General features: G+C 62.6%; 55 protein-coding genes and 1 tRNA gene (2 of these 56 running past the window's edge). 24 read left to right on the forward strand and 32 right to left on the reverse strand.

The window, feature by feature from the left end; translation table 11 throughout:
* The 6 genes in view from K7H91_RS05295 to K7H91_RS05320 are tightly spaced (at most 13 nt apart) and all read left to right on the forward strand, a layout consistent with a single transcriptional unit that may run on beyond the window.
* Positions 1–417, forward strand: the end of a protein-coding gene (locus K7H91_RS05295) for a carbohydrate ABC transporter permease (RefSeq protein ID WP_230719168.1). It extends 987 nt beyond the left edge of the window; only the last 417 of its 1,404 coding nucleotides appear in the window; its start codon lies off the left edge, out of view; the stop codon is at positions 415–417.
* A gap of 13 nt (positions 418–430) precedes the next feature.
* The gene (locus K7H91_RS05300; protein ID WP_018064708.1) at positions 431–1,255 is read left to right on the forward strand and encodes a carbohydrate ABC transporter permease; all 825 of its coding nucleotides are present in this window, start codon (positions 431–433) and stop codon (positions 1,253–1,255) included.
* On the forward strand, positions 1,255–2,313 hold the full coding sequence (locus K7H91_RS05305; RefSeq protein ID WP_230719169.1) for an ABC transporter ATP-binding protein: 1,059 nt from the start codon (positions 1,255–1,257) through the stop codon (positions 2,311–2,313). Before K7H91_RS05300 ends, K7H91_RS05305 begins: the two co-directional genes overlap by 1 nt.
* Positions 2,310–3,077, forward strand: coding sequence for a glycerophosphodiester phosphodiesterase (locus K7H91_RS05310; RefSeq protein WP_230719170.1), 768 nt, complete (start codon positions 2,310–2,312; stop codon positions 3,075–3,077). The genes K7H91_RS05305 and K7H91_RS05310 overlap by 4 nt, the downstream gene beginning before the upstream one ends.
* Positions 3,074–4,081, forward strand: a complete 1,008-nt coding sequence (locus K7H91_RS05315; protein WP_230719171.1) for a LacI family DNA-binding transcriptional regulator — start codon at positions 3,074–3,076, stop codon at positions 4,079–4,081. Before K7H91_RS05310 ends, K7H91_RS05315 begins: the two co-directional genes overlap by 4 nt.
* On the forward strand, positions 4,078–4,902 hold the full coding sequence (locus K7H91_RS05320) for an inositol monophosphatase family protein (RefSeq protein WP_230719172.1): 825 nt from the start codon (positions 4,078–4,080) through the stop codon (positions 4,900–4,902). Before K7H91_RS05315 ends, K7H91_RS05320 begins: the two co-directional genes overlap by 4 nt.
* Before the next feature lie 44 nt (positions 4,903–4,946).
* On the opposite strand, the gene K7H91_RS05325 is transcribed toward K7H91_RS05320, so the two are convergent.
* From K7H91_RS05325 to K7H91_RS05340, 4 genes are all read right to left on the reverse strand, one after another.
* Entirely contained in the window at positions 4,947–6,023 is a 1,077-nt protein-coding gene (locus tag K7H91_RS05325; RefSeq protein ID WP_230719173.1) for an ABC transporter ATP-binding protein, read from the reverse strand.
* A 22-nt stretch (positions 6,024–6,045) separates the two neighbouring features.
* Positions 6,046–6,930, reverse strand: a complete 885-nt coding sequence (locus K7H91_RS05330) for a carbohydrate ABC transporter permease (RefSeq protein WP_018064702.1) — start codon at positions 6,928–6,930, stop codon at positions 6,046–6,048.
* Positions 6,923–7,858, reverse strand: a complete 936-nt coding sequence (locus K7H91_RS05335) for a carbohydrate ABC transporter permease (RefSeq protein WP_230719174.1) — start codon at positions 7,856–7,858, stop codon at positions 6,923–6,925. The genes K7H91_RS05330 and K7H91_RS05335 overlap by 8 nt, the downstream gene beginning before the upstream one ends.
* Positions 7,859–8,023: 165 nt before the next feature.
* Positions 8,024–9,316, reverse strand: coding sequence for an extracellular solute-binding protein (locus tag K7H91_RS05340; protein WP_230719175.1), 1,293 nt, complete (start codon positions 9,314–9,316; stop codon positions 8,024–8,026).
* A gap of 228 nt (positions 9,317–9,544) precedes the next feature.
* On the opposite strand from K7H91_RS05340, the gene K7H91_RS05345 reads away from it, so the two are divergent.
* From K7H91_RS05345 to K7H91_RS05385, 9 genes are all read left to right on the forward strand, one after another.
* Positions 9,545–10,744, forward strand: a complete 1,200-nt coding sequence (locus tag K7H91_RS05345) for an ROK family transcriptional regulator (protein ID WP_230719176.1) — start codon at positions 9,545–9,547, stop codon at positions 10,742–10,744.
* A 33-nt stretch (positions 10,745–10,777) separates the two neighbouring features.
* Positions 10,778–11,878 carry a Gfo/Idh/MocA family protein gene (locus K7H91_RS05350; RefSeq protein WP_230719177.1) on the forward strand — a complete coding sequence of 367 codons (1,101 nt, stop codon included), beginning with the start codon at positions 10,778–10,780 and terminating at the stop codon, positions 11,876–11,878.
* Between the two features lie 65 nt (positions 11,879–11,943).
* Positions 11,944–12,585 carry a ThuA domain-containing protein gene (locus tag K7H91_RS05355; RefSeq protein WP_230719178.1) on the forward strand — a complete coding sequence of 214 codons (642 nt, stop codon included), beginning with the start codon at positions 11,944–11,946 and terminating at the stop codon, positions 12,583–12,585.
* A gap of 45 nt (positions 12,586–12,630) precedes the next feature.
* The gene (locus K7H91_RS05360; protein ID WP_230719179.1) at positions 12,631–13,662 is read left to right on the forward strand and encodes an aldo/keto reductase; all 1,032 of its coding nucleotides are present in this window, start codon (positions 12,631–12,633) and stop codon (positions 13,660–13,662) included.
* Positions 13,663–13,849: 187 nt separating this feature from the next.
* Entirely contained in the window at positions 13,850–14,776 is a 927-nt protein-coding gene (locus K7H91_RS05365) for an ArsR/SmtB family transcription factor (RefSeq protein WP_230719180.1), read from the forward strand.
* Positions 14,777–14,898: 122 nt separating this feature from the next.
* Positions 14,899–16,407, forward strand: a complete 1,509-nt coding sequence (locus K7H91_RS05370; RefSeq protein WP_230719181.1) for an alpha-N-arabinofuranosidase — start codon at positions 14,899–14,901, stop codon at positions 16,405–16,407.
* Positions 16,408–16,535: 128 nt separating this feature from the next.
* Positions 16,536–17,813: an extracellular solute-binding protein gene (locus K7H91_RS05375; RefSeq protein WP_230719182.1), complete on the forward strand. Its 1,278-nt coding sequence runs from the start codon at positions 16,536–16,538 to the stop codon at positions 17,811–17,813.
* 70 nt (positions 17,814–17,883) lie between these two features.
* Positions 17,884–18,765 (forward strand): carbohydrate ABC transporter permease, encoded by an 882-nt coding sequence (locus K7H91_RS05380; RefSeq protein ID WP_230719183.1) that lies wholly within the window; start codon positions 17,884–17,886, stop codon positions 18,763–18,765.
* Positions 18,765–19,607: a carbohydrate ABC transporter permease gene (locus K7H91_RS05385; RefSeq protein WP_230719232.1), complete on the forward strand. Its 843-nt coding sequence runs from the start codon at positions 18,765–18,767 to the stop codon at positions 19,605–19,607. The genes K7H91_RS05380 and K7H91_RS05385 overlap by 1 nt, the downstream gene beginning before the upstream one ends.
* An 85-nt stretch (positions 19,608–19,692) precedes the next feature.
* On the opposite strand, the gene K7H91_RS05390 is transcribed toward K7H91_RS05385, so the two are convergent.
* A complete protein-coding gene (locus K7H91_RS05390; RefSeq protein ID WP_230719184.1) occupies positions 19,693–20,766 on the reverse strand; it encodes an ABC transporter ATP-binding protein in 1,074 nt (357 codons plus the stop codon).
* Between the two features lie 627 nt (positions 20,767–21,393).
* Between K7H91_RS05390 and K7H91_RS05395 the strand changes: the two genes are divergently transcribed.
* Positions 21,394–21,588, forward strand: a complete 195-nt coding sequence (locus K7H91_RS05395) for a hypothetical protein (RefSeq protein ID WP_230719185.1) — start codon at positions 21,394–21,396, stop codon at positions 21,586–21,588.
* Positions 21,589–21,658: 70 nt separating this feature from the next.
* Here the strand turns inward: K7H91_RS05395 and K7H91_RS05400 are convergent, their stop codons facing one another.
* The 20 genes from K7H91_RS05400 to rplU form a co-directional block, all read right to left on the reverse strand.
* Positions 21,659–23,071 (reverse strand): M20 family metallopeptidase, encoded by a 1,413-nt coding sequence (locus tag K7H91_RS05400; RefSeq protein WP_230719186.1) that lies wholly within the window; start codon positions 23,069–23,071, stop codon positions 21,659–21,661.
* Positions 23,072–23,205: 134 nt separating this feature from the next.
* Positions 23,206–24,747: an ABC transporter substrate-binding protein gene (locus tag K7H91_RS05405; RefSeq protein WP_230719187.1), complete on the reverse strand. Its 1,542-nt coding sequence runs from the start codon at positions 24,745–24,747 to the stop codon at positions 23,206–23,208.
* 38 nt (positions 24,748–24,785) lie between these two features.
* Positions 24,786–25,646, reverse strand: a complete 861-nt coding sequence (locus tag K7H91_RS05410; RefSeq protein ID WP_230719188.1) for a class A beta-lactamase-related serine hydrolase — start codon at positions 25,644–25,646, stop codon at positions 24,786–24,788.
* Position 25,647: 1 nt separating this feature from the next.
* On the reverse strand, positions 25,648–27,273 hold the full coding sequence (locus tag K7H91_RS05415) for an ABC transporter ATP-binding protein (protein WP_230719189.1): 1,626 nt from the start codon (positions 27,271–27,273) through the stop codon (positions 25,648–25,650).
* Positions 27,270–28,088 carry an ABC transporter permease gene (locus K7H91_RS05420; RefSeq protein ID WP_230719190.1) on the reverse strand — a complete coding sequence of 273 codons (819 nt, stop codon included), beginning with the start codon at positions 28,086–28,088 and terminating at the stop codon, positions 27,270–27,272. Before K7H91_RS05420 ends, K7H91_RS05415 begins: the two co-directional genes overlap by 4 nt.
* The gene (locus tag K7H91_RS05425) at positions 28,085–29,029 is read right to left on the reverse strand and encodes an ABC transporter permease (RefSeq protein ID WP_230719191.1); all 945 of its coding nucleotides are present in this window, start codon (positions 29,027–29,029) and stop codon (positions 28,085–28,087) included. The genes K7H91_RS05420 and K7H91_RS05425 overlap by 4 nt, the downstream gene beginning before the upstream one ends.
* Before the next feature lie 169 nt (positions 29,030–29,198).
* Positions 29,199–30,104 carry a LysR family transcriptional regulator gene (locus tag K7H91_RS05430; protein ID WP_230719192.1) on the reverse strand — a complete coding sequence of 302 codons (906 nt, stop codon included), beginning with the start codon at positions 30,102–30,104 and terminating at the stop codon, positions 29,199–29,201.
* 282 nt (positions 30,105–30,386) lie between these two features.
* Positions 30,387–31,766, reverse strand: a complete 1,380-nt coding sequence (locus K7H91_RS05435) for a S41 family peptidase (RefSeq protein WP_230719193.1) — start codon at positions 31,764–31,766, stop codon at positions 30,387–30,389.
* Positions 31,756–33,117: a murein hydrolase activator EnvC family protein gene (locus tag K7H91_RS05440; protein WP_230719194.1), complete on the reverse strand. Its 1,362-nt coding sequence runs from the start codon at positions 33,115–33,117 to the stop codon at positions 31,756–31,758. The genes K7H91_RS05435 and K7H91_RS05440 overlap by 11 nt, the downstream gene beginning before the upstream one ends.
* 89 nt (positions 33,118–33,206) lie before the next feature.
* On the reverse strand, positions 33,207–33,689 hold the full coding sequence (rlmH, locus tag K7H91_RS05445) for a 23S rRNA (pseudouridine(1915)-N(3))-methyltransferase RlmH (protein WP_230719195.1): 483 nt from the start codon (positions 33,687–33,689) through the stop codon (positions 33,207–33,209).
* 98 nt (positions 33,690–33,787) lie between these two features.
* A complete protein-coding gene (gene rsfS, locus K7H91_RS05450; RefSeq protein ID WP_230719196.1) occupies positions 33,788–34,210 on the reverse strand; it encodes a ribosome silencing factor in 423 nt (140 codons plus the stop codon).
* A 110-nt stretch (positions 34,211–34,320) separates the two neighbouring features.
* Entirely contained in the window at positions 34,321–35,178 is an 858-nt protein-coding gene (locus tag K7H91_RS05455; RefSeq protein WP_230719197.1) for a hypothetical protein, read from the reverse strand.
* The gene (locus K7H91_RS05460; protein ID WP_230719233.1) at positions 35,175–35,762 is read right to left on the reverse strand and encodes a nicotinate-nucleotide adenylyltransferase; all 588 of its coding nucleotides are present in this window, start codon (positions 35,760–35,762) and stop codon (positions 35,175–35,177) included. The genes K7H91_RS05455 and K7H91_RS05460 overlap by 4 nt, the downstream gene beginning before the upstream one ends.
* A gap of 34 nt (positions 35,763–35,796) precedes the next feature.
* Positions 35,797–37,071 (reverse strand): glutamate-5-semialdehyde dehydrogenase, encoded by a 1,275-nt coding sequence (locus K7H91_RS05465; RefSeq protein WP_230719198.1) that lies wholly within the window; start codon positions 37,069–37,071, stop codon positions 35,797–35,799.
* Complete coding sequence (gene proB, locus K7H91_RS05470) at positions 37,064–38,209, reverse strand: glutamate 5-kinase (RefSeq protein WP_230719199.1); 1,146 nt, start codon at positions 38,207–38,209, stop codon at positions 37,064–37,066. Before proB ends, K7H91_RS05465 begins: the two co-directional genes overlap by 8 nt.
* A gap of 1 nt (position 38,210) precedes the next feature.
* On the reverse strand, positions 38,211–39,269 hold the full coding sequence (gene obgE, locus K7H91_RS05475; protein WP_230719200.1) for a GTPase ObgE: 1,059 nt from the start codon (positions 39,267–39,269) through the stop codon (positions 38,211–38,213).
* 117 nt (positions 39,270–39,386) lie between these two features.
* On the reverse strand, positions 39,387–39,941 hold the full coding sequence (locus K7H91_RS05480) for a GNAT family N-acetyltransferase (protein WP_230719201.1): 555 nt from the start codon (positions 39,939–39,941) through the stop codon (positions 39,387–39,389).
* On the reverse strand, positions 39,938–40,576 hold the full coding sequence (locus tag K7H91_RS05485; RefSeq protein ID WP_230719202.1) for a GNAT family N-acetyltransferase: 639 nt from the start codon (positions 40,574–40,576) through the stop codon (positions 39,938–39,940). Before K7H91_RS05485 ends, K7H91_RS05480 begins: the two co-directional genes overlap by 4 nt.
* Before the next feature lie 144 nt (positions 40,577–40,720).
* Complete coding sequence (rpmA, locus tag K7H91_RS05490; protein WP_024706188.1) at positions 40,721–40,993, reverse strand: 50S ribosomal protein L27; 273 nt, start codon at positions 40,991–40,993, stop codon at positions 40,721–40,723.
* Positions 40,994–41,032: 39 nt separating this feature from the next.
* The gene (gene rplU, locus K7H91_RS05495; RefSeq protein WP_230719234.1) at positions 41,033–41,344 is read right to left on the reverse strand and encodes a 50S ribosomal protein L21; all 312 of its coding nucleotides are present in this window, start codon (positions 41,342–41,344) and stop codon (positions 41,033–41,035) included.
* A 459-nt stretch (positions 41,345–41,803) separates the two neighbouring features.
* On the opposite strand from rplU, the gene K7H91_RS05500 reads away from it, so the two are divergent.
* The 7 genes from K7H91_RS05500 to K7H91_RS05530 all read left to right on the forward strand — a co-directional run bounded on the left by K7H91_RS05500 (position 41,804) and on the right by K7H91_RS05530 (position 48,003).
* Positions 41,804–41,893, forward strand: a tRNA-Ser gene (locus K7H91_RS05500).
* Between the two features lie 322 nt (positions 41,894–42,215).
* Entirely contained in the window at positions 42,216–43,274 is a 1,059-nt protein-coding gene (locus K7H91_RS05505; RefSeq protein ID WP_230719203.1) for an ABC transporter ATP-binding protein, read from the forward strand.
* A 59-nt stretch (positions 43,275–43,333) separates the two neighbouring features.
* The gene (locus K7H91_RS05510; RefSeq protein ID WP_230719204.1) at positions 43,334–44,575 is read left to right on the forward strand and encodes an extracellular solute-binding protein; all 1,242 of its coding nucleotides are present in this window, start codon (positions 43,334–43,336) and stop codon (positions 44,573–44,575) included.
* Positions 44,576–44,641: 66 nt separating this feature from the next.
* Positions 44,642–45,562 carry a carbohydrate ABC transporter permease gene (locus K7H91_RS05515; RefSeq protein WP_230719205.1) on the forward strand — a complete coding sequence of 307 codons (921 nt, stop codon included), beginning with the start codon at positions 44,642–44,644 and terminating at the stop codon, positions 45,560–45,562.
* Positions 45,559–46,416, forward strand: a complete 858-nt coding sequence (locus K7H91_RS05520) for a carbohydrate ABC transporter permease (RefSeq protein WP_230719206.1) — start codon at positions 45,559–45,561, stop codon at positions 46,414–46,416. The genes K7H91_RS05515 and K7H91_RS05520 overlap by 4 nt, the downstream gene beginning before the upstream one ends.
* Entirely contained in the window at positions 46,416–47,084 is a 669-nt protein-coding gene (locus K7H91_RS05525; RefSeq protein ID WP_230719207.1) for an N-acetylmannosamine-6-phosphate 2-epimerase, read from the forward strand. Before K7H91_RS05520 ends, K7H91_RS05525 begins: the two co-directional genes overlap by 1 nt.
* 4 nt (positions 47,085–47,088) lie before the next feature.
* A complete protein-coding gene (locus tag K7H91_RS05530; protein ID WP_230719208.1) occupies positions 47,089–48,003 on the forward strand; it encodes an N-acetylglucosamine kinase in 915 nt (304 codons plus the stop codon).
* Positions 48,004–48,101: 98 nt separating this feature from the next.
* Here K7H91_RS05530 and K7H91_RS05535 read toward each other — a convergent pair whose 3' ends face one another.
* From K7H91_RS05535 to K7H91_RS05550, 4 genes are all read right to left on the reverse strand, one after another.
* Complete coding sequence (locus K7H91_RS05535) at positions 48,102–49,214, reverse strand: ABC transporter permease (RefSeq protein ID WP_230719209.1); 1,113 nt, start codon at positions 49,212–49,214, stop codon at positions 48,102–48,104.
* Between the two features lie 3 nt (positions 49,215–49,217).
* Complete coding sequence (gene rbbA, locus K7H91_RS05540) at positions 49,218–52,031, reverse strand: ribosome-associated ATPase/putative transporter RbbA (RefSeq protein ID WP_230719210.1); 2,814 nt, start codon at positions 52,029–52,031, stop codon at positions 49,218–49,220.
* Complete coding sequence (locus K7H91_RS05545; protein WP_230719211.1) at positions 51,995–53,053, reverse strand: HlyD family secretion protein; 1,059 nt, start codon at positions 53,051–53,053, stop codon at positions 51,995–51,997. Before K7H91_RS05545 ends, rbbA begins: the two co-directional genes overlap by 37 nt.
* A gap of 430 nt (positions 53,054–53,483) precedes the next feature.
* Positions 53,484–53,879, reverse strand: a complete 396-nt coding sequence (locus K7H91_RS05550; RefSeq protein WP_230719212.1) for a DUF2794 domain-containing protein — start codon at positions 53,877–53,879, stop codon at positions 53,484–53,486.
* A 506-nt stretch (positions 53,880–54,385) separates the two neighbouring features.
* Between K7H91_RS05550 and K7H91_RS05555 the strand changes: the two genes are divergently transcribed.
* Positions 54,386–55,537, forward strand: coding sequence for a GNAT family N-acetyltransferase (locus K7H91_RS05555; protein WP_230719213.1), 1,152 nt, complete (start codon positions 54,386–54,388; stop codon positions 55,535–55,537).
* A gap of 35 nt (positions 55,538–55,572) precedes the next feature.
* Here K7H91_RS05555 and K7H91_RS05560 read toward each other — a convergent pair whose 3' ends face one another.
* The 3 genes from K7H91_RS05560 to K7H91_RS05570 all read right to left on the reverse strand — a co-directional run.
* Positions 55,573–56,148 (reverse strand): hypothetical protein, encoded by a 576-nt coding sequence (locus tag K7H91_RS05560; RefSeq protein ID WP_157624611.1) that lies wholly within the window; start codon positions 56,146–56,148, stop codon positions 55,573–55,575.
* A gap of 98 nt (positions 56,149–56,246) precedes the next feature.
* Positions 56,247–56,696: a hypothetical protein gene (locus tag K7H91_RS05565; RefSeq protein ID WP_230719214.1), complete on the reverse strand. Its 450-nt coding sequence runs from the start codon at positions 56,694–56,696 to the stop codon at positions 56,247–56,249.
* 56 nt (positions 56,697–56,752) lie between these two features.
* Positions 56,753–56,781, reverse strand: the end of a protein-coding gene (locus tag K7H91_RS05570) for a rhodanese-related sulfurtransferase (RefSeq protein WP_230719215.1). Its footprint extends 877 nt past the window's final position; 29 of the gene's 906 nt are visible here — the last part of the coding sequence; its start codon lies beyond the right edge, outside the window — the gene reads right to left on this strand; its stop codon occupies positions 56,753–56,755.

The raw sequence follows: 56,781 nt of genomic DNA on the forward strand, positions 1-56,781 counted from the left end.
TTCATCGGCGCATCCTTCGGCATGATCCTGTTCAGCGGCGCGCTGAGGGCAATCCCCGTCCAGCAGCTCTGGGCAAGCGAGGTCGACGGCGCGAGCCGTTGGCAGCAGGTTCGCAAGATCATCCTGCCGCAGTTGAAATGGCCGATCCTGTTCGTGACCTGCTATCAGTCGCTGTCGCTGCTGTCGTCCTACCAGGAGATCTGGCTGACGACCAATGGCGGGCCGGGCAACACCACCAATGTGTGGGCGCTCGAAGCCTTCCGCATCGCGCTGTCCAACTTCACCGGCAATCTCGAATATGGCCTCGGCGCCGCGATGGCGCTGGTGCTGGTCGTCGTTGGCCTCGCGCTTTCCATCATCTTCCTCCGGCTCTTCAAGTTCGGGGAAATGCTGGAAAAGCCGAAGATCGAATTTTAAGGGAGGTCGGACAATGTCACGCAATTTCGCCGCCTGGCCGCTCATTCTGGTGCTGGGGCTCCTCAGCCTGCCGCTGGTGATCATGTATGCCTTCGTGTTCATCGACAGCTTTACGAATTCGCCACCGGGCTCGATGATCCCCGACGAGTTCACCCTCGAACACTGGCAGTTCCTGATCGACCCGTCGATTGCCGGCAATGTCTGGTCGGCAACGCTCAACACGCTGATCTTCGCCTGCTCGATCGGGGCGATCGTGGTGTCGCTGTCCTCCATGGGCGGTTATGCGCTTTCGCGCCTCAACATGCCGTTCCGGCAGTTCTTTCTGGCCGGCATCATGGTGATGCACGCCTTTCCTTCGGTGACGCTGATCATCGGGGTGTTTCTGGTGCTGCAGTTCATCGGCCTCTACGACACGCTGATCGGCGTGGTCTTCGTCAAGGCATCGCTGATGCTGCCCTTCGGCATCTGGATCATGAAGGGGTTTTACGACACCGTGCCCTGGGAAATCGAGATGGCGGGCGTTCAGGACGGGGCCTCGCGCTTCACCGTCTGGCGGCGGCTGATCCTGCCGCAGGTCAAGCCCGGCCTGATCGCCCTCGTCGTGTTCTCCTTCCTCGACGCCTGGGGCGAATATGTGCTGCCGCGCATTCTCGCCCCGACGGCGGATTACCGGGTGCTCTCGGTCTATCTCGAGCGGGTCTCGCAGAAGGACTCGATCACCTATGACTTCAACCTCTTCAAGGCGGTGGGGCTCTATTACACCCTGCCCGTCATCATCCTGTTCATCATCTTCCAGAACCGGCTGATGAACATCTTCAGCGGAGGCACCAAAGGCTGATGCGTATCAAGCTTGAAAATTTCACCAAGACCTTCGACCACACCACCGTCATCGACAAGATGAACCTTGAGGTGAACGACGGCGAAATGCTGGCGCTGCTCGGCCCTTCAGGCTGCGGCAAATCGACGACGCTGCTTGCCATTTCCGGCATCCACCGCATCAATGGCGGGCGGATACTGTTCGGCGACAAGGACGTGTCGGGCGTGCCGAGCCAGAAGCGCAATGTCGGCGTGGTGTTCCAGAACTATGCGCTCTATCCGCATATGACGGCGTTCGAGAACATCGCCTTCCCGCTGGAAGTGCGCCATGCCAGCCGCGCCGAGATCGACCGCGAGGTCCGCCAGATCGCCGAACTCGTGCATATCGACCGCTATCTCGACCGCCGCCCCGGCCAGCTTTCCGGCGGCCAGCAGCAACGCGTGGCGCTGGCCCGTGCGCTGGTGCGCAAGCCCGCCGTGCTGCTGTTCGACGAGCCGCTCGCCAATCTCGACGCCAAGCTCCGCCTCGAAATGCGCTCGGAAATCCGCCGCATCCAGATGGAGACCGGCATCACAGCCATTCTCGTCACCCATGACCAGGTGGAAGCGATGTCGATGTGCGACCGGATCGCGATTATGAACGAGGGGCAGATCATCCAGATCGACACCCCGACCGACATGTACCGCAATCCGAAGACCCAGTTCGTCGCGGGCTTTCTCGGCAATCCGCCGATCGCCTTCGTCAACGGCCGGGCGGACGCAGGCGTCATCAAGCTTGACGAGGACGACGTCATCCTGCCGATGCCCTCCAATGCGAAAAAGGCCGAGGACGGCGCGCCGATCATCGTCGGCATCCGCCCCGAAATCTTCGGCAGCAATGACGGCAGCCCGGTCGGCGGCCGCGTCAGCTTCGTGGAAACCCAGGGGCGCGAGAACCTCTACGACGTTGCCCTGCCGTCGGGCGCGGTGCTCCGCTCGATCCAGCCGGTGCGTCACGACATCGCGATTGGCGACGAGGTGCGCTGGGGCGTTCGCCCGGACGATCTGCTGGTGTTTCAGCAGGACGGGACGCGCCTATGAGCGGCGCGCCCGGACTTGCAGCTTTCATCGCGCGCTATGGCTGGCCGGCGGCATCCGCGCCGCTCTGCATCGCCCATCGCGGGGCGAGCGATCACGCCGTCGAAAACACCCTCGCGGCCTTTCGCCTCGCCTCCGAACTCGGGGCGGATATGTGGGAGCTCGACACCCAGTTGACCTGCGACGGCGTCGTGGTCGTCTCCCATGACGACCATCTCGAACGGGTGTTCGGCGTCGATGCCCGGATTTCCGCGATGACGGCGGCCGAGTTGGCCGCCCTCGATAGCGTCGATGTGCCGACCTTCGCCGAGGTCGCCGCGCTTGGGCGTGAACGCGGCACCGGCCTCTATGTCGAGCTGAAGGCACCGGGCACCGGGCTGAAATGCTGGCAGGAACTCGAGGACCACGACCAGCGCTATGCCGCGCTCGGCTCCTTCGACACCACGCAGGTGCGCGAATTGCGCGACGCCGGCTGCGACCTCCCGCTTGCCGTCCTGGTAGGCCAGGGCAAGGACCCGATGGCGCTGGCCGAAAAGGCAGGGGCCGATCTGGTGCATCTATGCTGGGAAAAAGACGGGCCGCGCCCGCAGGACAAGGTGACAGCGGAGCTTTGCGACCGTATCTTCCGCTCGCAACGGCAGATCGTTCTCTGGCATGAGGAGCGGGCGGATATCCTGAAAGACATGATCGACCTTCCGGTTCTGGGTATCTGCACCAACCGGCCGGAGATGATGCAGACCGGCGAGGCATCCAGCGACATTACATGAGCGATCCAGTATTTCCGAAACGGGCCGTGACGTCCCATGATGTCGCCCGGCACGCCGGCGTTTCCCGCGCCGCCGTGTCGCGCACCTTCACGCCCAATGCCTCCGTCTCCGAGGAAACCCGGCAGAAGGTCATCAAGGCCGCCAACGAGCTTGGCTACCGCGTCAATTATCTGGCCCGCAGCCTGATCAACAAGCGCTCCGATCTGGTCGGCGTGGTCGCCGCCGGCCTCGACAATCCGTTCCGGACGATGCAGATCGACCACCTGACGCGCGGCCTGCTGGCGCGCGACCTGCGGCCGATCCTGCTGCCCACCTCGCGTTCGGAGGATGTGACGACCTTCATCCGGCAATTGCTGCAATATTCGGTTTCCGGCGTCATCGTCACATCGGATGCCCCGCCGACGGAGCTGTGCGAGGAATGCGCCGGCAATGGCATACCGATCGTCCTGATCAATAAGGGCGAGAACATTCCCCTGGTGGACCGCGTGGTCAACGACGACGATGTCGCCGCCCGGGCGGCGGCCGACTATTTCTTCGATGCCGGCTGTCGGCGGCTGGCCGTCATGGCCTCGCCGCACCTGTCCTTCACCGGCCGCAGCCGCAGACAGGCCTTCATCGCGCGCGCCGAGGAGCTCGGCGCCGAACTCGAGGTGATCGGCGTGCCGGTCAACGACTACAAATCGGGCTTCGAACAGGGCGCCGCGCTGGCCGACAGCGCCGCCGAGGCGCTGTTTTGCGTCAACGACTACATGGCCTGCGGCGTCATCGATGCGCTGGCGCGCCTTGGACGCGACCGGGACCATCCCGGCCTCAGGATCATCGGCCATGATGATATTCCCCAGGCAGGCTGGGACGCCTACCGGTTGACAACCTTCCACCAGGCCTGCGACCTGCAGACCGAGGCGGCGATCGATTTCCTCGAAAGCCGCATCGCCGATCCCGACCTTCCGGCGCGGCTGGAAACCACGCCCGTGCGGCTGGTGGAACGAAAGTCGGCTGCATGACCAGCCTGTCCGAACATGACATTGACGCGCGCTATGCGTTCGCGCAGGCGCTCGCTCAAAGCGCCGGCGAACGGGCGCTTCAGCTTCAGCGAGACGACGCCGCGATTTCGATCGCAAACAAGGGGCTTCAGGATTTCGTCACCAATGCCGACCGGGAATGCGAGGCGCTGATCCGCGCGGCGATCGCCCGCGACTTTCCCGAGGACGGCTTTGTGGGCGAGGAGACCGGCCGGACGGGCGGCGACGGCCCGGTCTGGGTCATCGATCCGATCGACGGCACCAACAATTACATGCGCCGCCTGCCCGACTGGGGCGTTTCAATCGCACTGGTGGCCGATGGCGAGATCATGCTCGGCGCGATCTTCGACGCGACCACGCAGACCGTGTTCCACGCCCGCCGTGGCCATGGCGCATTTAACGGCGACAACCGGCTTTCCGCCTCGGGCAATGATGACCCGCAGGCCGCATTGGCGCTCACCGGCCATTCCCGCCGCACCGCGATCGGCCCATATCTCGATCTGCTCCTGAACCTCCACGAGCAAGGCTTCGATCACCGCCGCATCGGAGCCGCGGCTCTCGGACTCTTGCGCGTGGCTGAGGGCAAAGCCGAGCTCTATTACGAGGCTCACCTCAATTGCTGGGACGTCCTGGCGGGCATTCTGATCGCGGAAGAGGCTGGCGCCGTTGTCGAACGCTCCGCGCTTCCCGACCTGCTCCGCCAAGGCGGCCCGGTGCGCGCCTGCGGCCCCGAAATCGCGTCCGCCGTCAGCGCATTGTTCCACCCATCGCCGCAACGCCGCCAAACGCAGGGGCAGGGCTGACCGCCCGCCGGCCCTCCCCATTCGCGCGCCCGTTTCCAGCCCGGCTACAGCGCCTCGCCGGTCTCGCTGTCGAAGATGTGGACGCGTTCGGGGTCGATCTTGGCCTCGAAGGGCTGGCCGTGGTGGATTTCGCGTTCGCCGTCGACGATCGCCGTCACATGCTGGCCGCCGAGTTCGAACACGACATGGCTCTGCGCGCCGGTCGGCTCCACCAGCAGCGCCGTGCCGTTGATCACCGAGCCGGTTCCGATATCGGGATTGAGGTGTTCGGGGCGCAGGCCGACCGTAACCTTGCGGTCGGGCGTGAGGTCGGCATGGTCGCCGGAGATCGCCAGCACCGTGCCATCGGCAAAGCGCACCGCCGGCGCGCCGTCCGCGGCGACGATCGTGCCGGGGAGAAGGTTCATCGCCGGCGAGCCGATGAAGGCGGCGACAAACAGGTTTGCCGGTTTCCTGTAAAGCTCGATCGGCGTGCCCTGCTGCTCGATCCGGCCCTGGTTGAGCACCACCACCCGGTCGGCCAGCGTCATCGCCTCGATCTGGTCATGGGTGACATAGACCGATGTGGTCTCCACGCGCTGATGCAGCGTCTTGATCTCCGCGCGCATCTGGACCCTGAGCTTGGCGTCGAGGTTCGACAGCGGCTCGTCGAACAGGAACACCGCCGGATCGCGCACCACCGCCCGGCCCATCGCGACGCGCTGACGCTGGCCGCCGGAAAGCTGCGAGGGCTTGCGGTCGAGCAGCGCCGTCAGGTCCAGCATCCGCGCCGCCTCGCCGACGCGCTCCTCGATTTCCGCTTTCGGGCGCTTGGCGAGACGCAGGTTGAAGCCCATGTTTTCGGCCACCGTCATATGCGGATAGAGCGCGTAGGACTGGAACACCATGGCGATGTTGCGCTCGCGCGGCGTCAGATCGTTGACGATCTCCCCGCCGATCGAAATATCGCCGCCGGTGATTTCCTCAAGGCCGGCGATCATGCGCAACAGCGTGGATTTCCCGCAGCCCGACGGTCCGACAAGGGCGACGAACTCGCCATCCTCGATCGAAAGCGAAACGCCGTGGATGACCTCGAGAGCGCCGTAGGACTTTCTGATATTGCTGAGTTCGACGGATGCCATTTTCGACAAGCTCCCGGAGGGTTCACGATTTCACGGCGCCGGCTGTAAGCCCGGCGATGATGTGTTTCTGGGCGATAAAGAAGGCGATGATCGTCGGCAGGATGGTCAGCGTGATGAAGGCGAGCACAAGCTGCCATTCGGTCGCGAACTCGCCCTTGTAGACCATGATGCCGAGCGGCCAGGGATAGCGGCTCTCCGTGTTCAGCATGATCAATGGAATGATGTAGCTGTTCCAGCTCTGCACGAAGGCGATGATGCCGACCGTGGCGATGATCGGCCGCGACAGCGGCATGGTCACATGCCAGAAAAAGCCGATATAGCCGCAGCCGTCGACGAAGGCGGCGTCGAACAGCTCCTCCGGCAGGTTGCGGAAATAATTGCGAAACAGCAGGATGCTCATGCCGAGCCCGAAGGCCACCTGCGGCAGGATCACGCCCCAATAGGTATCGAGCAGGCCGAGATCGCGGATGCGGATATAAAGCGGCAGGATGGCGGTGGCCGCCGGGAACATCAGCCCGATCAGGAAATAGTTGAGCAGATAATCCGAACCGAAGAAACGGATATGGGCGAAGCAGAAGGCGGCGCAGGCGGCGAACACGATGGTCAGAAACACGGTAAACACCGCGATCAGCAGCGAATTGCCCATCTGCAGCCAATAGCGCTTCGAGATCAGGATATCGGTGTAATTGCTCCACTGCCATTGATCGGGCAGGCCGAACGGACTGCCGCGCAGGTCCGGCAGCGTCTTGAAGCCGCCAAGCGCGGTGGTGATGAGCGGGATGATGACAATGCCGGCGACAAGCAGCAGCGAGACATAGAGATAGGTCTTGGTGCCGGCATTGAGCTTGCGGCCTTCCCCGCCGGATTTTGCCGCATCGATCGGCGCGCTTTCGGAAATCTCAGTCATTTTTCATGAATATCCGTTTGTAGCTGAAGGCCAGCGTGACGCAGATGATGAACAGAATGACGCCGACGGCGCTGCCGAAACCGACCTGCATGCGGGTAACGCCGAAATTGTAGAGGAAGGTCACCATGGTCTGGGTCGAGTTGGCCGGCCCGCCGCCGGTGAGCGGCATGATCAGATCGAAAAGCTGGAGCGAGCCGATGACGGCGAAGAACACCGAAAGCCGCACGGTGGAGCCGAGCATCGGCAGCGTCACCAGCCGGAATTTCTGCCAGCCGGTCGCCCCGTCGATATCGGCCGCTTCCAGAATCCTGCGATCGATCGCCTGCAGGCCGGCGATGAACAGCATCATGTGGAAGCCGAAATATTTCCAGACCACCACGGCGAGGATAGCCGACATGGCGGTATCGGGATTGGCCAGCACAAACGGCGGCTCCGCGCCGAAGAAATGCCAGATGCCGGCCACCAGCCCGAAATCGCCGTCATAGACGAAACGCCAGATCATGCCGGCAGCGACATCGGCCAGCACATAGGGCAGGAAGAAGATCAGCCGGAAGAACAGCGCGCCCCTGATCTGCTTCGTCACCATGGAGGCGAGCCACAGCGCCAGCGGAAGCTGGATGACGATCGAGACGGCGATGATCAGGCCGTTATTGATCAGCGCCTTGGTGAAGGCGCTATTGCGGAAGATAAGCTGGTAGTTGCGGAAATCGACCCACTTGCTCGGTTCGCCGTAGCCGTTCCAGCTGAAGAAGGAGTACCAGGCCGCCTCGCCGATCGGCAGGATGACGAGCAGCGTGAACAGCACCAGCGCCGGCGGCAGGAAGATGATCAGCACCGGCCATTTGGTATGGGCCAGCGAGCGCCGTCTTCTGGACCTGCCCGGAGCAGGCCCGACCGGCGCGGGCAGGATGGAGTCGGTGGTCGTCATTGGCATTTTCCCGCATGCAGTGCGGCGGCGGTATGCCGCCTGGCCCGTGCAGCCGGAGATCGCGCATTTAAACCGGGTTCAGTGAAAAAGGCCGGCCGAGCGCATCCCCGAACATCAGGAGCCTTGAATGCCGGGCGCCGGCAAGCCGGCGCCCGGAACAACGAACTACATGTTTTCCAGTTCGTAGGTGTCCTGGATCTGCTGGGCGGCGTCTTCCGGCGAGGTCGCGCCGGAGACAATCGCGACGCTCATGTCGTTGACGACGGCGCCGACATTGGGCCCGAGATCCTGGTCGAGATAGTTCTGGTGCCAGGTTTCATCGGCCAGCGCCTCGGCGCTGCTCTTCAGAAGCGGATCGGTGATCGATTCAGCAACGCCGATCGTGACCGGAATGACCTTCTGGACCTCGGATATCCTGCGGGCGACATCCGGGCTGGTGTAATATTCGAGGAATTTCTCGGTCTCGGGCGGCGCGTCCTTGGTCACGGCCCAGCCCGTCAGCCCGCCCATATTGTCGGTGACGACGCCCGGCGCGCCCTCGATCACGGGAAAGGCGAAACGGCCGATATTGTCTTCAGCCAGCCCCTTGCCGTCGGTGGAATTGCTGATCTGGGTCCGACCGGTGCTTTCAAACGACAGGATCATCGCCGCGCGACCGTCGCCGAAGGCTGCCAGCGCATCGTTCCAGGTCGCGCCGAGATAGCCGTTCTGGAAGGGTTCAAGCGCGCCAAGCGCTGCAAGCTTCTCGCCGGCCGCGACGAAGGGCTCACCCGCGAAACCGCCATTTTCGCCGGCCTTGGCCGCCATGAAGCCGTCATGACCCGCCTCGCGCATGGCGAGATAGCCCCAGTAGAAATGGATCGGCCACTTGTCGCCGCCGCCGCCGGCAATCGGGGTGATCCCGGCTTCCTTCAAGGTCTTGACCGCGCCCATGAAGTCATCCCAGGTTCCGATCGAGGTGCCGTCCACACCGGCCTTGTCGAACAGTTCCTTGTTGTAGAAGAACGAGACGACGCCGTTCAGCACCGGCGCGGCCCAGACTTGGTCGTCAAATGTCATCCCGGCAATCGACGACGGTTTCAGCGTGTCGCGCCATTTGTTGTTGTCGGCATCAAGCGCCGGCGTAATGTCCCTGAGGACGCCGGTTTCGGCCTGCGCCTCCAGAACGCCGCCGCCCCAGGTGTAGAACAGGCTGGGAATCTCGGATGATTGCAGCAGGGTCGGCAGTTTCGCCTTGAAGGCCTGGTTTTCCAGGAACTGCATCTCGATCGTGACGCCCGGATTGGCCTCTTCGAACTCGTCGGCCACCTGGCGCCAGACTTCCACGACCGGCTCCTGGTTTTCCAGATGGAGCCATTTGATGACGGTTTCAGCCGATGCCGTGTTCGCGGTCGTCGCAAGGGCTGTGAAACCTGCGGCGACGGCGCCGTAACGAAGCCATTTGGTAGTACTTGACATATCGCACTCCTCCCAAAGCACTTTTTGCAGTATCCGGATTAAATAAATGTCGAGACCTGTTTTTTGTCAACCGGTATTTGCCCCGAGCGCGGCACAATGCCTTAAAAATAGCCATATCGCGCAGAAATCGCTTGCATGGCGCGCGGGACCGGGACTAAGAAAAGACATAAATTATTTCGTGATGCGGAAAAATTAAACCCCTGCCCTGAAGCTGCCCGACGAGCCTCCATGAAGACCGCTGATCCTGAATTGATGCGAGCAATCAACCGGTTGAGCGTGCTGGACACGATCCGGCGCAACGGCCCGATCGCGCGCATCGAGATCAGCAAGCGCACCGAACTGTCGACCAGCACGGTTTCGGCGATCACGGGATCGCTGATCGATGACGGTCTTATTCTGTCGCGGCACGAGGGCGACCTGCGCAATGCCGCCGCACGCGGTCGCCCCCGGGTGATGCTCGAGCTCAACCCCGAGGCTTCCCGGGTTGTCGGAGCGAAGATCGCGGCAACGCGCATGACCTTCGTGGTGTCCGATTTCTGCGGCGAGGTGCTTTCTGAGTTTTCGCTCCCCGTGCGCATTGACCGGATGCCAATCGATGTCATCGCCGATCTGGTGGAAGACGGCGTGCGCGCCTGCGTGATGGATAGCGGGTTGACGCTTTCGGAAATCAACATGATCTGTCTCGGCATTCCCGGCGTGGTCGAGCACCGCACCGGCGTGGTGCGCTCCAGCCCGATCTTCCGCGACGAGAATGTGGATTTCGCCGCCGTCATGTCGCCGCGCTTCGGCATCCGGACGATCATCGAAAGCGATGTCCACGCCGTCACGCTCGCCCATCACTGGTTCGGCAAGGCGCGCCATCTCGAGGACATGGTGCTGGTCTCGCTGGAGCGGACGCTGGGGCTCGGCGTGCTGCACAACAGCCAGCTCTTTCGCGGCGCGGGCGGGCTCAGCCACAATCTCGGCGACCTCGTGCTCGGCAGCAGCGCCGACAGCATGTCGCGGCTGGCAAGCCTTGCCGGCGAAAGCGCGATCCTCGGCGACGGCCCGCGCGAAGGGCTTTATGCCGATGCCGTGCGGCTGGGGCGCGGCATTTCGCATGCCCAGACGCTGATCAAGGCCAAGGACGCGCAGATCATGTCGGCGGCGGAGCGCGCCGGCGATGCCATCGGCGTGACGGTCGCCAACATCGTCACCCTTTTCGCCCCGCCGCGCGTTATTCTCGTGGGGTCCAGCCTTGCGCTCGGCAAACCCTTCATCGACCGGCTGACAAAGGCCTTCAACAGCGCGATCCCGCCATCGCTCGCCGATGTCAGCGAACTGGTCTTCGACGACGCCGAGGATTTTTTCTGGGCGCGGGGAGCGGCGGCCGTCGCGCTTTACGAACTGTATGAATCGCCATGGAGCACAACCGGCCCTGCGCTTTGAACGCCGGGCTTCGCGCTTTGGGAGGAGTGAGAAATGGAAAAAGTAGGTATCGGCATCATCGGATGCGGCAATATTTCGGGCGCCTATCTGAAGGCGATGGCCGGATTCGACATTCTCGACATTCGCGGCGTCGCCGACCTCAACCAGGCGGCAGCCGAGGCGAAGGCGGCCGAATTCAACGTGCCCGTCAGCACGATCGACGCGCTTCTGGCCGACCCCAAGGTCGAGATCATCCTCAACCTGACCATTCCGCGCGCCCATGTCGCGGTGGGCTTGAGAGCGCTTGAGGCCGGCAAGCATACCTATTCGGAAAAGCCGCTCGGCATCACCTTCGCCGAGGGCAAGACGCTCGCGGACGCCGCCGCCAGGGCAGGACTCAGGATCGGCGCGGCCCCCGATACGTTTCTCGGCGGCGGCCACCAGACGGCGCGCGCGCTGGTCGACAGCGGCGCGCTCGGCCTTGCCGTCGGCGGCACGGCGAGCTTCATGCGGCCGGGCCATGAATCCTGGCACCCCAATCCCGATTTCTACTACGATATCGGCGGCGGGCCGATGCTCGACATGGGCCCTTATTACATCACCGACTTGGTCAACCTGTTCGGCCCCGTGAAGAAGGTTGCCGGTTTTGCAACCATGCTGCGCCGGGAACGCGAGATCACCAGCGAACCGCGCCGGGGCGACATGATTTCCGTCAAGGTGCCGACCCATATCGCCGGCACGCTGATCTTCGAAAACGGCGCGGTCGTGCAGGTGACGATGAGCTTCGACGTGGCAGGCCACAAGCATCTGCCGATCGAGATCTACGGCACCGAGGGAACGCTCTTGGTTCCCGACCCCAATTTCTTCGCCGGGCCCGTCTCGCTGCTGAAGAAGGGCGGAGACTTCGAGGATCAGCCCGTCGACCAGCCCTATGCCGACGGCAATTACCGCTCGATCGGGCTTGCCGATATGGCCTATGCGATCCGCAATGACAGGCCGCACAGGGCGAACGGCGATCTGGCCCTGCATGTGCTGGAGGTGATGGAGGCCTTCACCACCGCCGCCGAAACCGAAAAGACCGTCGGGATCACCACCACCGTCGCGCGGCCGGCGCCGCTGTCGGATTCGCTGATCGACGGCGCGCTCGGCAAATAGGCCGAAGGGCGAGAAACCATCAACCCGGCCGGCGGGATGCCGGCTGATGCGAGAGGAGAGATATCATGCGCGAAGCACTCATTGTCTGGGGCGGCTGGAGCGGCCACGAGCCGGAGGAATGCGCCCACATCATCCGCGACATGCTGCAGGAGGACGGGTTCAAGGTCTATCTCGAACATTCCACCGAGGCCTTCGCCGATCCACAGATCAAGGATTTGAGCCTGATCGTTCCGATTATGACCATGTCGAAGATCGAGAAGGAGGAGGTCAAGAACCTCTCCGCGGCCGTGGAGAGCGGCGTCGGCATTGCCGGCTATCACGGCGGTGCGGGCGATGCCTTCCGCGATTCGGTCGACTACCAGTTCATCATCGGCGGCCAGTGGGTCGCCCATCCCGGCAATATCATCGACTACACGGTCAATGTGACGAAGCCAGACGACCCGATCATGGAGGGGATTTCCGATTTCCCCTATCATTCGGAGCAGTATTACATGCATGTCGACCCCTCCAACGAGGTGCTGGCCACCACTACCTTCAGAGGCGACCATGCGGAATGGATCGACGGCGTGGTCATGCCGGTGGCCTGGAAGCGCCGCCACGGCAAGGGAAAGGTGTTCTATTCCTCGCTCGGCCACATCGCCAGCGAGTTCCAGGTTCCGGAAATGGCGACCATCTTCCGGCGCGGCGCCAACTGGGCGGCGCGCTGAGCCGCGCGACCGCCTCTGCCATCAGTCAACAGAAAGGAAACGCTCATGGATTATCGCAGACTTGGAAACAGCGGCACCGTGGTGACCAGTCTCTGCCTCGGCACCATGACCTTCGGCGACGAGGCCGACGAGGCGACATCCTTCCGGCTGATGGACGCCTATGTCGAGGCCGGCGGCAACTTCATCGATACCGCCAACGTCTACTCGACCGGCCTCTCTGAGGAGATCGTCGGGCGCTGGCTGAAGCAGAAGCCCGGCATCACCAAGGAGCTGGTGATCGCCACCAAGGCCCGGTTTCCCATGGGCAACGGGCCGAACCGCATCGGCCTCTCGCGCAAGAACCTGGCCGAAGCGCTCGATGCCTCGCTGGCCCGCCTCGGCGTCGAGCAGATCGACCTCTACCAGCTTCATGCCTGGGACGCGCTGACGCCGCTGGAGGAATCGCTGCGCTTCCTCGATGATGCCATCGCCAGCGGCAAGATCGCCTATTACGGCTTCTCGAATTTTCTCGGCTGGCATCTGACCAAGGCGGTGTGGCTGGCGAAAGCGAACGGCTTTGCCGCCCCGGTGACGCTTCAGCCGCAATACAATCTCCTTGCCCGCGGCATCGAGCACGAGATCGTGCCGGCCTGCGCGGATGCCGGCATGGGGCTTTTGCCGTGGTCGCCGCTTGCCGGCGGCTGGCTTTCCGGCAAGTACAAGCGCGATCAGATGCCGACAGGCGCCACAAGGCTCGGCGAAAACCCCGCGCGTGGCATGGAAGCCTATGACAAGCACAATACCAAATCCGTGACCTGGGCGGTGCTGGACGCGCTGGAGGATATCGCCGGCGCGCACAATGCCAGCATGGCGCAGGTGGCGCTGGCCTGGCTCGCGGCGCAACCCGCCGTCACCTCCGTCATTGTCGGTGCGCGCACCGAAGCACAGCTCGCCGACAATCTCGGCGCGGCGAAACTTCAGCTTTCCGCAGATGAGATCAAGCGCCTGTCGGAGGTCTCCGACCAGCCCATGCCGGATTACCCCTATGGGATCGCCGGCGCGGCGCAGCGATTCCGCAAGATTGAAGGCGGTCGCTGACGACAACCTGCGCTCTCGGGACCGGCGGCCTTCAGCCGGTCTCCGCCGCTGCCACGCATCTATGCGGAGGGACAATCAGTTGTCGGCGCAGGCCTGCCCTGCCGCTTCCGTAAACGTTGAAATTTGACCACGCCAAGAATCCTGATATGAACGTTTTCCCGGAAGCCTTCCAGCAGCGAACATATCCATGTCACGTAAATTCCTTGTTGTAGATCCTGAAAAGGACATGCATGTCATCAAAGGGCTCGCCGCGCCTGCGCGCATTTCGGTGCTCAAGCTGCTTCGCCGCAAGGGCGCGCTCAACGTCAAGGAAATCGGAGAAATCCTCGACCTGCCGCAGTCGACGGTTTCGCTCAGTGTGCAGTTGCTGGAAGATGCCGGGCTGATCCGGACCGAGAGCCAGCGGGCGCGCAAGGGCAATCAGAAGGTCTGCACCAGCATCTACGATGAGGTTGTCATCCTCTTCGGCGATGCCGCGGAGGAACGCCGCAATGACGCGATCGAGGTGGCGATGCCCGTCGGCCTTTATACGGCCTGCGACGTCAGCGCGCCCTGCGGACTGTGCACCGACGAAGGGATTATCGGGCTTCTGGATGTGCCCGATTCCTTCCTCGATCCGGCACGGATGAAGGCGGGGCTGATCTGGTTCACGCGCGGCTCGGTGGAGTACCAGTTTCCCAACAACGCCCGGCTCGACAACCGCGACGTCGCCGAGCTTGAGTTCTCGCTGGAGCTTTCCTCCGAAATGCCGGGCACCAATCCGGACTGGCCGTCCGACATCACCATCACCGTCAATGGCGTCGATATCGGCCAGTGGACCTCGCCCGGCGATTTCGGTGACCGTCGCGGCGTGTTCACACCCGACTGGTGGAAGCTGAAGGGCTCGCAATACGGCATGCTGAAGCGTTTTCGCGTGACCGACGAAGGCTCCTTTGTCGACGGCATCAGGATGTCGGACATCTGCCTTGCCGATCTCGGGCTCGATCAGAAACATTCGATCCGCCTCTGTCTGAGCGTGCGCGACGAGGCCCGCCACCCGGGCGGCATCAATATTTTCGGCAAAGGGTTCGGCAATTACGATCAGGATATCGTCCTGCGCATGACGACCCGATAGCCCTGCCGGGCGCAAAACGAACCGGCGCACACCCTGAAAACCGCTTGACGAACGGAACAATCGGGTCTTTATTATCCATAAATATTGGTTTGCACCAAAAAACAAAATACCGGGGAGGAAGCATGCAGGCCCGCGTCACAGCGCACAAGAACTTCACCATTTCCATGATCGATCCGAGGCTCTACGGCTCGTTTCTTGAGCATCTCGGACGCGCAGTATACACCGGCATCTATGAGCCTGACCATCCCACCGCCGATGACAACGGCATGCGCCGTGACGTCATCGATCTCGTGCGTGAGCTGGATACCCCGATCTGCCGCTATCCCGGCGGCAATTTCGTATCGGCCTATAACTGGGAGGACGGCATCGGCCCGCAGAGCGAGCGCCCCACCCGTCTCGACCTAGCCTGGCGGACGGCGGAATCCAACCAGGTCGGCATCCACGAATTCGCCCGCTGGGCCGAAGCCGCCAATACCGAGATGATGCTGGCCGTCAATCTCGGCTCGCGCGGGCTCGATGCGGCGCGCAATTTCGTCGAATATGTCAATCATCCAGGCGGCAGCTACTGGTCCGACCTGCGCCGCAAGAACGGCCAGGCCGATCCGTGGAACGTCAAGCTCTGGTGCCTCGGCAACGAGATGGATGGCCCCTGGCAGGTCGGTCACAAATCCGCCGCCGAATATGGCCATCTCGCCAACGAGACCGCCAAGGCGATCCGCGCCTTCGACGACAAGCTCGAACTGGTGGTCTGCGGCTCGTCCCATTCCGACATGCCGACCTTCCCGCAATGGGAAGCCACGGTGCTGGACGAGACCTATGACCAGGTCGACTATATCTCGCTGCACATGTATTTCATGAACTACGAGAAGAACACGCGCGAATATCTGGCGCTGCCGGAAAAGCTCGACCGCTATATCGGCACGGTCAGCGGCGTGATCGACTACATCAAGGCCAAGAAGCGCTCGAAAAAGAACGTCAAGATCTCCTTCGATGAGTGGAATGTCTGGTATCACGAGCGCGAGGCGGACGAAAAACGCATGAAGGAGTGGGACTGGCCGCACGCGCCGGTGCTTCTCGAAGACATCTACAATTTCGAGGATGTGCTCCAGGTTGGCTGCATCATCAACACCTTCATCCGCCGCTCGGATGTGGTGAGCATTGCCTGCATCGCCCAGCTCGTGAACGTCATCGCGCCGATCATGACGGCGCCCGGCGGCGCGGCCTGGAAGCAGACAATCTATCATCCCTTCCAGCTTGCCTCGCGCTATGGCCGCGGCACGGCGCTGGCGCTCGACGTCGATTGCGCCACTTATAACGCCGATATCGCGGCCAATGTGTCCTATCTCGACATTTCCGGCGTCCACGACGCGGATGAGGGCACACTGACCTTCTTCGCCATCAACCGTCACGGAGAGGAGCCGATGACGATTGATCTCGCGCTGGAGCGCTTCGGCGAAATCAGGTCGGTCGAGCACACGCTGATCAAGCATGACGACCTCGAAGCGGTGAATACGCAGGAAAATCCGGAAAACGTGAAACCCGTGAAGCAGGACGGCGCAAGCGTGTCCGGCGGCAAGGTTTCGATTACGGTGCCTGCCTATTCCTACTCGATGATCCGGGTGACGCTCTAGCGTCAGCCGGACCGCCGCTGCGCGCAATCAAGCAAGACGGCGCGCCGCATGCCTTCTGAAACGGGGCCGGCGCGGCGAACATGTCAACCATACGGCGGGAGGCCGTATTGCAAAGAGAGGAGAAGACGATGGCTAGAATGTTAGGTGCGGCCATGGGCGCGATAATCGCCGCGGGGGTATTCGCCACCGCCGCCCAGGCTCAGGAAACGGTCACCTGGTGGGACTTTCTCAGCGGCGGCGACGGCGTTCGCATGAAGCAGCTGATCTCCGATTTCAATGCCGAGCATGAAGGCGAGATCACCATCGACGCGACCACGCTGGAATGGGGCACGCCGTTCTACTCGAAGGTGCGAACCTCCGCCGCGATCGGCGAAGGTCCCGATATCATGACCTATCACGCAAGCCGCATTCCGCTTGCCGTCAGCCAGGGCATCCTGCAGGAGATCACGCCGGCGGACTGGGAGACGATGGGCCTGTCCGAGGCCGATTACGCGCCGGCGACCTGGGACGCGGTGACGGTGGACGGCAAGCAGTATGCCGTGCCTTTCGACACCCATCCGATCGTGCTCTACTACAACAAGGACGCGCTCGCCGAAGCCGGTCTCCTGACCGAGGACGGCAAGCCGATGGGGCTTGATTCCCGCGAAGGCTTCGAGGCCACGCTGAAGGGCCTGAAGGACGCGGGCGCGGAGTTTCCGCTCGCCTCGACCACCGCGGACGGCACCTTCATGTTCCGCACGATCTACTCCCTCATGGGCCAGCAGGACGGCGAGCTGATGTCCGACGGCGAATTCCTCGCCGGCGACAACGCCGAGAAGCTGCAAAACGCTCTCGCCGTGCTGCAGGGCTGGACCAATGACGGGCTTCAGACCACCTATACCGATTATCCCGCCACCGTGGCGCTGTTCACTTCCGGCGAATCGCCGCTGATGATCAACGGCGTGTGGGAAGTCCCGACCATGATCGACCTCAAGGAAGAGGGCAAGCTGTTCGAATGGGGCGCCGTCGAGCTTCCGGTGATCTTCGACCACCCCGCGACCTATGCCGACAGCCATTCATTCGCCATCCCCGCCAATTCCGGCAAGGAGATGAGCGCGGAGAAGAAGGCGGCCGTCCTGGAAGTCATGTCGTGGATGGCGAAGAACTCGCTGTTCTGGGCGACGGCGGGTCACATCCCGGCCTACGGTCCGGTGACGGAATCGGCGGACTACCAGGGTATGCAGCCGAACGCCACCTATTCGAGCGTGACGGAAAACATGATTTTCGACCCCAAATCGCCGCTCGCGGGCGTTGCCGGGCCGATCTATGACGTCATGTCCACCTATTTCGTGCCGACGCTCAACGGCGAAATGGAGCCGGCGGAAGCCGTGGAGGAAATCAAATACGAGCTGAACGATCTGCAATGATCGCTGCGGGCCGCCGGCATCACCGCCGGCGGCCGTTTCGCATGGCAGTTCTACGATTTGAGGCCTCACAATGCTCCGCAACAAACGAAACGAAGCGATTGTCGCCCTTCTTCTGGTCGCGCCGTTCGTGGCCATCTACGGATTGATCTTTATCTATCCGACCATCCGGCTGCTCATCATCTCGTTTCAGGATGCGCCGCTGATCGGCAGCGGCGAGTTTGTCGGCCTCGACAATTATACCCGGCTCTGGGGAGACCGGCGCTTCAACACGGCGTTCTGGAACACCGCCTATTTCGTCGCCATCACCGTCATTCCCGGAACATTGGTCGCCTTCGCCATCGCGCTCGGCATCAACCGGCTGAAGGGCAGGCTGCAGGCGCTGGTGCTGGCGATGTTCTTCCTGCCCTATATCCTGCCGGTATCGGTGGTCTATCTGATCTGGGACTGGACGCTGAACTTCCAGTTCGGCATCGCCATGTATATCTTCGACATCCTCGGGATCGACCGGGTGCCGGTGTTCAAGTCGACGATATGGTTCATGCCGGCGGTTGGCCTCATCACGATATGGTGGACCGCGGGCTTCTCAATCCTGCTTTTTCTCTCCGGACTGCGCGCCATTCCCGCCGAGATCTACGAAGCGGCGGCGCTCGACAACGCATCGCGCCTGACGACCTTCCGGCAACTGACCTGGCCGCTGATGTGGCCGGTGACGGCGCTTGTGCTGACGATCCAGTTGATCCTGCAATTGAAGATTTTCGACCAGGTCTATCTGTTTTCCGTCGGCGGCCGGCCGAACGACAATCTGGTGCTTGTCTATTACGTGTTCCAGCGGGCCTTCCAGTATGACCAGGGCGGCCGGGCCGCTGCCGCTGCCGTCGTGCTGTTCATCATCGTCATCGTGGTGTCGGTGCTGAACTTCCAGCTGACGCGGCTTTCGAAGGGGCGCGAATGATGAATGCAACAACGGCAAAACGCCTGAATCTCGCCGGCCTCCTGATCACGCTGCTGACGGTTGTGATCGCCGTCATATGGGCATTTCCGCTCTATTGGGGGGTCATCTCGTCGCTGAAGCCGGAAGACGAGGTGGTGCGCCGCTATATCGAATTATGGCCGGACACCCTGACCTTTTCGCATTACTATTTCGCGCTGACCCAGACCCAGATCGGGATCTGGTATCTGAATTCGATCGTCACCGCGCTTGCGATCACGGTTCTGACCGTCGGGTCCTCGATGTTCTGCGGCTATGCGATCTCGCAGCTTCAGTTCCCGTTCCGGCGGGTTCTGTGGTGGCTGATCCTGGCCAGCTTCATGGTGCCGATGCAGGTGCTGATCGTAAACCACTTCGAGCTGATGGCGCGGTTCGGCTTGATCAACACCTGGGCCGGGATCGTGCTGCCGCAACTGATCCACCCGGTGGTGATCATCGTCTACAAGCAGTTCTTCGACAATGTGCCGAAGGATTTCCGCGAAGCGGCGGCCATGGATAATGCCTCCGAATGGCGCATTCTCACGCGCATCTACATGCCGATGAACTGGGGCGTCACCACGGCGCTTGCGATCGTCACCTTCATCTGGTCGTGGAATGCGTTTCTGTGGCCGTTCCTGGCGGTTACCAAGACCGAAATGATGACGATCACCGTCGGCATCACCCAAGTCAACGACGCCTTCGGCGTCTATTACGCCCGCGAGCTCTCGGCCGCCGTGCTGGCCGGCCTGCCGGTCGCGGTCGCCTATCTGATCTTCCAGCGCAGGGTGACCCAGGCCATCACCCTTTCCGCCGGGATCAAGGGGTAAACGTCACACTATCGTGGTCATACAAAAACGCCGCGGCATCCTGTCCGCGGCGTTTTCGTGAGGGGCCAAAGCGATCCCGATATCGTCAGTGAACGTGATAGGCGTTTCCGGCCTCATCGAAGAGATGAAGCGCCGTTGCATCGAAGGCGAGTTGCACCTGATCGCCGGTCCTGGCTTCGGAGCGTCCGGTGTCGGTGGCGATCAGTTCCGTGCCGTCTTCCAGGGTGCAGTAAAGCAGGGTCCGCTCGCCGAGCCGCTCGACCACGCCGACCGTCGCCTTCGTGGTGGCCGCTTCGCCTTCCTCCGCCACCCGCACGGCTTCCGGGCGAATGCCCATCTCGTAGCGTCCGGGTTTCATCTCGGGAATGTCGACCCTCACCGTCGAACCATCCTTGAGACGCGCCATACGATCGTCGGCTGAAAGATCGACCTCGAGGAAGTTCATCCCGGGCGAGCCGACAAAACCGGCCACGAAGCGCGAGGCCGGCCTGAGATAGATCTCCATCGGCGTGCCGATCTGCTCGATCCGGCAATTGTTGAGCACGACGATCCGGTCGGCCAGCGTCATCGCCTCGGTCTGGTCGTGGGTCACATAGATCATCGTCGCCTTCATGCGGTTATGCAGGCGGGCAAGCTCGACGCGGGTGCGGACCCTGAGCGCCGCATCGAGGTTCGACAGCGGCTCGTCGAACAGGAAGGCCTTCGGTTCCTTGACGATCGCGCGGCCGATCGCGACGCGCTGGCGCTGGCCGCCGGAAAGCTGCGCGGGCCGGCGCTCCAGCAGTTCCTCCATTTCCAGCATGCGGGCGGCTTCCTTGACGCGGGTTTCAATCTCATCCGCGCCCATGCGGATATTGCGCAGGCCGAACGCCATGTTGTCGTGCACGGTCATATGCGGATAGAGCGCGTAGTTCTGGAACACCATCGCGACATTGCGCTGGCCCGGCGCGAGATTTTCGCTGCGGACCCCGTCGATCGTCAATGCCCCGTCATCGATGGTTTCAAGCCCCGCGATCATCCGCAGCAGCGTCGACTTTCCCGAACCCGACGGCCCGAGAAACACCATCAGCTCACCGGATTCGACGGCGAGCGAGATATCGTTGATAACATTGACGTTCCCGAAGCTCTTCGAAACACTGTCGAGCTTGATTGGAGCCATCTTTTCCTCCCGAACGGCTTTTGAACCATTGTTTCCGGTCCGCACCAGAAGTCAAGATGTAGAGTGCTACCATCGCCGCATAGTCGCAGAAAAGCCAATAGCATTCCCGGCGCGGACTACACACCACCAAACTCAACCTGATGGCTTGTGCGAGAGGCCGGCCTCTCGCATCCGCTATTACGCTTCGCAAAGGTCCCTTCCCTACAAGGCATCAGCAGCTACGCCTTTCTCTCGGGCGAACCTGTCTCTCAGGCGAACCTGAGATCAGGTGCTAATCTCGGCCAAAGATTTCCAGCCTCCCCCAATTTAAATCGGAAACGGAGAAGCTCTATCGTTATTTATTATTTGTAGTATTGAAATATAAAATAGTGCATATACCATAAACACACAATATATCTAAAATAGACATGTAAAAATAGTTTGATTAAATTCAAATACGATCTCGTATTCGGATTTAATTGGGGTCGACTATGCCCCATCAGCGCTGCTGAGCTCTGACATAGGCGACACAGCGTCCTCTGCCGTCCCCGACTGGAATCATTCACGGTCCGGTCTGCGGACGCGCCGGGACTGAACTATCGAATTTTGCCCTGCGACTGCACACAACCCACATTCTGGAGGACCCCGATGACCAACCCGACCACCGACCGAACCATCTGCGACCCCCAGTTCCGCAGCACCGAAAAAAGACCGGTGCAAGAGCTTTACGATCTGATCGAGATCGCCCTTGAACTTTCAATGCGGCTCGGCCACGCGGACACCGCGAGCTATCTCTTCCTGGCGAGCGATTGCCTGCAGGCAAACAGAAAAGACATTGTCTGAGCGCCACCTCGCATTCATGCGTCGTGCGGCGTTGGCGCGTCTCTGTGAACGGGCCTTGTTCTGAGTCTCGTCAGCGCGTCTTGCCGGCGCGGTTCCGTCCGGTCTTTTCGCTCCATTCGGCCCAGGTCTTGTCGATGAGCTCCGGATCGGCGGCAGCCTTGAGTCCTGTGGCGGCGATCGCCTTGGCGGCGTGGACGAAGGCCTTGTGGGCGGCCGGGCTCTTGCCCTGCGCGACCACCTGCCAGGTGTGGGGATTGGTGCCGATCGCCCAGGCCGGCGTCCAGCATTGCGCCGTGGGAATAACCCAGCTGACATCGCCGACATCGGTCGAGCCGGCGCGGAAATGCGACTTGCCCTCAAAGGCCCTCAAGCCCCGGTGAAGCGGCTGGCTGCCGTCGACCCTGCTGTTGGAAAGCGCGTCGTCCCTGACCTGATAGAGCCGGATGCTGCTGTCGATCGCCTCCTGTGAGAAAGTCGCCTGAATGTCCTTCGCAAAAGCCTCGTCGGCATCGTCGAAGGGCACGGGGCCGAGCGCCGTCATCTGCTCGTGCATCGCGGTTTCGAGCGTGAGGTTGGGCAGCAGGCTGTTGGTTGCCTTGCCCAGTTCCAGTTCGACGCTGGTTTCCGTCATCATCGCAGCGCCTTCGGCGATCTTCTTCACCCGTTCGGCAAGCGCCCGCGCGCCCACGATTTCCGGAGCCCGGATCATGTAGCGGCCGGCCGCGCGCGCCTGGACGACATTGGCCGCGACGCCGCCGGTCTCGGTGATCGCATAATGGATCCGGCAATCCGACGGCATGTGCTCACGAAGGAAATTGATGCCGATATTGGTCAGCTCCAGCGCATCGAGCGCGGAACGACCGAGATGGGCGGCGTTGGAGGCATGCGCGGCCGTGCCCTTGAAGCGGATGTCATATTCGATCACGGCGAGATTATTGGTCGAGCGCACGCCGTTGAAGGGCGCGGGATGCCAGGTGAGCGCAAGGTCGACATCGTCGAACACGCCAGCCTCAGCCATGATCGTCTTGGCGCCGCCGCCCTCTTCCGCCGGGCAGCCATAATAGCGCACGGTCGCGGCAATGCCGTTCTTTTCAAGATGCCGGGCAAGGCCCACGGCCGCCAGAAGCGAACCCGCGCCGAGCAGGTTGTGGCCGCAGCCATGGCCGCTTGCGCCGGGCTTGTCGGACTTTTCCTCGGCAATGCCGGCGACCTGGTTCATGCCGGCCAGCGCGTCGAATTCGCCGAGGATCGCGATCACAGGCCCGCCGCTGCCATATTCCCCGCAAAAGGCGGTCTCGATACCGGCAACGCCGCGCGTGACGGAAAACCCGTATTTCTCCAGAAGCGCCGCCTGGAGCTTCGCCGATTCGAATTCCTCGAATTTCAGTTCTGCCAGCTCCCATATCCGGTCGGAGAGTTCGATGAATTCCGGCTTCAATGCCTCGATTTCATTCGCGAGTTGTTCAATCGCCTGCTGCGTCATGGGGAGGTCCTGTTTGCTGCCGGGGCAGCGGGTCTGGGGTCATGAAAGGCCGCGCGGCCCATGTCGACGGGCCGCGGGATAAGGGTTCTTGAGGAGGAAGACCGCGCCGCCGAGACGGCGCGGCGATAAGCCGGTCAGTCGACCGAAACTTCCCATACGCGGGGGTTGCCCTGCCATACGGGCGCGCCTTCGAGGCTCGCGGTCGCGGCCCAGATGTCGACCATGTCGTACATGAACAGGCCCGGCATATCCTCGAGCATCAGCGTGTGGAAATCGTCGAAGATCTGCTGGCGCTTGGCCTGATCGGTTTCGCGATAGGCGGCGTCGAGCAGTTCAACCGCTTTCGGGTTCTCCCACATCAGCGAGGAGTTCTCGTCCTTGTCGCCGACATAGAAGCTCATCATCAGCGCCGGATCGAGGCGCGGCGAAACCGACTGCGAGATCACCTGGTAATTGCCCGAACGGCGGCGTTCCACCTGGGTGGCATAGTCGAGCACCTCGATCTGCACGTTGAGGCCGGCCTGCTGCATCATCGCCTGGGCGATAATCGCCGCCGGATAGCTCGGCACATTGCCGCGGCGGTTGGCGATGATGGAGATCGGCTCGCCGTTATAGCCGGCGTCCTTCAGTTCCTTCTTTGCCGCCTCGATATCGTAGGGCAGGCACTCTTGCTGGGTCTCGCTGTAATAGATCGAGTTGGTCGCGATCATCGAGCAGTTAGGCGTGCCGGTTCCGTTGGAGGCGGCAGCGACAAGCTGCGGCAGATCGAGCGCCATGGCCATGGCGCGGCGAACGCCCGGATTGGCGAGAACCGGATCGCGGGTCTGCATGTAGAACAGGTTCTTGCCGTTGTTGACGGCGACGATCAGCTTGCTGTCATCGCGGTCCTCGAATTCCGGCATCAGGTCCGGCGAGACTTCGGCAAGATCGAGCGCGCCGGACTGGATGCCGGCCTTCACCGTCGAGGCGTCCGGAACCACCATGAACTTGACGCCATCGGCAAGCGGGTCCTTGGCGCCGACCGTGCCATCCGGCTTGCCGTCGTTCGGCGGCGAGACATAGGCGTCATTCTTGGCGAGATGGACGTATTCGCCCTTCTTCCATTCGTCCCACTTGAACGGGCCCGTGCCGATCGGCGCTGCGAAGCTGCCGTCCTCGCCCACCGATTTCGGCGAGATGATGCCGGTGAAGCCGCATTCCGGGCGGGCCATGAGGCCGAGGAAGACCGCTGACGGCTCGGCAATCGTCATTGTCACCTTGGCATCATCGACCTTCTCGACCCCGGTCAGCTTGACCACGCGGCTGCCGTCGAAATCCGGCAGGCAGCGCCACTTGCTGTCGGCGTCCATGTAGCGGTTCATGGACCAGACCACATCGTCGGCGGTCATCTTGTCGCCATTGTGGAAGGTGACATCGTCGCGCAGCGTGAAGGTATAGGTCAGCCCGTCATCGGACATGGCAACGGACTTGGCGAGAAGCGGCTCAACCGCGCCGTCCTCGGTATAGCCGACGAGGCCTTCGAGAATGTGCATCATGATCGCGTCGGTATTGCCGTCGCGGTTGACGCCCGGATCGTTGGAGCGCAGGTCGGAGGAGAGTGCGACGACGATATCGCGCGCCGCCGCCGTCTGGGTGAGCGCCGCCAGCATCACGCCGGCAAGGAGTAGTTTCTTCATGTTTATCCCTCTTTGCTATTGGTTCTGTTTTCAGGCCTTCAAAGTCCGGTGAAACAGGCGCGGGCGAGCCGGCCGATCGTCTCGAGTGCCACCGTGTAGCCGGGAAGCCCGTCCGGCATGGTGAGCGGTACCCCGTCCGTGTAGGCGGCGAGGATGAAGAGCGGCGCACCGTCGCGATAGACGATGCCCGCATCCATGCGGCCGCGCTTTCCCCTTCCGCCTTTGCTGGCGATTACCGTGTCGAAGGGAAGGCGCGAATGAATGCCGTAGCGCAGCACCTGCGATTTCAGCATCTTCAGCGCGAAGGCGGAGAGGTCCTGCGAGATGCCGAGCTTGGCCGAGGCATCGGCGTCCGTCTGGGCAGCAAGGATCGTATCGAGCAGCATCACCTGGTCGGCCGCCGTCGTCACCGTCACCGCGTCGAGCGGATGGTCATGCGGCAGCGCGATCGGCGGGATCAGGAAGCGGTGATGGGTGCCGGTCATGCCGATTGCCGCGCAATAGGCCTGAACCTCGTCCAGCGTCAGCCGCTCGAACACCATATGGGTGCAGACATTGTCGGAAAGCGTGATCATGCCGGCGATCGCATCGCGCAGTGACAGGATCATGCCGGGCGTCATGTGGCGCAACACGCCGCTTGCCACCTGCTCGGCGTGATGCGGCTCGTAGACGATCTTCTCGTCGAAGCTCAGCCGCCCGTCCCCGATCGCCTTCAGCGCCGCCATCATGATCGAGATCTTGCGGGTCGAGGCCGACGGCGTTTCCTCGGTCGCGCCGCGCTCGATGGTTTCGCCCGTCAGCAGGTTCTTGACCTTGAAGCGGACGGTGAATTCCGGGGCATCGCAGATTTTCGCGAGTTCGGCGGCCGTCGATTCCGTTCTTTCGGTTCGTTGAGTCATGTCACTCCTCCAGCCGCCATTTGAGTTTCACGCCGCCGGTCTCGTTGAAGTCGAGCGCGGGGATGGCCGACAGCAGACGCTGCGTATAGGCATGCTGCGGACGGTCGAAGATCTCGTCGCGCGGGCCTTCCTCGACGATTCTGCCGTGCTGCATCACGATCACCCGATCGGCGATCTGCTCGACCACGGAAAGATCGTGGCTGATGAACAGGCAGGAAAAGCCGTGCTTCTTCTGCAGGTCGGCGAACAGCGCCAGCACCTGCGCCCTGACGGTCACGTCGAGCGCGGACACCGGCTCGTCGGCGATCAGCAGTTTCGGCGCGCGCACCACGGCGCGGGCGATTGCCACGCGCTGGCGCTGGCCGCCGGAAAGCTCGTGCGGCAGGCGGTCGGCGAATTCGCCGGGCAGGCCGACCTCGGCCAACGTGGCTAGTGCCCGCCGGCGCCGTTCGGCGGCGTTGAGCCCCGGCATGGTGCGCAGCGCCTCTTCGACGAGTTTCACGATGGTCATGCGGGGATCGAGCGAAGAGTACGGGTCCTGGAACACCATCTGGCAGTTCTGCCGATAATGCGCCCAGTCCCCTTCCCGTGGTTTTCCGTTGAACAGGATATCGCCCGACGTCTGGTGGATCAGCCCGGCTATGGTGCGGCCGAGCGTGGTCTTGCCAGAGCCCGAGCCGCCGACCAGCGCCACCACCTCGCCCTGCCGGATATCGACCGAGACGCCGTGCAGGGCGCGCTTGGCCTGGCCTTTTCGAAACAGCGCGCCGGCCTTGTGATAGTCGACGATCACGTTTTCGACGGACAGCACCGGTGTATCGTCCGGCGCGAACGCCCGGGTTTCGCCACGCCCCGGCAGCGACGACAGCAGCTTGCGGGTATAGGCATGCTGCGGGTTTGTCAGGATGTCGTCGGTGGTGCCGCTCTCGACCACGACGCCCTTTTCCATCACCGCGATGCGGCTGGTATAGCGCGCCACCATCGGCAGGTCGTGACTGATTAGCAGCACCGCCGTGCCTTCGGCGCGGGTGAGTTCCACCATCAGCTCCATCACGTCGCGCTGGATTACGGCGTCAAGCGCCGTCGTCGGCTCGTCGGCGATCAGAAGCGCCGGCTTCAGCAGCATCACCGAGGCGAGCATGATGCGCTGGCGCATGCCGCCGGAAAACTCGTGCGGATAGGCCGACAGCGCCCCCTTCGGATCGACGATGCCGACCCTTTCTAGCATGGCGAGGATTGCGTCCCGGCGCTTCTCCCGGGAAAGCCCGGTGTGAAGCTTCAGCCCCTCCTCCAACTGCCGGCCGATGAGCATCGAAGGGTTGAGCGAGGTCATCGGCTCCTGGAACACCATGCCGATCCGCGCGCCGCGCAGCGATCTCAGATCGCGCGGGCTCATGGTCAGCGTGTCGCGGCCCTCGAACACGGTCTCGCCGCTTGTCGGCGTGATGCCGGCGGGCAGAAGCGACATCAGCGCGCGGGTCGCCAGCGTCTTGCCGGACCCGGATTCGCCGACAATGCCGAAGATCTCGCCGGGGCGGACATCGAAGGAGACATTGTCGACGAGCTTGACGCCATTGCCGAGGGAGAGCGTCAGGTCGCGGACGGAAAGGAGAATATCCTTCATCATTTCAGCCCCCTCATGCGCGGGTCGAGCCGGTCGCGCAAAGCGTCGCCCAGAAGATTGATGCCGAGAAGCGTGAGCGCGATGCAGAGGCCGGGGAAAACGCCGAGCCAGACGGCCTGCTCGATGAACGGCCGGCCGGCGGCCAGCATGTTGCCCCAGGTGGGTGCGGGCGGCGGAACGCCGAGGCCGAGGAAGGAGAGCGCGCTTTCCGACAAGATCGCCCAGCCGAACATGGTGGTCGCCAGCACCGACATCGGCGCCAGGCAATTGGGCAGGATATGTCGGAACACCGTGTAGAACTCGCTGTTGCCCATCAGCTTCGAGGCTTCGATGAATTCGGCTTCGCGCAGCGTCATTACCACGCCGCGCACCAGCCGCGCCATCGACGGCGTGTAGGCAATGCCGAGCGCGAAGATGATGCCGTACTGGTTGGCCCCGAAGACGGCGAGCAGGCCGAGCGCCAAAAGAATGCCCGGAAAGGCGAGCAGCGCATTGTTGACGGCCATGATCAGCCCGTCCGTCAGCCCCCGCGCATAGCCGCTGACGAGACCGATCAGCGTGCCCATGACAATGGTGAAGGTGACGGTGAGCGTGCCGATCCACACGCTTGCGCCGGCGCCGACCATGATCCGGCTGAGCACGTCGCGGCCGAATTCGTCGGTCCCCATCCAGTGCGCAAGGCTCGGCGGCTTCAGCCGGGCGACAAAATCGAGCTTCAGCGGATCGTAGGGCGTCCAGAACGCGCCGAGCAGGGCGACGACGAGCAGAAGGCCAATCAGGAAACCGCCGATCGCGGCATTATAGGAAAGTTTTCTCATTGTGCCGTCACCCGGGGATCGAACAGCGGATAGAACAGGTCGATGATCAGGTTGACGACGACATAGGAGAGCGCGACGAACAGCAGGCAGCCCTGGATGACCGGGTAATCCCGCTGGAAGATGCTGTCGACCATCAGCCGGCCAAGGCCAGGGATCGAGAACACGGTCTCGATCACGGCGATGCCGCCGAGCAGATTGCCGAGAATCAGGCCGATCATCGTCCAGGTCGGCCCGAAGGCATTCTTGAAGGCGTGACGCCACAACACGGCCATTTCGGAAAGCCCCTTGGCGCGGGCATGGGTGATGTAATCAAGGCGCAGCACTTCCAGCGTCGAGGCGCGGGACATGCGCAGCAGCACGCCCATTTCATGCATCACGAGGGTTGCCACCGGCAGGATGATATAGATCAGGCCCTCGGTGAAATTGTCGCGCAGCGACACATAGCCGAGCACCGGAAGCCAGCCGAGCTCAAGCCCAAACAGCAGGAGAAGCAGAAGGCCGAGCCAGAAGGTCGGGATCGAAAGAAGCAGCGTCGCCGTTCCGACAAGGGCAAGGTCCGTTACCGAGTTCTGCCGCCACGCTGCGATAATGCCCGCGGGCACGGCCAGAATAGCGGCCAGCACCACCGCGATCAGCACGATCTCGCCGCTGATGACAAAGCGCGAGGCGACCAGCGGCAGCACCGGTTCGTCATTGATGATCGAACGCCCAAGATCGCCGGACAGCGCGTTCTCGCTCCAGATCAGGAATTGTCGCGGCAGCGACTTGTCGAGACCGAGCTCGGTCTCCAATTGGGCGATCTGCCGGTCATCGGCCATGTCGCCGAGCAACAGTTCGGCCGGATTGCCAGGAATGAGACGGATCAGGCCGAACACCGTGATCGATACGATGATCACCGTCGGTATCGCCATCGCGACGCGATGGAGGAAAAATCTGAGCATCAGAACCCCTCTGAGCCCCGCACTTCAGGCGGCAGGTTGTTTATTGACGAAAGTATGACAAAGCGAAAATGACGTCGCAACACTATGATATTTTTCATAGGGATATGCAGTCGCGCTTACCGGCTAGCGGCGTCGTACCTTGTTGGGAAAAACGGGCAACGGAGGCAGTCTATTCAACCACTTGCGAACGCTCGATCTGGCGCTTCAGCGCCGCCATCAGGCCCTTGGCGGCAAGCGACATCGGCACGCCTTCGGCGGTCGCAATCCCGAAGCGCTGCGTCAGTTTCGGCTCAAACGGCCGTTGCACCACTGGCAGGTGCTTGTAGAGATTGGCATAGAAACTGCTGGCAAGCGCGATCCCCAAACCCTCGGCGGCATAGGCGCAGGCGGAGGAATTGGAATGCGTTTCGATGCGCACGTCGGCACGCACGGCCTCGTTCTGCAACAGCCGGTCAAGCATCACCCGATGGGCCCGCAGCCGGCCGAGCATGATCAGCGGCTCGCCGCGCAGGTCCTCCGGCCGGATGACATCGCGCGCGGCCAGCCGGTGGTCGCGGTGCATGACGGCGACGCTTCGCCCCTCGGCGACGATCTCGAGGCGGATGCCCGGACTGATTTCGCCTTCATAGCGCAGGAAGCCGAAATCGATCACCCGCTGGTCGATCATCCGCTGAATGGTCATGGTTGTCTCAAAAAAGGTCTCGACCCTGACGCCGGGAAAACCCTCGCGATAATCCTTCAGCATGGCGGGCGCGAAATTCTCCCACATGCTGCTCGGCAGGCCGATACGCACCGCCTCGGTTTCCGAGGCTCCGGTGCGGATTTCATCGGCAAGCTGGCTGAAGCGGGCCAGGTTCAGCAAAACGGTCTTCGCCTCGGCCTCCAATGTGCGCGCCTCCGGCGTCGGCACCAGCCTTCCCTTGACGCGCTGGAACAGCGTCAGATCGAGATCGGATTCCAGTTGCTGGACGAGACGGCTGACGCCCGACTGGCTGAGCCCCGTGCTCTTGGCCGCCCCCATCGTCGAGCCCGTTGAAAGCACCGCGCGGAAAACTTCGAGCTGTTTTATATTCATTGCATCCATCGCTGCTGGCATCGCCGGTCCGCACCAAGCTACGCCACCGTCCAGGCCCTGTCATTGACGATTGCATCGCTGACTTTACGCGCGCGAATCACTTTCCCGGCAAGTGTTCAGCATCGAGCCTTCAGATGCAGGCTCAAAGGAAACCGAAAATAAAGCCAGACCGCGAAGGCTGGAACGCGCGGCCCCGGACTTCGCGGTCTGACGATAAAACCAAGTCGCGGTGTCATCCCGACTCTAAACCGGCATGACGAAGCCGCGTGGAAAGGCAACGCCTCAATGGGCGTCTTCCATTTCCTTTTCGGGCTCGGGCGCCTTGGCGGCCTGCAGTTCCTGGACAGCCTTTTCCGGGTCGGCCGGGAAGGCGTCGTCGGTGACCTTGCCTTCGAGCAGGTCGATCGCATATTTCAGCTGCACGTCGTCCTCGGTCTCGCGCGGCACATAGGCGACAGAGCCGGAACCCTCGTCGGTTTCCGCATCGCCCTGGATATGGCCGCGCAGCGCCGATTCGCCTTCCGGACGGATCAGGCCTTCGAGGTCTTCCGGCAGCACCTGCTCGACGACGATATCGGGGCTGATGCCGGTGCCCTGGATCGAGGTGCCCGAGGGCGTGTAGTAGAGCGCCGTCGTCAGCCGCAGCGAGCCTTCGGAACCCAGCGGTACGATGGTCTGGACCGAGCCCTTGCCGAATGTACGGGTGCCGACCAGCGTCGCCCGCTTCAGGTCCTGCAGCGCGCCGGCCACGATCTCGGATGCCGAGGCGGAGCCGCCATTGACGAGCACCACCAGCGGCTTGCCGTCGGTAAGATCGCCGGGACCGGCATCGAAGCGGCGGGTCTCGCTGGAATTGCGGCCGCGAGTGGAAACCACTTCGCCCTCGTCGAGGAAGGTGTCGGCCACGGCGACGGCCTGGTTCAGGAAGCCGCCCGGGTTGAGGCGGAGGTCGAGAATATAGCCCTTGAGCTTGTCTTCCGGCACTTCCTTCTTGATCTCGTCAATCGCCTCGACCAGGCTTTCGTCCAGCTTCTCGTTCATGAAAGTGGTGAGGCGAATATAGCCGATATTGTCGTTTTCAACACGCCATTTGACCGACTGCACCGGAATGATGCCGCGCACGATCGTCATCTCGATCGGCTTGGCAACGCCGTCGCGCAGAATGGTGATGTCGATCGGCTCGCCGACCTCGCCACGCATGCGGTCAACCGCATCGTTGAGCGAAAGGCCGCGTACGCTTTCGCCGTCGATCTCGACGATCTTGTCGCCGGCCAGCACGCCGGCATTGGAAGCGGGCGTATCGTCGATGGGTGCGACGACCTTGACGACGTCATCCTCCATCGTCACCTCGATGCCGAGCCCGCCGAATTCGCCCTTCGACTGGTCGCGCATCTCTTCGGATTCTTCCGCCGTCATATAGCTCGAATGCGGGTCGAGCCCGCTCAGCATGCCGTTGATCGCATCCTGTATCATCTGCTGCTCGTCGGGCGGCGAGACATACTGGCTGCGCACCCGCTCGAACACGTCGCCGAACAGTGACATTTCGCGGTAGGTCGAATCGTCGCCGGCCGCGCGCGCCGGTATGTCGGCCGAAACCAGAATGCCGGTCGCCGCTGCGCCAAGTGCGGCGCCTGCCAGCAGAAGCGTTGCCCTACGTATCATTGCGTGCCTTTCCATCAATATTGTCCACCCACCAGGGTTGAGAATCGACCGGCTTCCCATTGTGTCGGAACTCAATGTAGAGCGTCGGCCTGTCCGTTTCCAGCGCCATTGTCGCGGCGCTCGCGATCCGTCTCGTGCCCATCTCGGCCAGCGGTTCGCCGGAGAAAATGAAATCGCCCTGACGAACCTTGAGGTCATCCATGCCGGTCATGACGATATGGTAGCCGTCGCCGACATTGAGGATGACCATCTCTCCGTAACTTCTGAAGCGCCCGGCGTAAACCACCGTCGCGTCGGCGGGGGCGCTGACGAGCGCGCCCGGTCGCGCCGCAATGGTCATTCCGGTCGCCCTGTGCCCTGTTCCGTCCGGATCGCCGTAGCGGCGCAGGATTTCGCCCGCAACCGGCAGGATCAGACGGCCTTTCAGGTCAGAGAATGGATATGCAGGCGTAATGCGGTTTTTATCGGGCGTTGCCGAAAGCGCGCGCTGGCGCGCCTCGATCTGCTGCGCCTCGGTCATCTGCCGGCGTTTCTCGGCCTCCTGACGCGCCAGAAGGGCGGCGTTGCGGGCGGAGGTGATTTCGGTCTCCAGGCTGGAGATCAGGCCGTTGAGGTCGGTCGCGCGCGCGGCCAGCAGTTCGGCCTGGCGACGTTCGGCTTCGAGCTGCTCCGCGCTGGTTTCCCGGGACTTCTCGTTTTCGGCGATCAGCAGGTCCATGCGCCGGCTTTCCTCGGCAAGGCTGTCGAGATCGGCCGCAAGCCCGTCGCGGGCCTGCTGCTGTTCGGCCTTGACCGTCCGCAGCGATGTCAGGTCGGCAAGCACGGTTTCCATCCTTGCCCGCATTTCCGGCACCACGCCGTTCAGCAGGATGGCGCTTCTGACGGAATCGAGCGCATCGCCGGGGGCGACCAGAAGGGCTGGCGGCGGATCGCGGCCCATGCGCTGAAGCGCTGCCAGCACATCGGCCAGCACATCGCGCTCGGCATTGAGCGAGGTCTTCAGCCGGTCTTCCTCATCGGAGAGTTCGCCAAGCCGGGTTTCGGCGGCGGCAATCTGTTCCTCAAGTCCGCGCCGGCGCTCGGCCGAGGCCACGAGCGCCTCCTTCAGGCTTGCCGTATCGCCGGAAAGCGCGTCGATCTCGGCCTCAAGCGAGGCGATCTTTTCCTTGGAAAGCGCGATCGAGTTTTCGATCTGGTCGAGCTCGACCGCCTTTTCGGAACGTTCGTTTGAAAGCTTGTCTACGAGCTCGGTCGATCCGGCGGTCGGCTCCTGCGAGAAGGCGATCGCGGGCAAAGCCCAGGCGGCAATGCCGCAGGCGAGGATGATCCGCGATGATCTGGTTGACGCCATGTCCGTTTCCGCGCGAGGAAAAGTGGATTTAGATCGCGGACAGATTAACGAAATAACAACGACGCAAGAACACACAAAATTTTGATGAATCAGGCGCGATGATAGGGATGGCCCGATAGCAGGGTCACGGCGCGGTAAAGCTGTTCGGCGAGCAATATGCGCACGATCTGGTGCGGCCATGTCATCGCGCCGAAATTAATCGTCAGGTCGGCGCGTTCGGAAAGCGCCGGATCGAGCCCGTCGGCGCCGCCGATCGCGAACATCATCTCGCGCTTGCCGGCGTCGCGGAACTTTTCAATCTGGGCGGCAAAACCGACGCTATCGAAGGACTTTCCCGTTTCATCGAGCAGCACCAGCACGGTTTCGGGCGAGATCGCGGCCTCAAGTGCTGCCGCCTCCTCGCGCTTGCGGGTGGCGGCGTTGCCGGCGCGGCTTTCATTGACCTCGATAACCCTGGAAAAATCGAGCCCCTGCGCCTTGCCGGTTTTCTTCAACCGGTCGAGATAGCGGGCGACGAGCTCTTTCTCCGGGCCGGATTTCAGGCGGCCGACCGCGAAAATGCCGATCTGCATATGCTTTTCTTTCGGCCCGCAACAACCGCGTCGCGCAGTGCGTCCTGCACCGCGCGGTCCGTTCGGGCAGTTCACGCCGGCCAGCAGCAGAGTGGCTGCTAGTGCAGGCGTGCCTCGTTCATTTCAGGCGCCGACCACATCTTCTCGATATTGTAGAATTCGCGGACTTCCGGCCGGAACACATGGACGATCACGTCGCCGGTGTCGATCAGCACCCAGTCTCCGGACTCCTGGCCCTCGACCTTGGGCGTGCCGGCGCCCGACTGTTTGATATCCTTGACCAGATGGTCGCAAATCGCCATGACGTGACGGTTCGAGCGCCCGGAAACAACCACCATATGGTCGCCGAGAGCCGATTTTCCGCGAATGTCGATGGTCACAATATCTTCTGCCTTTGAATCCTCAAGGCTGCCGAGGACGGTGGCAAGAGCCTCATCGGCGGCATAGGCGTCGCTTCTGCTGCTCTGCGGCGCGGTATCCGCGCCCTTCGCGTGCAATGTTGTCAGGGTTCTTCCTTTCATCCGGACCAAGCACGAATGCGACTCGTCACTCCGGCGGGCCGCTGGCTATAAAGGTGATGCCAAAGGCAGACTGTTGCAAGGGTTTTCCTGCGTAAATTTGCGCGGCGGCGTCAGGGAAGGATACGGAAGGCCACCGCGGCGGCATCATCGCTAACCTTGTAGCGCGGGAATTTCTCGCCCTCCGGGTCGTCGACACGCTCGATCCGGCGCAAGCGCTCAAGTGGCGCCTCGAGCCCGTCGCGAAAGGCCGCGTCGATCAGGCCGGCGGGCGAAAACGCGTCGTAATTGTCGCAAAGGGCGGCAAAGCCATCCGAGCACAGCAGGCCGCGCACCGGCGGCAGGAAGCTGCAGTCTTCCCTGACAACATGGTCCGCCGCCTCCGGCACGAGGCCAAGGGTGAAGACCTTGCCGTCCGGCGTGTTCTGGCGGGCGCGGCCGGCGCGCAGCATCGCCATGGTCTCGGCATCGCCGGCGATATCGGCAGCGCCCCGGAAGCCGCCGATGCGTTCGAGATGGGCGCGGGCGGCGGCGATTTCCTTCGCGCGATTGCCCTTCAGCGCAGTGGTTTCGAACACATGGCCGGCCGCGTCCTCAAGAAACAGCCTGCAATCGCCGAGCCCATAGGTGACGAGGCGGTCGCCCTCGATCCTGAGCATCTGGAAGGCGGCGGCGGGCCACATATGGCGCGGAAGGTCATCCGTGCCGGCGGCGGCGTGATAGAGGTCACGCGCCGAGGCGTTGATCGCGGCGACGGTCTCGGCAACGGGTCGATCTCCTGCGTCAGCGAACATCCGCGCCGCATGGGCCGCAAGCCAGGCGGCGTCGCCCTCGGCCATCACCTCCCGCTCGCCGATGCCGGTCGCGCCGTCGATGACGAACACCGCATTTTCGTTCCAGCCATAGCGGTCGTCGCTCGCCCCGCCGGGCTTGCCGGGATCGGTGATGTCGGCGACGATCTCGAGCTTCATCTTTTGCTTTCCTGTCTGAGTGCGGTCGAGGAGATGGCGGAGCGCGGGCCGTGGATGAAGGTCCAGGCCGGCGGCCTCATCCGCGGCAGCGCTCTGGCCGCGCGTTCGGGAACCCGGGCCCTGTCGAGCGCGCGCGCCGCCTTGGAGGAAAGATAGGTCAGCGTCGCGCCGGGTCGGTCGATGACGGCGATCGGCACGGTCGCCGCAATCCGCCGCCATTCCTGCCAGCGGTGGAAATCGCCGAGATTGTCGGCGCCCATGATCCACACGAAGTGCACCGCCGGGTTGCGGCGGATGATGTGGCGGATGGTGCGGGCGGTATAGGCCGTGCCGAGCGTCTTTTCGATCGCCGTCACCCGGATGCGCGGATCGCCGGCCATGGCGTCCGAAAGCGCCAGCCGCTCGGCAAGCGGGGCAAGACCATTGCCGCTTTTCAGCGGATTGCCGGGCGTGACCAGCCACCAGAGCTGGTCGAGCCCGAGCCGCTGGAGCGCAAGTTTCGCCACCAGAAGATGGCCCTCATGCGGCGGATTGAACGAGCCGCCGAACAGCCCGACCGTCATGCCGGGCTGAAGATGCGGCATGACGAGGTGGCGGCGCGCGATCTCCGTCAAGCCGTCAGGCCCGCGTCTGGCCGCTGCCGCGCACCAGATATTTGAACGAGGTGAGTTGCTCGACGCCGACCGGCCCGCGCGCATGCATCTTGCCGGTGGCAATGCCGATCTCGGCCCCCATGCCGAACTCGCCGCCATCGGCAAACTGGGTCGAGGCGTTGTGCAGCAGGATCGCGGAATCGATCTCGTTGAAGAAGCGGGCGACCACCTCCGGATCCTCGGCGATCACCGCCTCGGTGTGGTGCGAGGAATATTTTCCTATGTGGTCGATCGCGCCTGAAATGCCGTCGACCAGTTTTACCGTGATGATCGCGTCGAGATATTCCGTTGTCCAGTCGTCTTCGCTCGCCTCATCGCGGCCCCGGGCATAGTCGATCATGTCGTGGTCGACGCGCACCAGGCAGCCTTTGGCTTCCAGCGCCTCGATCAGCGGGGTCGCAAACTTATCGGCAGCCGCGCGGTCGATCAGCAGCGTCTCGGCGGCGCCGCAAATGCCGGTGCGGCGCATCTTGGCGTTGACGACGATGTCGCGCGCCATGTCGAGATCGGCGGATTTGTCGACATAGATATGGCAGAGCCCTTCCAGATGGGCGAAGACCGGCACGCGCGCCTCCGACTGCACCCGCGCGACGAGGCTCTTGCCGCCGCGCGGCACGATCACGTCGATATTGCCGGAAAGGCCGGCGAGCATTTCGCCGACGGCGGCGCGGTCGGTGGTCGGCACGATCTGGATCGCGTCTTCCGGCAGACCGGCCTTTTTCAGGCCGGCGGCAAGCGCGTCATGGATCGCGCCGGAGGACTGCGCCGAATCCGATCCGCCGCGCAGGATCACGGCGTTTCCGGCCTTCAGGCACAGCGCGCCGGCATCCGCCGTCACGTTCGGGCGGCTTTCATAGATCACGCCGATAACGCCGAGCGGCGTGCGCACCCGTTCGATCTTCAGCCCGTTGGGCCGCTCCCATGCGGCGATGACGTCGCCGACCGGGTCATCGAGCGCGGCAATCGCGCGGATGCCGTCGGCCATCGCCTTGATACGCTCCGCGTTCAGTTCCAGCCGGTCGATGAACGAGCCGGCCACGCCGTTTTCCTTCGCCCGGGCAACGTCTTGCCGGTTGGCCGCAAGAATGGCGTCGCTGTTCGCCTCGATCGCATCGGCCATGGCGGTAAGCGCCGCGTTCTTGGTTTCCGTTGGCGCGATCGCCAGCGCGCCTGCTGCCTTGCGGGCGCGGCGGCCGAGCTCGGCCATGGCGGTCTTTACATCCTGAACCTGATCAAGCATGGGCTGATCCCTCCCGTTTTACGGCTGACATCACGAGATCGTCGCGATGAACCATCGCGGCGCGGGCGGGATAGCCCAGGATCGCCTCGATGCCGGCGGTCTTCTTGCCTGCGATCATCCGGGCCTCGTCGCTGTCGTAACCTGAAAGCCCGCGGGCGATTTCGCCGCCCTTCGCGTTGACGATGGCAACAGTGTCGCCGCGCGAGAAATGCCCGTCAACCGCCGTGACGCCGGCGGCAAGCAGGCTGTTGCCGCGCTTCAGCGCCGCGACCGCGCCGTCATCGATATGGATCGTGCCGGCGGGCAGAAGCTGGCCGGCGATCCAGGTCTTGCGGGCGCTGACCGGCGCGCGCGAGGCATGGAAGATCGAATGTCGCGCGCCCTCGGTGATGGCCTTCAGCGGATGATCGATCTTGCCCGACGCGATGATCATGGCGCAGCCGGAGGCGGTCGCGATCTTGCCGGCCTCGATCTTGGTGCGCATGCCGCCGCGCGACAGCTCGGAGGCAGCGCCGCCGGCCATCGCCTCGATATCCGACGTGATCGCCGGAATTTCGGCAAGGAAGCGGGCATCGGGGTCGAGATGCGGCGGCGCGGTGTAAAGCCCGTCGATATCGGACAGCAGCACCAGCAGGTCGGCGCCGATCATGGTCGCCACGCGGGCCGCCAGCCGGTCATTGTCGCCGTAGCGGATCTCGGAAGTGGCAATCGTGTCGTTCTCGTTGATGATCGGCACGGCGCCGACCTTCAGCAATTGCCGCAGCGTTGCGCGGGCGTTGAGATATTGCCGCCGCTCCTCGGTGTTCTGCAGCGTCAGCAGGATCTGCCCGGCAATGATGTCATGCGCCTTCAGGCTGGCGGTCCAGGCGCCAGCAAGCCCGATCTGGCCGATGGCGGCTGCGGCCTGAGCCTCTTCCAGCCTGAGCGCGCCGGCGGGCGTGCCGAGCACGGTGCGCCCGAGCGCGATAGCGCCCGAGGAAACCACGAGCACCTCGACGCCGGCCGCCCTGAGGCCGGCGATATCGGCGGAGAGATTTTCAAGCCAGCCGCGCTTCAGGCCCGTCCGGCCATCCACCAGCAGCGCCGAGCCGATCTTGATGACGATGCGGCGATAATGGGCAAGCGAACGCCCGCTCATGTTACGGCTCCCACTTGTCGTGGCGACCCCTGTCCTCTACGGGATCGGGGGCCGTGATGCCGAGGCGGGCCTCCTCGGCGCGGATGATGGCGGCAAGTTCGCGCTGCACCTCGGTCATGCCGATCTGGGCAACCGCCGAGATCGCGTGGACCGGCCCGCCGCTGGCCTTTTCCAGCGCGGCCTTCTTTTCCTTCAGCGTCTCGGGGTCGAGAATGTCGACCTGGGACAGCGCCACGATTTCCTGCTTTTCGCCAAGGTCAACATCATAGGCCGCAAGTTCCTTGCGCACCGTGGTGTAAGCGCCGGCGACGTCTTCCTCGAGGCTGGAGACCAGATGCAGCAGCACGCGGGTGCGCTCGACATGGCCGAGGAACCGGTCGCCAATGCCGACGCCCTCATGCGCGCCCTCGATCAGGCCGGGAATATCGGCAAGGATGAACTCGCGCCCGTCAATGCTGGCAACGCCGAGATTGGGGTGCAGCGTGGTGAAGGGGTAATTGGCGATCTTCGGTCGCGCCCTTGTGACGGTCGCTAGAAAGGTCGACTTGCCGGCGTTCGGCAGGCCCACGAGCCCGGCATCGGCGATCAGCTTCAGCCGGAGCCAGATCGTCTTTTCCTCGCCCTCAAGTCCGGGATTGGCCCAGCGCGGGGCCTGGTTGGTCGCGGATTTGAAATGGGCGTTGCCGAAGCCGCCATTGCCGCCGGCGGCCAAGCGAAAGCGCTCGCCTTCGTGCGTCAGGTCGCAGATCAGCGTTTCCTTGTCTTCCTCGAACACCTGGGTGCCGACCGGCACTTTCAATGTCACGCTCTCGCCCTTGGCGCCGGTGCGATTGCGGCCCATGCCGTGGCCGCCGGTCGCGCCCTTGAAATGCTGCTGGAAGCGGAAATCGATCAGCGTGTTGAGGCCGTTGACCGCTTCGATCCAGACATCGCCGCCGCGTCCGCCATCGCCGCCGTCCGGCCCGCCGAACTCGATGAACTTCTCGCGGTGAAACGATACCGAGCCCGCCCCGCCATCGCCGGAGCGGATATAGACCTTTGCCTCATCGAGAAATTTCATCGTTCCGTCGCTTCAGTTCGAGTGTCCGCCGCATCGATATAGGCCATGCGGGCGAAGGTCAAAGACTATCGTGAATTTCGGCATACCGCCGGGCCGCACTGGCGGCCCGGCAGATGATCAGAACCGGTATGGCGTGAACAGCGCCGGCGTCAGCGCGGTGGTGATCTCCTGGGTCATCCTTCCGCGGCTGACCGACCAGATTTCGCGCTGGCCGGTGATCTTGGAGCCGAGACGCTGCAGCACCTTGAGCGAGGCCGGGTTGTCGGAGAACGCGCCGGAATGAAGCGTCGCGCCGGTGGCTTCGAAAAACCGCTCCGCAAGCCCCGACACCGCCTCGCTCATGAAGCCGCGTCCCCAATAGTACCGCCCCAGCCAGTAGCCGAGGTGATAGCCGCCCTGCCGCCGCTCGATCGAGACGAGCCCGATCGCGACGCCATCGCCCGGCTGGGTGATCGCCGCGGGCCAGTTGTCGTCGCAGCCGACATGGCTCAGCCACTCGACCGCGTCTTCCAGCGTATAGGGGGATGGCACGCGGGCGAGCATCCGGGTGATATCCGGATCGGCCAGCAGGCCTGCGATCCGTTCGGCATCCGCCGCGCGGACCGGCCGCAATCTCAGCCGCTGCGTCTCGATGACGGGGCAGGCGCCGAGCATCTCGGCCGCCGCGCTCATCGCTGGCCTCCCCAGCTCTTCAGCGACATCCAGTTGCGCCGGTCGAGACGGTACCATTCGACCGAGACCGAACTGCCGACCGCCAGCGACTGCACCATGCCGGGGCCCTGAAACTGGAAGCCGCACTTGTGCAGCACCCGCCGCGACTGTTCGTTGACGACCCGGCAGCGGGCGTCGATGTGGTCGACCTCGTTGCGCGTGCGGAAGATCATGTCGATCAGCACCTGGACGGCTTCGGTGGTATAGCCATGGCCCCAATAGGGCTCGCCCAGCCAGTAGCCGATCTCGACGATATCCTCCTCATACGGGATGTTCTCGATCCCGCAGCAACCGAGGAATGCGCCGTTATCCGCTTTGGTGATGGCATAGACGCAATTGCCGATCGCGCCCTCTTTGGTTCGCTCCACGAAATTGGCGGCATCTGTTGCAGTGTAGGGATGCGGCATGCGCGACACCATGGTCGCGATTTTTTCGTTGTTGGCGAGATGGGCAATGGCGTCAATGTCATCTTCGTGCGGGGCCCGCAAAACGAGCCTTTGCGAAAGAAGAACGGGGCAATCCCGCCTTTGTTGATCGGGCCTCAGCCGCTCTCTGGAAAGCCGGGATTGGCTCTCCCTTTGTAGATCCCTTTGCATTGTCAGGTCCTCTCCTGGTTTGAAACGAAAGAAGGGAAGATGGTGGCGTCCCATCTTCCCTTCTCTTTTCAAAATCCAGGTCCGGTAACCTGAAAATCTAAGCCGGGTCGATGAGACGCCGGCTGTTTTTAAGCGGTTCCGGCTTTATTCCGCTGCTTCTGCCTGTTTCGGGGCCACGGACACATACATGCGGCCATTGGCGCGCGCGCGGAATGTCACGTTGCCTTCAATCTTCGCAAAAATGGTATGGTCCTTGCCCATGCCGACATTGTCGCCGGGGTGCCACTTGGTGCCGCGCTGACGAATGATGATGTTGCCCGGAATGACGTTCTCGCCACCGAACTTCTTCACGCCAAGGCGCTTGGATTCAGAATCGCGACCGTTGCGCGAGGAACCGCCAGCTTTTTTGTGTGCCATTGGAGTTCTCCTTTAAACCTTCGAAATCTGCTTTATCGATCAGCCGGCGACGATGTCGGTGATCTTGACGACCGTGTGATGCTGGCGATGGCCGCGAGAACGCTTGGAGTTCTGGCGACGACGCTTCTTGAAGGCGATGACCTTCCGGGCGCGGGTCTGCTCGACAACTTCCGCCTTGACGAGCGCGCCCTTGACGAAGGGAGCGCCGATCGTGGCATCGGCGCCTTCGCCGACCATCAGCACTTCAAATTCAATCTTCGCGCCGGCATCACCATCGAGCTTTTCGATGGTGATCACATCCTCGGCGTTGACGCGGTACTGTTTACCGCCGGTCTTGATGACTGCGAACATATTTTGACCTTTCATGTTCTCGCCCGGTTCTGTCACCCTCACGAATGATGACCGTCTTTTTGTCAGTCTGGTTAAAGCAGGGATTTCAAAGAGAAATTCTTTTCAAAACCCGGTCTGCCGGTGAAATGCGGGACAAGCCCGCAACAATGCGTGCGCCAAAAGGACACACGCGTCCGGAAGCGTGCATACGCGAGCCGCGCGCTGAAGTCAATAAACTCGGGCGCAAACCGCGCATTTTCGCGCCGGCAAATTTGCCGTTCCGTCCATGGGCTCCAGCGGATGCGACGCGCAAGGAAGACCGCGCGCCGCATCCGCGATCACGCGCCGGGCTTTCGGCGCGGATGCCCGGCGTCCCGCCCTGGCCCAAACATCAAAAAAACCATCGCGTTCACTCTTGCAAGACAAGCCTTTGCCCGCTAAGAGACACCCCGCGTTCAAACGCAGACCACGGCACTTTATGGAGAGGTGGCAGAGTGGTCGAATGCACCGCACTCGAAATGCGGCATACGGGCAACCGTATCGAGGGTTCGAATCCCTCCCTCTCCGCCATAAAAAACCATTTAAATTCAGATACTTATTTACATTGCAACGCCAGCCTCAGTTTGTGCGGTTGCTCGATGCCTGTGTGGGAATGATCGAGGGCCACGCTCACGGCACTTTCCTGTCGCCGAGGGCGTGTCGGCATCTCCCGGCGGCGGGGAAACATCGCGAGACTTTCAGCAGCGAAATTCCCCTAACACAATGATACTTAAAGAAGTTCCATGAATCGGGCGGAAAACAACACGATCGATCTGAATTGACTCTTTACAGCCTCCCATAAAACGGCAATGATCCAATTGGTATTCTAATGGTATTGTTGAAGGGCTGATTTTTGGCGCGTCTATCACTCAAGGGTATCGTCAAGCGCTTCAAGGAAACGGAAGTGCTGCACGGGATCGATCTGGAGATCGGAGATCGTGAACTCATCATCTTTGTCGGACCATCCGGCTGCGGAAAATCGACGCTGCTGCGGCTGATCGCGGGTCTCGATCCGATTACCGGCGGCACGCTTTCGATCAATGGCAAGGTCATGAATGACGTGGCGCCCTCGAAGCGCGGGGCCGCCATGGTGTTTCAATCCTATGCGCTTTATCCGCATATGGATGTCTATGAGAACATGGCGTTCGGCGCACGGCTGATGGGGCTTTCGAAGGATGAGATCAGCGCCCGCATTGCCGAAGTGACCCGGATGCTGAGGCTTGAGGACTATCTGAAACGCAAGCCGCGCCAGCTTTCCGGCGGGCAGCGCCAGCGCGTGGCCATTGCCCGCGCCATGGTGCGCAAGCCTGACGTTTTTCTGCTCGATGAACCGCTTTCGAATCTCGATGCTGCCCTTCGCGCCGACGTGCGCCTCGAGATTGCGCGCCTGCACCGCGATATCGGCGGCACGATGATCTATGTGACCCATGACCAGGTCGAGGCGATGACGCTGGCCGACCGGATCGTGGTGATGAACAATGGCTATATCGAACAGGTCGGCAGCCCCCGCGAACTGTTCGAAACGCCCGCCAACACCTTTGTGGCGACGTTCATCGGCTCGCCGAAGATGTCGCTTCTCGATGTCGACAGCACAGCGGGGGAACTTGCAATAGCGGGCACCGGCGCGATTCGGCCCCCGGCCGGCATCGCCGAGGGCGCGCTTACCATCGGCGCACGCCCGGACGGTCTTTCCGTCGTGGCGGGGCATGCCGATGAAGGCTTTGCCGGCTCGGTGATCTACACCGAATATCTCGGCGACGACTCATATGTTTACGTTCGGCTGACAAGCGGCGAGCAGGTCACCATCAGGGTGCCGCCAACCGTCTTCTTCGATGCCGACGACGACGTCACCGTGCAGGCGCAGGCAGATGCGCTTCACGTCTTTGACAGGGCGAGCGGCCAGCGTGTTTGATAACGACTTTACCGCTTGTCATCGATAATTCAGGGGAACGGAACAAAAGGAGCAATCTGATGACACCCTTTGCCAAGACTTTTCTGGTGGCCACGGCCGTCGCCGGCATGGCCGCACCGGCTTTCGCCGAAGACATTTCCTTCTGGGGCTGGCGCGTGGAGGACGTGCCGCAATATGAAGAGTTCATCGAGACCTTCGAGGCGGAAAACCCCGACATCAACGTCAATCTCAGAATGATTGAAGCCGTCAATTACGGCACCATCCTGTCGACCGCGCTTGCGGGCGAGGCCGGTCCCGACGCGATGATGGTGCGCGCCTACGGCTCCTTCGAGAGCGTGGCATCCGGCGGCTATCTCATGCCGCTTTCGGAAGAAAACGTGCCGGCGCTGAAGGATTTCCCGGCCGATGCCCTGAAGGCGGAAACCCTGCGCGCGGACAACACCATCTACGCCATTCCCTTCGCCTCGCAGACGATGATGGTGCTCTACAACAAGGATGTGTTCAGCGAGCTTGGTCTTGAGCCGCCGAAGACCTGGGACGATATGAAAGCGGCCGCCGAAGCGCTTCAGGAAGCCGGTCTCTACGCCTTTGCCAATGGCACGGCGGACGCATGGCAGAACGAAGTCATCACCTTCGGCCTCGGTTCATCGACCATGGGCAAGGCCTTTTACGAGGATGTGATGAGCGGCGATGCCGATTTCACCGATCCGCGCTTCGTCGATGCGCTGACCCGCATCAAGGATATGAGCCAGTATTTCCCCGACGGCTTCATCGGCCTCGATTACGCCTCTTCGCAGCAGCTGTTTGCGACAGGCATGGCCGGCATGTTCGTCGGCGGATCCTATGAGATCGCCGCCATGAAGGGCATGAATCCTGATATCAATATCGGCGCCATTCCCGCCCCCGTGGTCAACGAAGGCAACGAAGGCCTTGTCGCCGTGTTCTATGACGGCGGCTATGCCGGCAATGCGGCCACCGAGCACAAGGATGCGGTGCTGAAGTTCCTGAACTTCCTCGCCTCGAAGGAATTCGGCCAGGCCTTTGCCAACGAGCTCTCCAACATCTCGCCGATCCCGGGCGTCACCTTCGACAACCCGGATCTTGAGGCCGTTGCCGAACTGAACAAGACTTCGATGCCTTACATGATGCTGGTGAATTTCCGCTTCGACCAGCCTTCGGGCTCGACGCTGGTTCAGGAAAACGTCCAGAAGATGATGGCCGGCGAGGCAACGCCTGAAGAGGTCGGTGCAACCGTGACCGAGGGCCTGTCAAAATACTACGAGCCCTTCCAGAACAACTGATTTCTCGACGTTTGGGAGCCGGCCTTTTGAGGCCGGCTCGCTCTGATCAAGACGGAAGCGAATGCAATGAACCGCCTGATGCCGACGCCACGTGGCCTTTGGATCACCTGTCTGATCCTGCCCGCTCTTGCGGTGATGCTGCTCTTTGTCGCCTACCCGATCGTTTCGGCGCTGGCCTACGCCTTCTATCACTGGAACGGCATGGCGCGGGGCGAGTTTGTCGGCTTCCAGAATTTCTACGATGTGCTGTTTACCGAACCGTATAAATCGACGGTTCAAAACGCCTTCATCAACAATGTCATCGTCTTTATCACGCTGATGGTGGTGCAAAACGGCGCTGCCTTCATTCTCGCCTATGCGCTGTGGCGCGAGTTTCCGCTGGCCCGGTTCCATCGCATCGCCGTGTTCCTGCCGGTTGTGCTGTCGACCGTGATTGTCGGCTATTTGTGGAAACTGTTCCTCAACCCGCTCTTCGGTATCGTCAACCAGACGCTGAAAGCGGTCGGCCTCGCCGGTTTGGCGCAACCCTGGCTCGGCCAGTCCGACACCGCGCTTGCCTCGCTCATTCTCGTCAATGCCTGGCACTGGGTCGGCTTTCCGACATTGATTTTCCTGGCCGCCATGCAGCGCATTCCAGGTGAAATCTACGATGCCGTGCGCATGGAGACCGAAAGCGAGTGGGTGAAAATACGGAAAATCATCTGGCCGCTGGTGGCGCCGGCGGCAACCATCGTGTTCGTGCTGCAATTCATCGGCTCGTTCAACTGGTTCGAACTGCCCTATGTGATGGAGGGCATGAGCGGCTCGCCCTACGGCAATACCGATGTGCTGGCGCTTTACTTCTACCGGCTTGCCTTCGGCAATCCCGGCGCCGGAAGCTCGGATTTCGGCCATGGCTCGGCGCTGGCAGCGCTCGTCTTCATCTTTATCACGGTGTTTGCCACCGCCATGACGCTTTACCTGCGCCGCCGGGAGATTGAGCTTTGAGCGATACGAGCTATACCGACCGCTCCGGCCTGATGCGCACATTCGGGCGCGACGGATTGCTGCAGATCCTGCTGATCGCCAATACCTTCATCATGATCGCGCCGATCGTCATCATGGTGTTTTCGGCCTTCAAGCCGTCAATGGCGATTTTCCGACAGCCCTTCGCGATTCCCGATTTCACCGATCTGTCGAACTTCGAGGCGATCTGGACCGAGACCCATTTCGTCCGCTACTTCTTCAACTCGCTGCTGATCACCGGCTCGTCCATACTCGCCATTCTGGTGCTGGGGTCGATGGCGGCCTATGCGTTGGGGCGCTATAATTTCAGGGGCTCCAGCTTTCTGTTGCTGTTCTTCCTGGCCGGTCTGACCCTGCCTCTGAAGCTCGCCGTCATCCCGCTTTTCGTGCTGATGCGCAAGATGGGCCTGCTCGACAGCCAGCTGTCGCTGATCCTCATCTATATCGCCATGGGCTTGCCCTCGACCGTGTTCATCATGACCGGCTTCATTCGCTCGCTGCCCGGCGAGCTGGAAGATGCCGCGCGCATGGACGGCGCGTCGGAAGCGCGGATCATGTGGTCGGTCATGCTGCCGCTGGCGCGGCCCGCCATGGTGATTGCCGCCATTCACAATCTTGTGCCGATCTGGAACGATTTCTTCTTCCCGCTGATCTTCATCCAGAACGATCTTCTGAAAACCCTGCCGCAGGGACTGACGAGCTTCATGGGGGAATACACCACCAATTGGGGCGTGCTGTTTGCCGGGCTGACCTTCGCCGCAGCCCCCATCACGCTGCTCTACATCATCCTGTCCCGCCAGTTCATCAACGGCATGACCTCGGGCGCAATCAAGTGATGCTGAAGCTGAAGAAAGGCGGGCTGGTGGTTTCCTGCCAGGCCCGTGCGGACAACCCGCTCCACGGCGCGCATTTCATGGGCGCGATGGCGCTCGCGGCGCGTGACGGCGGGGCATGCGCCATCCGCGCAAATGGCGTTGCAGACGTGCGGGCCGTCAAGGAAGCGGGCCTGCCCGTCATCGGCATCGACAAGCAGTTTTCCGATGCCGTGCCCGTCTATATCACGCCGACGCTTGCAGCCTGCGATGCGCTTGCCGAGGCCGGAGCCGACATTATCGGCATTGACGCCACGCCGCGCCCGCGCCAGGGCGACCAACCGGCAAGGCTCATCCGCCACATTACCGAGACGCTTGGTCTTGAAGCCTTCTGCGATATCGCAACGCCCGACGAGGGGGCGGCCGCAGCGGACATGGGGGCAACCTATGTGGCAACGACGCTTTCCGGCTATACGGATTATACGGCCCGCACCGACGACATGCCGGATTACGCGCTCATCGAGGCGCTGGTTGCCCGCATCAAAACGCCGGTGGTGGCAGAAGGCCGGTTCTCGACGCCCGAACGTGCCCGCCGCGCGTTTGATTGCGGCGCTTATGCCGTCGTTGTCGGCACGGCGATTACCAATCCGCGCGAGATCACCCGCGGTTTTGTCAGGCAGATCGAGGGCTGAGGCCATGGACAGCTATTTCCTCGGCGGCGATATCGGCGGAACGGCGTCGCGGTTTGCCCTTTGCGATCAGGCGGGAACGATCGTTCAGCGGGGGGCTGCGGCCGGCGCCACCGGCCACACCTTCAACGCCGAATCCCGCGACAGGCTTGAGGAAAGCATCGCCGCGATTGCCGCGCAGATCACCAAGCCGGTTGACGCGGCCGTCTTCGGCCTCACCGGGTATGGCCCGCGCGCGCGTGGCGATATCGAGGATATGCTGATTGCCGCGCTGAAGCTGACGCGCGCGAAGATTTTCATTTCCGACGATATCGAGCTCGCTTACCGCAGCCTGTTTGCGCTTGGAGAAGGTCACCTCGTTTCCGCCGGAACGGGGTCGATTGCCGTCCACCTCGACAGCGAGGGCAGGCTTTTCCGCATTGGCGGGCGCGGCATCCTGATCGACGATGCGGGCTCCGGCGGCTGGATCGGCCTTGCTGCCGTGCGCGCGCTCTACCGCCGGCTCGACGAGGAGGGCGCGCCGGGCGACATGCACCTGCTCGCCGAAGCGCTTTATGCCGCCGTCGGCTCTGACGACTGGTCGGATATGCGCGCCTATATCTATGCCGGCGACCGCGGGCGCATTGGCGCGCTCGCGCGTTCTGTTGTCGATGCGGCGGAGGCTGGCGATGCATGCGCAAACGCTATTCTGCGTGAGGCCGGCGCTGAACTCGCCCGCCTTGGCAACATCCTGATTGCCCGCAACGGCAACCACCCCGTCGCCTTTGTCGGCGGCGTGCTGAAGCTGCATCCGGTCATCGCCGAGACGATCCGTCAGAGGCTTGCCGGCGAGGCGCGCTTTCCCGCACTCGATCAGGCGGAGGGCGCTGCCCGGCTGGCCCTTTCCTTTTTTCACGCTGCATCTTCAGGCCCTTCCGCCTGAATTCTACTGCCGAAGCTGCCTCATGGGTATGTTTCCGATCCGCGGTCCTGGCCAGATTTCGCCTTCGTCGTTTCGGGCCGATGCGTCAAAACGAAAACCTAGCGCAGCGACCGACGGAATCGCCACAACGAGAATGAAAACAAGGCGAGGCCGATGGCGGCGAGGCTTAGAAGCTGCGGCCAGATGACCGCGAGCCCCGCGCCTCGGAACATGATCGATTGCGCCAGCGCGACGAAATGCGTGTCCGGCGCCAGCGACATCAGGGTGCGCAGAACCGCGGGCATGTTCTCCACCGGCGTCAGGCCGCCCGCTAGAATCTGCAGCGGAAACAGCACCAGCATCAGCAGCAGCCCGAACTGCGGCATTGAGCCGGCAATGGTGGCCAGGAAGATGCCAAGCGAGGTCGTTGCAAACAGCTGTAGCGCCATGCCGAGCATCAACAGCCATAGCGAGCCCGCCACGGGAATGGCGAGCCATGTCTGCACCACGACGGTGATCGAAAAGCAAGCCGCGCCCATCACCACCGTCGCCATCGGCCATATCTTGCCGAGCATGATCTCCGCCGGCGTCACCGGCATGACGAGAAGATGTTCGATGGTGCCGCGCTCGCGCTCGCGGATGAGCGCGGCACCCGTCAGGATGACGGAGAGCAGCGCGACATTGTTGACGACCTCCATCATGGCGCTGAACCAGTTTGGATTGAGCTCGGGGTTGAAGCGGGCGCGCAGAACCAGACCAACGGGTGCGGGTTTGCTGGCGCGGTAACGCTCAAGGAACTCGGAAACCTCGCCCGATACGATCGCCTGCACATAGCCTGCACCGGTGAAAGCCTGGGTCATCCGCGTGGCGTCGACATTAAGCTGCATGGCCGGTTCGCTCCCCGCCAGAAGGTCGCGCTGGAAGTTCGGCGGGATGACGAGCGCGAAAGTATCGATGCCCTCGTCCATGCGCCGGTTCATCTGCGACAGCGTGATCGTCTGCGGGGGAAGGAAATAGGGCGGGTAGAAGGCCGAGGCGATGCGTGTCGACAGGGGGGAGGCATCCTCGTCGACAATGGAGATCGGCGCCTTGTTCAGCGTGAAGGGCACCGCGACCGCCGCGGCATAGACCTGAAGCGTGAATACGGCGACGATCAGCACCAGAAGAGCGGGCGTGCGCAGCAGGCTCCACAATTCCTTTATGCCCAGTCGCCAGATCGTCGATATCCGCATGGGTCAGCGCGCCTGTTTCCGGAGGAAGAAAACGCTGAGCAATAACAGCGCGAGGCCGGCCGCAAGCAGCGGCAGGAGCGAGGCGGTCAGATCGCCGAAACCCAACGCCTTGGAAAAGGCGCCGCGCGAGATGGTGACGAAATGGCTTGCGGGGTTGATGGCCCCAATCAGCGCGGCCTCGCCCTCCATGGAGGCGATCGGATCGATCATGCCGGAATACTGGACGGCCAGCATCATGGTGACGACCGTGGTCAGGAAGATCGCGGCGATCTGGCTGTTCATGAAGCTCGAGATCAGCAGCCCGAGCCCCGTCGCCGCGATGGCGTAAAGCAGGCCGCCGAGCGCATAGGCAAGAACACTTCCGGTGAAAGGGACGCGCTGCACGACAATGGCGAAGGCGGTCATCATCGCGAGATTGATCATGGCGAGACCGACATAGGATATCTGCTTGCCGAGCAGAAACTCCAGTCGGGTGACGGGCGTGACGTAGAGATTGACGATGGAGCCGAGGTCCTTCTCCCGCACGATCGAGAGCGTGGCCAACATGGTGGGAATGAACAGGAGCACCAGGGCTATGACGGCCGGAACCATGGCGATGATGCTTTCCACGTTGGGATTGTAGCGGAACCGCGTCTCAAGCCGGAAGTCCTCGGCCAGCGCTTGCTCTCCAAGGATCGCTCTTGCCTGCCGCATCAGCCAGTGCGCGTGCAGCCCGTCGACATAGCCCTTGGCGGTCTCCGCGCGCGACGGCATGGAACCGTCGAGCCACCCGCCGATTTCCACGTTGCGGCCGGCCGCCAACTCGCGCGCGAAGCCGGGCGGTATCTCGAGGGCGAGGCTGATCTCGCCGCTGCGCATGCGCCGGTCCATATCGGCATGATCGACGATCGGAGGACGCTCGGTGAAATAGCGCGAGCCCGCAATGTCGAGCGTATAGTCGCGGCTGACCGTCGTGCGGTCGTGGTCGAGCACCGCGAAAGGCAGGTCCTCGACATCCATGCTGATCCCGTAGCCGAGGACGAACAGGAGCACCAGGCTACCGATGAAAGCGAAGGCGGCGCGGATCGGGTCGCGGCGCAATTCCAGCGCCTCGCGCCGGGCATAGCTCATGATCCGCCGCGGATCGAGCCGGCGATTATGCACAATCTGATGCCCGGGTCCGATGGCGTGGACGATATCCGCGGAAACGGCATCCGTTTGCGGCCCGCCTGCCGCGCTGTCCCCCTCCCCGATCGCATCCTCAAGATAGGAAACGAAGGCTTCTTCAAGATTGGCAGTGCCACGCGTCTCGACGATCGCGGCCGGTCTGTCTGACACCAGCACCTTGCCGGCATGCATCAGCGAGATGCGATCGCAGCGCTCCGCCTCGTTCATGAAGTGTGTGGAGATGAAGATCGTCACGCCGTCATTGCGCGCCAGATCAACGAAACTCTGCCACAGCGCGTCGCGCGCGATCGGGTCGACGCCGGAGGTCGGCTCGTCGAGGATCAGCATCTCGGGCGCATGGATCATGGCGACGGCGAGCGACAGGCGCTGGGTGACGCCGAGCGGCAGGGCATCGGGCAGCGTTTCCAGCACATCCGTCAGGTCAAAGCGTTTCGCCATTTCGGCGATGCGGGCCGGGATATCCGCCGCCGGCAACTGAAAAAGGCGGGCATGCAGGTCCAGGTTCTGACGAACGGTCAACTCGGAATAGAGCGAAAAGGATTGCGACATGTAGCCAACGCGCCGGCGCGTATCGAGATCGCGCGGATCGACCTCGCGCCCGAACAGCCGCGCGGTGCCCTCACTGGCCGGCAGCAGTCCGGTCAGCATCTTCATCGTCGTCGTCTTGCCGCATCCGTTCGAGCCGAGAAAGCCGAAGATTTCGCCCCTGGGAATGCGGAAGCTGACATTGTCCACGGCGGTGAAATCGCCAAAGCGCATCGTCAGCCCGTCGGCCTCGATCGCGGGCGCGCCGTCGCCGCGCTCGGGCCGAGGCGGAATATCCACTTTCCGATGGCGACTGCGCTTTTCCTGCGGCAGAACGGCAATGAAGGCGTCATCGAGCGAGGACGTTCCAGTCTTCGCCTGAAGTTCGGCCGGCGTTCCCGTCGCCAGCACGCGACCGCCGTCCATGGCGACGAGCCAGTCGAACCCGGCCGCCTCCTCCATATAGGCCGTCGCGACGATCACCCCCATGCCCGGCCGGTTGGCCCTTATGGCGTTGATCAGTTCCCAGAACTGCCGCCGGGAAAGCGGGTCGACGCCCGTTGTCGGCTCGTCGAGGATCAGGAGGTCGGGGTCATGGATCAGCGCGCAGCACAGGCCGAGCTTCTGCTTCATGCCGCCGGAAAGCTTGCCGGCCGGACGATCCGCAAAGGGATCGAGACCGGTGGCGGCCAAAAGTTCATGAATGCGACGCTCGCGCTCCCTGCGGGCATGGCCGAAGAGACGGCCGAAGAAATCCACATTCTCGAACACCGAAAGCGTCGGATAGAGATTCTTGCCGAGCCCCTGGGGCATATAGGCGATGCGCGGGCCAATCACGCCGCGGTCGCGCGCCTTGCGCATGTCGGCGCCCAGCGCCTCGACAGCGCCGGCCTGCACCTTGCGCGCTCCGGCGATCAGCGAGAGCAGCGTCGATTTCCCGACGCCGTCGGGTCCGATCAGTCCCACCATCCTGCCGGCGGGAAAGTCGATCGATACGTCCTCGAGCACGCGGTTCTTCTTGAACACGTGGCTGACGTTAAGCAGGCGCGCCGCAAGCGCCGGAGCATCGCTGGTTTGCGCCGGCCCGCTCATTCCAGCAATCCGGTGCGCAGGCTTTCGGGCCATGCCGCCTCCGGGTCGGTCCTGACATAGGCTATGCCGGGCAGACCCGGTTTGACGTAGTCGGCGTATCGTTCAAGAAGCGCCGGCGCAACACGTACCCGAACGCGGAACATCAGACCCTGGCGTTCCTCAGCTGTCTCGACGGTGCGCGGCGTGAACTGCGCGACATCGGACAGAAACGAGACCGTGGCCGGAATCACGACGCCCGGCGCGGTGTCGAGGACGATGCGCGCCTCCGAGCCGATGGCAAGACGTCCGGCCTCCAGTGTGGGCAGAAAAACGGTCATGTAGACATCGCCGAGATCGATGAGGTTCAGGACCCGCCCGCCGCCGGCGACAACCTCGCCCGGTTGGGCGACGAGATACTGCACCCGGCCGTCTCGCGGCGAGCGCAACGTGCTGTCATCAATCTCGGTCTGGATCCGCTCTATCGCCGCCTTGGCCGCCTCGATACTTGCCTCCGCATCCACGATCCGCGCCCGCGCCGTGGCGATGCCCGCCTCGGCGACGGCGACCTGGGCGCGAGCGGCGTCGAGCGCCGCGCGGGCGCCTTCGAAACGGGCGCGATCATCCTCCACCGTCTGCTGGGCCACGGTGTTGCGTTCGACGAGTTGCTGCGAGCGGTTGAAGCGGCTCTCGGCCGAGCCAAGCTCGGCCTCGCGCTGGGCGACGACCGCCAGCGCAGCGGAACGTTCGGCCTCGGCCTGCGTGACGCCGCTCTCCGCCACATCGCGGCCAATCCGGCCGCGCTGCAATTGCGCCCGCGCTTCCCGCAACATCGCGTCGAGTTGCTGGGTGTCCATATGGGCAAGCACCTGACCAGCCGAGACCGTCTCACCCTCTTCAACGAGAATATCGCTGATCCGGCCACCGGAGCGGGCAGATATGTCGACGGCGACCGCCTCGATGCGGCCATTGCCCGAGGCAATACCGGCCGGCAACCCCTCCTCCGCCAGGCGCTCGGTCAGATACCAGCCGGCAACGGCCGCGACCGCCACGAGCGCCAGTGCGAACCAGAGGTTCATGAACAGTCGTTTCAGCCGCTCAAGCATAAGGATCGCACTCGGTAGTCGTTGGGAGGAGCCATCTTATATCCCAAAGATATATTAGAGCATCGGGCGAAAAGCGGAATCCGGTTTTTCGATAACCCGATGCGTCACAACACACCATAGTGAGGTTCAGACTAACCGCCCTATGATCTAGAACAATAAGAAGCTGCATCATATCGAAAAATCGCGCCGCAACATATGTGGACGCCAACGGAGCCCATTTCTCCAGACTCGATTGCTCTATTGCCGCCTCACATGTTGGGCAAGCTTGGGCCACGATTTTTCGAATCCCAAGGCGCCAAAGAAAAATAGCTAAATCAACGGGTGGCCGGTCGCTGCCAGCAAAATGCTGCGCTCAACGCGTAGAAGCCCGGCCTGGGTAAACAACAAACAGGAACCGGCAGAATTACTTCTCCACCAGCTTCAGGTTCCTGTCGAAGACCTTCAGCACCTGTTTCAGGTCGTGCCCGCGCTTGAGCACCATGCCGGCGGTGTTGGTGACCGAGAAGGCGCCCTGACGGGCGGCGAGTTTCGGGTTTTTCTCGATCCGGTAGAGCGGCATTTCGCCGGCGCGTTTGAACACCGAGAACACCGCCTTGTCCTTCAGGTGATCCAGCGCATAGTCGCGCCACTCGCCCTCGCCCACCATGCGGCCGTAGATCCAGAGGATCGCGTCCAGTTCGCGCCGGTGGAAGGTGACCGGCAGGGGCTCGGCCTTCTGGCCTGCGCGATATTGGCTGAGCTCCACCACATTGGCGTTGGCGGCAGCCCGGCCGCGTTGCGTTTCCGGCTTGTCAGCCATGGCGTCTCCGCTTCGCAAACATGACACTTATACCAAGGATCAGTGATTAGAACCCATATGACCGGAGCGATTTTGAAAGCCGGCTAGGCGAAAACCGCAGTCGTAGCCATAGCTACGGCGAGGATTTTCAACGACGCGGGCTTTCAAAAGCGCCCGGCCCTGAAAGGGTGCGGCTGGAATGGCCACCGAGGGCGTCAAAATCCTCGCGCGATGCTCAGGCATCGCTCTGCGGTGTTTTCCTACTCGGACGGCCATTCCAGCTCGCATCATATGAGCTCTAATCACTGATCCTTGGTATTACACGACAGTCTGCCCTTCTCGGCCAAAATTGCAAGGCCGGTTTCGCGCAGCCGTGGCCAACGCTTTGTTAACCGAAACCGGTTATCCCTTGTTAAGTGCGTTTGTAAGAGTTCAGTATCCATGCGTTCAGGCCCCCCACAGCTGCCCGTCCTGCCGGACATGCCGCGCGCAGTGCGCTTCGGCCGCCAGCCGAAAGGGGCGCGGCCATGAGCATTATACGCAAGGACCTTGGCCAGCGCCCGCCGGCCCGCCTCAAATCCAAGCTTTCCGTCGTCCAGCCCGGCAAGGCCGTACCCGATATCCGTCTCGAAGTCAGAAGCGGCGGCGAATTCTCGCTCTATTCGCAGGCTCCGGATCATATGGAACCAGCCATGGACCGGCTGGCCGAGACCGCGATCGAGCGCAACATCTTCCAGACCCCCGCCTTCCTGCTGCCGGCGCTCGGCGAGCGCCATTCGCTGCTGAGGGTGGCGCTGATGGAAGACGGCGACAGCGATGACCACCTGACCGCGCTGATGACCTTTTCGGTGCGCGGCAACGGCACGCACCTGCTCGCCCACGCAATCGGCGATATCGGCTATCACGCGCCGCTGATCTCGCGCCACCGGCCGATGGCGACGCTCGATCAGCTTTTCGAGGCGCTTGCCGGCTCGCTCGTCAACCTGCCGGGCATTGCGGTGTTTCCGCATCTCCTGGCCGATGGCGCGTTCATGCGCTTCGCCCGCGCGGTGGCCGCCGCCCGCGGCCTCGCCTTCCGGGTCACCCATGCCCGGCGCAGGCGCGCCTTGTCGGGCCCGATCAATCCCGCAGGCGCGGCGCTGACGCCCGGCGAGCGCGAGGCCTGGCAGGCCAATCTCGCGAAGTGGGAAGCGCTGAATGCGCGCGGGAAGGTCAGCTATCACATCGCCCGCAATCCATCCGAAACCGCGCTGATGCTGGACGAGCTTTCAGCACTCACCACGACGGTCGCGGAAGATCGGTCCCGGTTTGCAGCACTGCTGCCCACGGCCAAGAAGCTTGGCCGCAACGACCAGCTTCGCATTCATGCGCTCTATCTCGCCGGCGAAATGATCGCGGCGGCGATCCAGCCGGTCACGGCCGGCGAAGCCTGGATCTGGCAGGTCTTCGTGCGGCCCGACATGGAACAGGAAGCGGTTGACGAGCAGCTGATCATGCGGCTGACGGAATGGAACACCCGCGACGCCAATATCACGGTCACCCGCGCGGCCCCGGGCGTCGGCCCATATCTGGCCGAGCGCTTCTGGCCGGTCGAGGAAGGCTATGCCACGCTGATGGTCGCAATCCGCCCCGGCATGGAACGCGCCATCGACGCCCTTGCCCGCGAACATCGGGACTGAGCGTTCAAATCGCTCTCAAGAGAGAAATCGAAGCCTCAGGAACACTTCTTAAGGCGCGAGTCTTCCGGCCGGTTCATCAGCGCGAAAATATCGATATCGGACAGCAGCGGATGGAATTCCCCGTCTGAATCCGCCCTGATCAGCACATCGAGCGGCACGACGGGCGCCACCATGGCGCCGTTCCAGCAGGTGGAATCGAGGTCAACCTCGAAGCCCGGCTTGGCGCTGCCGGCGCCGCGCGCGGCCGCCATCTGCTCCTGCTGGTCGCGCAGGCGTAGCGCATCGGCGGGCGCCAATCTCAGCAGCGTCACCACCTGCCCCGGCTTGCGGAACTCGGCCACGGCGGCATCGACCTTCTCGGAATCGGCATTCACCAGCGTATAATCCTGACTGATATCGCCGCCCGCGCCGCGCTGATAGACGGTCAGTTCGACCTCGCCCTTGGGCAGCCGAAATTCCTCGGGCGCCAGAACCGCGATCCGGAGCGATGCCGGATTGGCGGCGATCGGCGTGGGGATCGGCTCGGACGAGCCCGGCAGGAACGAGAATGTCGAACAGGCCGAAAGCAGCACTGCTGCCGAAACTGCCAGGGATTTTGCCAGAAAACGCATGATGCCGACCGTCTTATCTGTTGTAGACGCTTTACCTAACCGATCCATGATTAAGGACGGGTAAAACGCCATGACCGACGCCTCCGCTTCCGCGGAGCCTAGTATGGCGTCGGGGGGTTGTTTTTTCGCAACCACCGCCAGCCCCGCCAGCCGTTGAGTGCCAAAGCGGCACAGATGGCGGGAATGATCAGACTGATCGTGAGACGAAAAAGGTCCAGATCGCGGCCGCCGGCCAGAAAGTAGCCTATATATGGCAGGACGGCGTTCAGAAAGATGAATACGCAAAACAGGCTTGTCGTGCCCGGCACCAAGCCTGCATGTCCGCCACGAATTCTGAACGCGACAAAGATCAAAACGAGCGCCACAACGCCAGAGATCACGGAGCTGTAATCAGAGGTCGCCTGGTATGGAGAGGGAAACAGCGACAAAATCACGAAGTTCAGCCCCATGACGAGAACGGGTAGCCCGGACATTTTCACGGCGTCCCGCGCGCTTTCCTCGTCATCAACCGGAAGCCAGTAACCGAAAAAGCCTGCTTTGCTCGTCATCTGGTTCCCCACTCCGAAGTTATCCGATAAGCCATCCGGTTCAAGTTCGCGGCGCCCTACGCACCGAGATGGCGCTCGCCGCGGG

It is taken from the genome of Martelella mediterranea, from assembly GCF_021021415.1.
GTDB lineage: Bacteria > Pseudomonadota > Alphaproteobacteria > Rhizobiales > Rhizobiaceae > Martelella > Martelella mediterranea_C.

Coding starts and splice junctions, on each gene's coding strand:
- rbbA (WP_230719210.1), bottom strand. CDS start 52,031: ATGGCCCGAAAGCCTGCGCACCGGATTGCTGGAATGAGCGGGCCGGCG.
- K7H91_RS05320 (WP_230719172.1), top strand. CDS start 4,078: ATGACCAGCCTGTCCGAACATGACATTGACGCGCGCTATGCGTTCGCG.
- K7H91_RS05480 (WP_230719201.1), bottom strand. CDS start 39,941: ATGAGCGCGGCGGCCGAGATGCTCGGCGCCTGCCCCGTCATCGAGACG.
- K7H91_RS05435 (WP_230719193.1), bottom strand. CDS start 31,766: ATGATACGTAGGGCAACGCTTCTGCTGGCAGGCGCCGCACTTGGCGCA.
- K7H91_RS05430 (WP_230719192.1), bottom strand. CDS start 30,104: ATGAATATAAAACAGCTCGAAGTTTTCCGCGCGGTGCTTTCAACGGGC.
- K7H91_RS05375 (WP_230719182.1), top strand. CDS start 16,536: ATGGCTAGAATGTTAGGTGCGGCCATGGGCGCGATAATCGCCGCGGGG.
- K7H91_RS05315 (WP_230719171.1), top strand. CDS start 3,074: ATGAGCGATCCAGTATTTCCGAAACGGGCCGTGACGTCCCATGATGTC.
- K7H91_RS05420 (WP_230719190.1), bottom strand. CDS start 28,088: ATGAGAAAACTTTCCTATAATGCCGCGATCGGCGGTTTCCTGATTGGC.
- K7H91_RS05400 (WP_230719186.1), bottom strand. CDS start 23,071: ATGACGCAGCAGGCGATTGAACAACTCGCGAATGAAATCGAGGCATTG.
- K7H91_RS05390 (WP_230719184.1), bottom strand. CDS start 20,766: ATGGCTCCAATCAAGCTCGACAGTGTTTCGAAGAGCTTCGGGAACGTC.
- K7H91_RS05415 (WP_230719189.1), bottom strand. CDS start 27,273: ATGATGAAGGATATTCTCCTTTCCGTCCGCGACCTGACGCTCTCCCTC.
- K7H91_RS05300 (WP_018064708.1), top strand. CDS start 431: ATGTCACGCAATTTCGCCGCCTGGCCGCTCATTCTGGTGCTGGGGCTC.
- K7H91_RS05395 (WP_230719185.1), top strand. CDS start 21,394: ATGACCAACCCGACCACCGACCGAACCATCTGCGACCCCCAGTTCCGC.
- rpmA (WP_024706188.1), bottom strand. CDS start 40,993: ATGGCACACAAAAAAGCTGGCGGTTCCTCGCGCAACGGTCGCGATTCT.
- K7H91_RS05525 (WP_230719207.1), top strand. CDS start 46,416: ATGCTGAAGCTGAAGAAAGGCGGGCTGGTGGTTTCCTGCCAGGCCCGT.
- K7H91_RS05380 (WP_230719183.1), top strand. CDS start 17,884: ATGCTCCGCAACAAACGAAACGAAGCGATTGTCGCCCTTCTTCTGGTC.
- K7H91_RS05360 (WP_230719179.1), top strand. CDS start 12,631: ATGGATTATCGCAGACTTGGAAACAGCGGCACCGTGGTGACCAGTCTC.
- K7H91_RS05555 (WP_230719213.1), top strand. CDS start 54,386: ATGAGCATTATACGCAAGGACCTTGGCCAGCGCCCGCCGGCCCGCCTC.
- K7H91_RS05340 (WP_230719175.1), bottom strand. CDS start 9,316: ATGTCAAGTACTACCAAATGGCTTCGTTACGGCGCCGTCGCCGCAGGT.
- K7H91_RS05535 (WP_230719209.1), bottom strand. CDS start 49,214: ATGCGGATATCGACGATCTGGCGACTGGGCATAAAGGAATTGTGGAGC.
- K7H91_RS05365 (WP_230719180.1), top strand. CDS start 13,850: ATGTCACGTAAATTCCTTGTTGTAGATCCTGAAAAGGACATGCATGTC.
- K7H91_RS05330 (WP_018064702.1), bottom strand. CDS start 6,930: ATGACTGAGATTTCCGAAAGCGCGCCGATCGATGCGGCAAAATCCGGC.
- K7H91_RS05465 (WP_230719198.1), bottom strand. CDS start 37,071: ATGCTTGATCAGGTTCAGGATGTAAAGACCGCCATGGCCGAGCTCGGC.
- K7H91_RS05410 (WP_230719188.1), bottom strand. CDS start 25,646: ATGACTCAACGAACCGAAAGAACGGAATCGACGGCCGCCGAACTCGCG.
- rsfS (WP_230719196.1), bottom strand. CDS start 34,210: ATGAAAGGAAGAACCCTGACAACATTGCACGCGAAGGGCGCGGATACC.
- proB (WP_230719199.1), bottom strand. CDS start 38,209: ATGAGCGGGCGTTCGCTTGCCCATTATCGCCGCATCGTCATCAAGATC.
- K7H91_RS05385 (WP_230719232.1), top strand. CDS start 18,765: ATGAATGCAACAACGGCAAAACGCCTGAATCTCGCCGGCCTCCTGATC.
- K7H91_RS05460 (WP_230719233.1), bottom strand. CDS start 35,762: ATGCCGCATCTTCAGCCCGGCATGACGGTCGGGCTGTTCGGCGGCTCG.
- K7H91_RS05325 (WP_230719173.1), bottom strand. CDS start 6,023: ATGGCATCCGTCGAACTCAGCAATATCAGAAAGTCCTACGGCGCTCTC.
- rlmH (WP_230719195.1), bottom strand. CDS start 33,689: ATGCAGATCGGCATTTTCGCGGTCGGCCGCCTGAAATCCGGCCCGGAG.
- K7H91_RS05510 (WP_230719204.1), top strand. CDS start 43,334: ATGACACCCTTTGCCAAGACTTTTCTGGTGGCCACGGCCGTCGCCGGC.
- K7H91_RS05370 (WP_230719181.1), top strand. CDS start 14,899: ATGCAGGCCCGCGTCACAGCGCACAAGAACTTCACCATTTCCATGATC.
- K7H91_RS05440 (WP_230719194.1), bottom strand. CDS start 33,117: ATGGCGTCAACCAGATCATCGCGGATCATCCTCGCCTGCGGCATTGCC.
- K7H91_RS05350 (WP_230719177.1), top strand. CDS start 10,778: ATGGAAAAAGTAGGTATCGGCATCATCGGATGCGGCAATATTTCGGGC.
- obgE (WP_230719200.1), bottom strand. CDS start 39,269: ATGAAATTTCTCGATGAGGCAAAGGTCTATATCCGCTCCGGCGATGGC.
- K7H91_RS05355 (WP_230719178.1), top strand. CDS start 11,944: ATGCGCGAAGCACTCATTGTCTGGGGCGGCTGGAGCGGCCACGAGCCG.
- K7H91_RS05515 (WP_230719205.1), top strand. CDS start 44,642: ATGAACCGCCTGATGCCGACGCCACGTGGCCTTTGGATCACCTGTCTG.
- K7H91_RS05310 (WP_230719170.1), top strand. CDS start 2,310: ATGAGCGGCGCGCCCGGACTTGCAGCTTTCATCGCGCGCTATGGCTGG.
- rplU (WP_230719234.1), bottom strand. CDS start 41,344: ATGTTCGCAGTCATCAAGACCGGCGGTAAACAGTACCGCGTCAACGCC.
- K7H91_RS05545 (WP_230719211.1), bottom strand. CDS start 53,053: ATGAACCTCTGGTTCGCACTGGCGCTCGTGGCGGTCGCGGCCGTTGCC.
- K7H91_RS05550 (WP_230719212.1), bottom strand. CDS start 53,879: ATGGCTGACAAGCCGGAAACGCAACGCGGCCGGGCTGCCGCCAACGCC.
- K7H91_RS05305 (WP_230719169.1), top strand. CDS start 1,255: ATGCGTATCAAGCTTGAAAATTTCACCAAGACCTTCGACCACACCACC.
- K7H91_RS05565 (WP_230719214.1), bottom strand. CDS start 56,696: ATGACGAGCAAAGCAGGCTTTTTCGGTTACTGGCTTCCGGTTGATGAC.
- K7H91_RS05405 (WP_230719187.1), bottom strand. CDS start 24,747: ATGAAGAAACTACTCCTTGCCGGCGTGATGCTGGCGGCGCTCACCCAG.
- K7H91_RS05485 (WP_230719202.1), bottom strand. CDS start 40,576: ATGCAAAGGGATCTACAAAGGGAGAGCCAATCCCGGCTTTCCAGAGAG.
- K7H91_RS05345 (WP_230719176.1), top strand. CDS start 9,545: ATGAAGACCGCTGATCCTGAATTGATGCGAGCAATCAACCGGTTGAGC.
- K7H91_RS05455 (WP_230719197.1), bottom strand. CDS start 35,178: ATGAAGCTCGAGATCGTCGCCGACATCACCGATCCCGGCAAGCCCGGC.
- K7H91_RS05425 (WP_230719191.1), bottom strand. CDS start 29,029: ATGCTCAGATTTTTCCTCCATCGCGTCGCGATGGCGATACCGACGGTG.
- K7H91_RS05335 (WP_230719174.1), bottom strand. CDS start 7,858: ATGACGACCACCGACTCCATCCTGCCCGCGCCGGTCGGGCCTGCTCCG.
- K7H91_RS05560 (WP_157624611.1), bottom strand. CDS start 56,148: ATGCGTTTTCTGGCAAAATCCCTGGCAGTTTCGGCAGCAGTGCTGCTT.
- K7H91_RS05530 (WP_230719208.1), top strand. CDS start 47,089: ATGGACAGCTATTTCCTCGGCGGCGATATCGGCGGAACGGCGTCGCGG.